The sequence below is a fragment of the Citrobacter sp. Ct235 genome (genome assembly GCF_030332305.1).
GTDB lineage: Bacteria > Pseudomonadota > Gammaproteobacteria > Enterobacterales > Enterobacteriaceae > Citrobacter_A > Citrobacter_A telavivensis.
This window is the reverse complement of sequence record NZ_JAOWIC010000036.1, coordinates 57,672-115,342: the sequence shown is the minus strand read 5'-3', so window position 1 is coordinate 115,342 and position 57,671 is coordinate 57,672. Positions and strand designations below refer to the sequence as shown.

Genomic DNA, 57,671 nt, shown 5'->3' with positions numbered 1-57,671 from the left:
TGACCCTGGGTCAGGAATTCCGCGCTTTCAGCGTACTGCTGAAAGAAGAAGTGAAAAACATCGAACGTACCGCTGAACTGCTGCTGGAGGTTAACCTCGGCGCAACGGCTATCGGTACTGGTCTGAATACTCCGAAAGAGTACTCTCCGCTGGCCGTACAGAAACTGGCTGAAGTGACCGGTTTTGCCTGCGTTCCGGCTGAAGACCTGATCGAAGCGACCTCTGACTGCGGCGCTTACGTTATGGTACACGGTGCCCTGAAGCGCCTGGCTGTGAAGATGTCTAAAATCTGTAACGACCTGCGCTTGCTCTCCTCTGGCCCACGTGCTGGCCTGAACGAGATCAACCTGCCGGAACTGCAGGCGGGTTCTTCTATCATGCCGGCGAAAGTTAACCCGGTCGTACCGGAAGTCGTCAACCAGGTGTGCTTCAAAGTCATCGGTAACGACATCACCGTCACCATGGCGTCTGAAGCCGGTCAGTTGCAGCTGAACGTGATGGAACCCGTGATTGGTCAGGCGATGTTTGAATCCATTCACATCCTCAGCAACGCCTGCTACAACCTGCTGGAGAAATGTGTTAACGGTATCACCGCTAACAAAGAAGTGTGCGAAGGATATGTCTACAACTCTATCGGTATCGTCACTTACCTCAACCCGTTCATCGGCCACCACAACGGCGACATCGTTGGTAAGATTTGCGCCGAAACCGGTAAGAGCGTACGTGAAGTGGTGCTGGAGCGCGGTCTGTTGACTGAAGCTGAGCTGGACGATATTTTCTCCGCACAGAACCTGATGCACCCGGCTTACAAAGCAAAACGTTATACTGATGAAAGTGAACAGTAATCGTACAGGGTAGTACCAAGGAGGGCACGTCAGATGACGTGCCTTTTTTCTTATAAGAAGTTACTAAATAACAACAATTTAATATCAACTTGTTAAACAACAAGGAAGGCTAATATGATAGTTGTCGAACTTATCATTGTTTTGCTGGCAATCTTTTTGGGTGCCAGACTTGGGGGCATCGGGATTGGATTTGCAGGTGGACTGGGTGTTCTGGTTCTTGCCGCTATCGGCGTGAAACCGGGTAATATCCCGTTCGATGTCATTTCCATCATTATGGCGGTCATTGCTGCTATCTCCGCGATGCAGGTTGCGGGCGGTCTGGACTATCTGGTTAACCAGACAGAAAAACTGCTGCGTCGGAACCCGAAATACATCACGATCCTTGCACCGATCGTGACCTATTTCCTGACTATCTTTGCAGGTACCGGGAACATCTCCCTGGCAACGCTGCCGGTTATTGCTGAAGTTGCGAAGGAACAGGGCATCAAGCCTTGCCGTCCGCTCTCTACCGCCGTGGTGTCCGCTCAGATTGCGATCACTGCATCGCCAATCTCCGCAGCGGTCGTTTACATGTCTTCAGTGATGGAAGGTCATGGCATTAGCTACATCCACCTGCTGTCCGTGGTCATTCCGTCCACGCTGTTGGCAGTGTTGGTAATGTCTTTCCTGGTGACCATGCTGTTCAACTCCAAACTCTCTGACGATCCGGTGTACCGCAAGCGTCTGGAAGAAGGTTTGGTTGAACTGCGCGGTGAGAAGCAGGTTGAAATCAAACCGATGGCGAAAAACTCCGTCTGGATGTTCCTGCTGGGCGTAGTGTGCGTAGTCGTTTATGCGATCGTCAACAGCCCGAGCCTCGGTCTGGTTGAGAAACCGCTGATGAACACCACTAACGCTATCCTGATCATCATGCTGAGCGTCGCGACGCTGACCACTATCCTGTGCAAAGTGGAAACTGACGCTATCCTCAACTCCAGCACCTTCAAAGCCGGTATGAGCGCCTGTATTTGTATCCTGGGTGTTGCATGGCTGGGTGATACTTTCGTCTCTCACAATATTGACTGGATCAAAGACACTGCAGGTGAAGTGATTCAGGGCCACCCGTGGCTGCTGGCGGTGATCTTCTTCTTTGCTTCTGCGCTGCTGTACTCTCAGGCAGCAACCGCTAAAGCACTGATGCCGATGGCGCTGGCGCTGAACGTTTCTCCGCTGACTGCCGTTGCCTCTTTCGCTGCGGTTTCTGGTCTGTTCATTCTGCCAACTTATCCAACGCTGGTTGCGGCGGTACAGATGGATGACACCGGGACAACACGTATCGGTAAATTCGTCTTTAACCACCCGTTCTTCATCCCTGGTACGCTGGGTGTGGTACTGGCGGTCTGCTTCGGCTTCCTGTTGGGCAGCTTCATGCTGTAAGTGTTACCTGCGGGGCGTGTTCGCGCCCCGCATTTCCCTCCCTTTGTCTAACATCCTTTCCTCGTCCGTTGTATAGTGACCACTCTTTTGCGGGTCATTCTGTTCATTCGAGGTGTTTATGCATGATGTTAGTCGTCAGGATATCTCCCTCCCCGATGCCGTTGTTGTGCTCTGCACCGCGCCGGATGAAGCCACAGCCCAGGATCTGGCAGCCAAAGTGCTGGCAGAAAAACTGGCGGCCTGTGCCACGATTATTCCCGGTGCAACCTCGCTGTATTACTGGGAGGGGAAACTGGAGCAGGAATACGAAGTCCAGATGATCTTAAAAACCTCGGTGATACATCAGGATGCCTTACTCGACTGCCTGAAGTCTCATCACCCGTATCAAACGCCCGAACTTCTGGTTTTACCCGTTACTCATGGAGACAGTGATTACCTCTCATGGCTCAACGCATCCTTACGCTGATCCTGCTTCTTTGCAGCACATCAACTTTTGCCGGACTTTTCGACGCGCCGGGTCGCTCGAATTTTGTCCCTGCTGACCAGGCCTTTGCCTTTGACTTTCAGCAAAACCAACACGATCTGAATCTCACCTGGCAGGTGAAAGACGGGTATTACCTGTATCGCAAGCAGATCAGTATTACCCCTGCTCAGGCAGAAATCGCGGAAGTCACTCTGCCGGCGGGCGTCTGGCATGAAGATGAGTTCTACGGTAAAAGCGAAATTTATCGCAATACGCTCACGATCCCGGTGACCATCAACCAGGCGCAATCTGGCGCGACGCTAACGGTAACGTATCAGGGCTGTGCCGACGCGGGTTTTTGCTATCCGCCGGAAAGCAAAACCGTGCCGTTAAGCGCGGTGATCGCCAGTGTGGATCCGAAACCGGCTACACCAGCAGCGGCACAGCCGCCGCAACCGGAAAACGCGCCAGCGCAACTTCCCTTTTCCGCCCTGTGGGCGCTGCTGATCGGCATTGGCATCGCCTTTACCCCCTGCGTGCTGCCGATGTATCCACTGATTTCCGGCATCGTACTTGGCGGTAAACAGCGTCTTTCTACCGGACGCGCACTGCTACTGACATTCATCTATGTGCAGGGAATGGCGCTGACCTATACCGCTCTGGGTCTGGTGGTGGCCGCCGCCGGATTGCAATTCCAGGCCGCCCTTCAGCATCCCTATGTCTTAATCGGTCTGGCAGTGGTCTTTACCCTGCTTGCCCTGTCGATGTTCGGCCTGTTCACCCTGCAACTGCCCTCGTCGCTGCAAACACGCCTCACGCTGATGAGTAACCGTCAGCAGGGCGGTTCCGCGGGTGGCGTTTTTGCTATGGGCGCGATTGCCGGGCTGATTTGTTCGCCGTGTACGACCGCGCCGCTCAGCGCCATCTTGCTGTACATCGCCCAGAGCGGGAACCTGTGGCTCGGCGGCGGTACGCTGTACCTCTACGCGCTGGGAATGGGGCTGCCGCTGATGCTGGTCACCGTTTTTGGTAACCGTCTGCTGCCAAAAAGCGGACCGTGGATGGCGCAGGTCAAAACGGCGTTTGGCTTTGTTATCCTCGCGCTGCCGGTTTTTTTGCTGGAGCGCATCATCGGTGATACGTGGGGTTTACGCCTGTGGTCGCTGCTGGGCGTGGCCTTCTTTGGCTGGGCGTTTATCACCAGTCTGCAAGCAACACGTGGCTGGATGCGCCTCGTACAGATAATTCTGTTGGCGGCGGCACTGGTCAGCGTACGTCCGCTCCAGGACTGGGCGTTTGGCACAACGGTGACGCAGGCGCAGGCGCATCTGGACTTCAAACCGGTGGCAAGCGTTGAGGAACTCAATCAGGCGCTGGTCGAGGCGAAAGGCAAACCGGTTATGCTGGACCTGTACGCCGACTGGTGTGTAGCCTGTAAAGAGTTTGAAAAGTACACCTTCAGCCATCCGCAGGTAAAGCAGGCGCTGGGCGATACGGTGCTGTTACAGGCTAACGTCACCGCCAATAACGCGCAGGATGTGGCGCTGCTGAAGCATTTGCAGGTATTAGGACTGCCAACCATCCTGTTCTTTGACGCACAAGGTCAGGAGCACCCGCAGGTACGGGTAACGGGCTTTATGGATGCGGCGACGTTTAGTGCGCATTTGCACGATCGCCAACCGTGAGCGACACTTTCAGAGGTAAAGACGGAGGAATGACCGTGCAACGTGAAGATGTCCTGGGAGAAGCCCTAAAATTACTCGAGATCCATGGGATTGCGAACACCACGCTGGAAATGGTGGCTGAGCGCGTTGATTATCCGCTCGACGAAATGCAGCGTTTCTGGCCGGACAAAGAGGCTATTTTGTATGACGCGCTGCGCTATCTCAGCCAGCAGGTGGATATCTGGCGTCGCCAGCTGTTGCTTGATGACTCCCTGAGTGCTGAACAAAAGCTGCTGGCCCGCTACAATGCGCTGGCAGAATGCGTGAGTAATAATCGCTACCCGGGTTGCCTGTTTATCGCCGCCTGTACGTTTTATCCCGATCCATCACACCCCATTCATCAACTGGCGGATCAGCAGAAAAGCGCGGCGCACGATTTTACCCACGAACTGCTGACCACGCTGGAGATTGACGATCCGGCGATGGTTGCTAAACAGATGGAACTGGTGCTGGAAGGCTGTCTGAGCCGCATGCTGGTCAATCGCAGCCATGCGGATGTAGAGACAGCGCATCGTCTGGCGGAAGATATTCTGCGCTTTGCCCAGTGCCGTCAGGGTGGCGCGCTGACCTAAGCCAGCCCTCCCGCCCACGCTGAAATCAGCAGGCACAGCGCCATCAGACGCTGAAAACGCACCATCGCCACGGTGGTGCGAAACACCCTGTTCACTGCCTTCCCCAGCCACGCCCAACACAGAAGGCATCCGATAGAGATCAGCAAAAACCACAGCGCCATGAACGCAATATCGCGCAGCGCATGACTCCCCGTCGGCGCAAACAGGCTCACCACCGCCAGCGCCATCATCCACGTTTTCGGATTCACCACCTGCAAAAGCGCCGCCGCCCGCGCGGTAAAACGATGAGATTGCTTTGCGGACAAATTCGCGGCCGGGGCGCTATATAATTGCCAGCTCATCCAGCTTAACCACGCCACGCCCCCCCAACTCATCACCTGTCGCACCAGCGGATACTGACGCAGTATTTCCCCTGCCCCGGCACCTGAAATCAACACAATCATACTCGCCGCCACACAGCCACTGATCAACGCAGGCAGCGTCGCTTTCACACCATGATGCTGGCTGTTCGCCAGGATGAGGATATTGGTGGGACCGGGGGTGATAGAGGCAACAAACGCAAACAGCAAAAATGGCGCGATACTCACAGGCAGACTCCTTTTTAGTTGAGTTCTGACTGTGACCTTATTTCCTGTTACCGTCTGGAAGGTTTGTGCACAAACGACGGTAGTGCGCAGGCGAAATGCGATACGCACGCTGGAACCAGCGCCCAAGGTGGCTTTGATCGGCGAACCCCAGCGCCGCCGCCACATCGACCGGCAGCGCACCCTTCCCCAACATCTGGCGTGCCTTTGCCAGCCGAAGCTGAATCAGCCACGCGTGCGGCGCCAGGTGAAACTCGCGTTTAAAGCTGCGCGTCAGCGTAAAACGGTCCGTTCCGGTTTCGCGCGCCAGATCGGAAAGGCCAATATTGTCGCCCATATGCGCATGCAGATAATCACGGGCGCGATGGGCTATCGCTGCGCTCTGTATCTGTGAAGGAAGACGCTTTCGCCAGTGGCAATGGGTGGTGAGTTGCGAAAGCAGATTATCCATCGTGCTTTGCTGTACAATGCGCATCTCTTCGGTATGCAAGGCGCTAAACGTTTCGCCGATGGCACGCACCAATTGCGGCTCACGCGACAACGTGCGGCTAAAATGCAGGGAATAGCGGTCCGGCGTGGTGTCATAAAGGCCCTGCAACGTTTTTGTCAGCCACTGTTCATCCAGATAAAAGGTGAGATAGGTAAACCCTCCGGCCACCGGCGCATCGCCATCGTGAATCTCCCCCGGTTCCAGTAAAAAAGCATCACCAGGCTGGCTGCGGTGACGTTCACGCCGACAGTGAAATTGCTGCGTGCCGGAAAGGGTAATGCCGACCAGATAGCTGTCGTGCCAGTGCGGATCGAACGCATGCCCTTCAAAATGGGCTTTGATTGTTTCAATACCGGTATCGGCATGTTGTCGCAGCTCAAGCCAGTCGTTTGCCATACTGCCCTCCTCTCGCTGTCAGCATTGCCTGTTCAGAACGCGTCTGTCTGGAATATTTGTGCAAACTGAATGCAGAAACGCACAGATTGCCGCAAACTTAAGCAGTTGAACAGCTTTCCCCTAAATTTGGTTGACTGTCAGGCATGATTACGGTTTAATGCGCCCCGTTGCCCGGATAGCTCAGTCGGTAGAGCAGGGGATTGAAAATCCCCGTGTCCTTGGTTCGATTCCGAGTCCGGGCACCACTCATTTAAAGAAACCAGCCTAAGGGCTGGTTTTTTGCTTTCTGAGGTTCCTTCCGGTAGATATCTGGTCGTCTTAGCCACAGGTGTCACTGCTTTATCTCTTGAATCCCACCTGAGCATTTCCCTTTAGCGGCTCCCTGCCCTTCCGGTCCCGATGTCGTTGCCTGTTCGGCTTCAAACGGCCAATAAACACGATCTCCAACTTGTATGCCTGGCTGATGGATTCATCACAGCAAGGCCGAATCCGGTCTTTGTCCGGTCTGGGGAACGAAAGCGTCATCCCTTCGATTCTGATCTATGCAAAACACTACCGCGCCGCCTGGCTTGCTCGCCCCCTCACAACGCCGGGAAGGATTCCCGACCTTGTTCACGGTTCTCAATAAAATCGGTTATGACCCCCTCCTTCAACCAACTGACTCCCCGCCACTGTTAAGCCTCCGGCAAGCGAGGTTAATGGCGGAGTTTATATCTCTGCAGTGCTTACTGCTGAGCAGAAATTCAGGACTGACACTTTCCTGTTCTTAACAATATTCAGGCTGACTGTCGCTTATGTGCCAGAAACACCTACCGGAGTGGGGTCAATCCAAATAGCCGCTCTGTACGTACCTTACAAAGGACTGGAATGACACTTGAGAAGGTTGAATGTCATTCCCGACTCATTAATGGAACGCTGCATGATGTTATGCATGACTGGATGACATTACGATGTGGCCGGTCGGGTTAGCTATATGCAGGAACTCGCCTGGCGACCAGAGTGCAGCGGACAATATCGGGTACGCTCGTTGACGATCACGGGCGTGCTGACGGCGCACGATTCGCATTGAACTGATTAACCAGACAGAATCAGGGCGGTAATGGACAATACCTGATAGTTACCCGACATACTGGCGTTATACAGTAGCCGCGGTAGCGTAGTGATATCCGGCACGCCGACAGAAAAGGTACCGGTAAACTTATCCAGCGATTCGAGGAAGACAAAAATACTGGCAGCAATAATCCCTGGCGAGGCCTGCGGCAAGTCGTCTGCTGATGGAGTGGGAATAGAGGCGATGAAACGCTGCGCTGAAAACGGCATTTCATGATGCCGCCTCCTTATTCTCTTCATATGCAGTGACATCATTATACGGCAGACGCTTCGCGCCTTAACCAGTTCTGTAATAGCTTGCCATCCTGCGTCATCTCATTATCCTGGCGAACGCACAAATAGTAGTCGCGCCCGTCATCTATTGGCAGATCAAAAATCTTCACCAGCTCGCCTTTGTCCAGGTACGGCATAATGAGGGGCTCGCGCATCAGGGCGCATCCCAGTCCTGCCTGTACGCCCGCCAGCGTGAGCAGACCGTCCTCAAACAAGGGGCCGCAGCGCGGCGGGGAACGCTTCACGCCCTGCTGAATAAACCATTGATGCCAGGTGGTTCGTTCTTCATCATGCAGCAGCGGCATCTGCATCAGTTGCTCCGGGGTATCAATATGACCATGCAGTCGCAAAAACGCCTTGCTGCATACCGGTACCATGCGCCCGGAAATCAGTTTTTCACTCTGGTATCCCGTCCAGTTGCCATCTCCGAAGCGGATCGACATATCTGAAGCGTCACTCAGATAGTTGCGGTGATTGGCATACACCACGTTAATCTCAGTATGCGGATTCGCGCGCGTAAACATCGGCAGGCGAGGAATAAACCACCCCATCCCAAAAAGAGGAATCAGGCTAATCGTTACCTGCCGGGCCTGCTCCTGCTCCACCAGATGCTCCGTCGCCTGACGCAAAACGTTAAACGCCGCACGGATCGAACGATAATATTCACGCCCTTGCTGGCTCAGCGCCAGTCGTCGTCCATGCCGTTCGGTGAGCGCGATTTGCAGATACCCTTCAAGTAATTTGAGCTGATGGCTAACCGCAGAGGGCGAAATCGCCAGCTCTTTCGCGGCCTGGGTCACGCTTCCTAATCGGGCAATGGCTTCAAAGGCACGCACCGCCCGTAGCGGAGGATCGTTGGCAAGGCGACTCTCCGCAAAGGAGGGCAATGTCGTCAATTGTTCTGTTTTATTCATATATTGATTTCTTTAGGCTATAACCTTGTTTTGTGATTAACAAAATAATCTTATTAATCATTAAGATATAAAAAAATCTGTTTATCATAAGAAATAATATATGTGTATTTTACAATTTTATTCAATTATTAGATGGTACCCACTGAAAGAGCAATCTGTCGGGTACAAACGTTGGACACACTCATACAACAACTGATAAACGGTGTGATGCTGGGCAGCATCTACGCGCTGATCGCGCTGGGCTATACCATGGTGTATGGTATTTTGCGTATTATTAACTTTGCTCACGGCGATATCCTGATGGTTGGCGCGCTTACTACGCTCTCCGCCATCAACGTCCTGAATCATACCTTCCCTGCTATGCCGCAGTTACTGCAACTCGGTGTAGCGCTACTCATCGCGATGGCCGTCTGCGCCCTGCTGGCGATGGCGGTTGAACGTTTCGCCTATCGCAGGCTGCGTAACGCCCCACGGCTGGCTCCGCTGATCTCCGGTATCGGCGTTTCCGTATTACTGCAAACCATGGCGATGATCGTCTGGACCCGCAATCCGCTGATGTTCCCGCAGATCCTGTCGATGAACCCGATCGCCGTGACCTCCGGAAGCGAAACTCACCCACCCGCGATTATCACTCTCACCGGCATTGTCACCGTCGGGCTGGCACTGGCGGTCATGACCGGTCTGTGGCTGCTGGTTGAATACACTCGCCTCGGGCGAGGCATGCGCGCAGTGGCAGAGAATCCGCGGGTCGCCACGCTGATGGGCGTTAACCCAAACGCCATCATCACCCTGACGTTTGCTATCGGCGGCATTTTTGCGGCGCTGGCCGGTGTGATGATGGCAAGCAACTACGGTAACGCCAGCTTCTCAATGGGCTTTCTACCCGGAATAAAAGCGTTCACCGCCGCCGTGCTTGGCGGCATTGGCAATATTCGCGGCGCGATGATCGGCGGGATTTTACTGGGTGTCATAGAAGCGCTTGGTGCGGGCTATCTCGGTGAGCTCACTAACGGCGTCTTTGGCAGTAATTACCAGGACGTGTTTGCCTTCATCGTGCTGATCCTGGTGCTGGTATTCCGTCCGGCAGGTTTGCTGGGCGAGCGCGTGGCGCACAGAGCGTAAGGGAAAATCAATGACAACCGTACAACTGCAAGCTCCGGCCACAACGCGCAAATTCTGGTCAGGCATGACCTTGTTCTGTATCGCATTGCTGATTGCTCCTGTCGTTGCCAGCCAGCTTGGCGGTAACTACTGGGTCCGCGTGATCGATTTCGCCCTGCTCTACATCATGCTGGCGCTGGGGCTCAATATCGTCGTGGGCTATACCGGCCTGCTGGATATGGGGTTTATTGCCTTTTATGCCGTTGGGGCTTATCTGGCCGCTCTGCTGGCCTCTCCTCATCTGTCTGAGGTGTTCCCCATCCTCGCCGTCTGGTTCCCGGACGGGCTACATACCTCGTATCTGCTGATCGTTCCGGCTGCGGCACTGGTCGCTGCCGTATGCGGCATTTTGCTTGGCGCACCGACACTGAAGCTGCGCGGGGATTATCTGGCAATTGTTACGCTGGGCTTTGGCGAGATTATCCGCATTCTGATGCGCAACCTCGATCGCCCGGTGAATATCACCAACGGCGCCAAAGGCATTACCGGCGTGGATACGCTTAACCTCTTTGGCCTGAAGTTCAGCGGTGTTTATCACTGGATAGGCTTTAAAGTGCCCGCATTGTGGCTGTGGTACTACCTGCTGATGTTGGTCATTGTGGCGATCATTTTTGTCTGCCTGCGCCTGCAACATTCACGTATCGGTCGCGCCTGGCACGCGATTCGTGAAGACGAAGACGTGGCCCGTGCGATGGGCATTAACGTGCGCAACTATAAGCTGCTGGCTTTTGCTATGGGCGCCTCGTTTGGCGGCGTCGCTGGCGCGCTGTTTGGCACGTTTCAGGGATTTGTCTCCCCGGAATCCTTCACCCTGCAAGAGTCCATTGCCGTGCTGGCGATGGTGGTGCTGGGCGGTATGGGCCATATCCCCGGCGTAATCCTCGGTGCGGTGCTCCTGACCGCCCTGCCGGAACTGCTCCGTAGCCAGGCGGCCCCTGTTCAACAGATGTTGTTCGGCACGGTACTGATTGACCCAGAAATTTTGCGTCAGCTCTTCTACGGCCTTGCACTGGTGCTGGTCATGCTGGTTCGCCCATCCGGTATCTGGCCGGTTCGCCACAAAGAGGTGAAAGCATGAGCCTGTTAACCGTGAGCAATATGTCCAAACGCTTTGGCGGCCTGACCGCCGTGGACGATGTTTCGCTTTCCATTAATAAAGGCGAGATCTACGGTCTGATCGGCCCCAACGGAGCCGGAAAAACCACCTGTTTTAACCTGATTACCGGACTTTACCCGGCAGACAGGGGGGAATTTTTTATTGCAGACCAACCCTATTACCCAAAACAGATAGAGAAAGTGACCGCCGCCGGGATTGCACGCACTTTTCAAAACGTGCGTCTGTTCAACGAGATGTCGGTGCTGGAAAACGTGATGGTCGGTCGCCACGTTCGCACCCGTAATGGGCTATGGGCTGCACTGAGCCGTCATAAGCGCGCCCGTGAGGAAGAAGCGCAAACCCGCGAACAGGCCTGGCGCTGGCTGGAGTACACCGGCATTGCAAAGTTTGCCCATTACCGCGCCTGCGATCTGGCCTACGGCCACCAGCGTCGTCTTGAGATCGCCCGCGCGCTGGCTACAGATCCGCTGCTTCTGGCGCTTGACGAACCTGCTGCGGGGATGAATGCCGCCGAGAAGGTCGCGCTTGGTGAGCTGTTAATCCGTATTCGTGAAGATGGCAAAACCCTGCTGATGATCGAGCACGACGTCAAGCTGGTGATGAACATCTGCGATCGCCTGACGGTACTCGATTACGGCAAAACGCTGGCCTGCGGCACGCCGGATACCGTGCGTCGCGATCCGGCAGTTATCGCAGCCTGGCTTGGAGGCAATAAGCATGTCTGAGTTACTGAAGGTGGAACGCCTGGATGTGCATTACGGCGGTATTCAGGCCGTTCGCGATATCTCCTTTACCCTGCATGAGGGTGAACAGGCCACGCTGATTGGCGCCAACGGCGCGGGTAAAAGTTCCACCGTGCGCGCCATCAGCGGGCTGGAAAGTTTTAACGGCAACATTGAATTCAATGGTAAAGCCGTACGCAAACAGAAACCGGAGACGCTGCTGCGCAACGGGCTGGTGATGGTGCCGGAAGGTCGCGGCATCTTTGCCCGCATGACGGTGCTTGAAAATTTGCAGATGGGGGCATGGTTAAGGCGTGACACCGCCAGCGTTAAGCGCGAAATGGCAGAGATTTTTGAGCGTTTCCCGCGTCTTGGCGAACGCCAGCACCAGCTTGCAGGACTGCTCTCTGGCGGCGAACAGCAGCTGTTGGCGCTCAACCGCGCCCTGCTGAGCCGCCCGCGTTTACTGATCCTCGACGAGCCGTCTATGGGGCTAGCCCCCAGGATGGTGGAAAACATTTTTACCGTGATCGCCGGGCTGCGCACACGCGGCGTCGCCCTGCTGCTCATTGAACAAAACGCCCGACTGGCGCTGGAAGTAACCGACAGCGCCTGGGTGATGGACAGCGGCAGCATTGTGCATCACGGCGAGTCGAAAGCAATGCTTAATGACGATCAAATTGCACAGATTTATTTGGGCGAAATGCCTGTTTAACACACTCACCAACAGCAGGGAAAAACAATGAAAACAGTAAAAATCAGTGCGCTCAGCGCCGCTATTCTACTCAGTAGTTTTGCCTCAACAGGTGCATGGTCAGCGGAAAGCGAAACCGTGATAATCGGTCTTGCAGGCCCGCTTACCGGCCCGTCTGCCCGTATTGGTAAAGATCTGGAGAACGGTGCCCAACTGGCGATTGACGATATCAACAAGCAGCACCCGACCATCAGTGGTAAAGCCGTAACCTTCAAACTGCAGTCCGAGGACGATCAGTCTGACCCGCGTACTGCCGTTGCCGTAGCGCAACGTCTGGTGGACAGCGGTGTGGCAGGCGTTGTCGGCCACTGGAATACCGGCACCAGTATTCCGGCGGCACGCGTCTATCACGATGCGGGTATCGCCCAGGTCGCACCTGTTGCGACTGGTCATGCCTACACCAGACAGGGCTTTGATACCAGCTTCCGGGTGATGGGGCATGACGATGACGGCGGCCAGTTTGCCGGTCAGTACGCGGTGAATACCCTGAAGGCAAAACGTATTGCCGTGATCGACGACCGTACCGCATTCGGTCAGGGGCTGGCCGACGAGTTTATAAAATCACTTGAAGCGCAGGGCGTGAAGATTGTTGACCGCCAGTACGTTGACGACAAAACCGTGGACTTCAGCGCTGTGCTGACCGCCATTCGTAGCAAAAACGCTGACCTGATCTTCTTCGGCGGCGTGGATAGCCAGGCCGCGCCGCTGGCGCGTCGGATCAAACAGCTGGGTATGAACGCCACGCTGATGGGCGCAGGCGGCTTCGTCAGCCAGACCTTCCTGCAACTGGCCCAGAAAGAAGGTGAAGGCGTCGTGGCGCTGGAGCCGGGCCTGCCGGTTGAGCAGATGCCGGGCGGTAAGGCGTTCGAGCAAGAGTATCAGTCTCGCTACCACACCCATATTGAACTCCACGCCCCATTCGCCTATGACGCCACCCGCGTTCTGGTTGCCGCGATGGAAAAAGCCGACTCTGTCGATCCGTCTGAGTATCTGCCCGTTCTGCGCGCAATAAGCTATTCCGGCGTTACCGGGCAGATCGCTTTTGATAATGAAGGCAACCTGAAATCGCCGTCTTTCACCGTCTACAAAGTCGTGGATGGCAAATGGCAGCCGCAAACGGTACTGGGCGGCGCCAAAACGAAGTAACGCAGTGAGGCAATGTGATGAGTGATAATAACGAGCTGGGCATTCTCGCCCGCCGTAAAATAGAAGCAGAGATTATTAAACCAATCTATGAAATCCTGGTGCGCGAGATAGGGAAAGCCCGCGCCCAGGCGGTCATTGGCGAAGCCATTGAGCAGGCGGCGATCGATGCCGGCAAAGAATTTGCGCGCAAGGAGCCGAATGGCACAGACGTGAAGAGTTTTATCGCCCTGCAATACCTGTGGGAGAAGGATAACGCGCTGGATGTCAAAGTGATCGACGCCGACGACAAGCAGTACAACTATAACGTCACCCGCTGCCGTTACGCCGAGATGTACCACGAGATGGGCCTCGGCGAGATTGGTCACCTGCTCTCCTGTGCCCGCGATGAGAAATTTATCGTCGGCTACGCGCCCGACGTGGAGCTGACCCGTACGACCACCATCATGCAGGGTGGCGCGTGCTGTGACTTTCGCTATCGCACCCAAAAGGAAGACGTATGATCCGCGTGAATGCAGAACGTTTATGGTCGACGCTTGAGACAATGGCGCAAATCGGCGGCACGCCAGCCGGTGGCGTCACCCGACTGGCGTTAAGCAATGAGGATCGCCTCGCCCGTGATTTACTGCGCGACTGGGCGCAGGAAGCCGGATTTCGCTGCGAAATCGATAGCATGGGCAACATGTTTATTCGCCGCGCCGGCAGAAAACCACAGCTTGCGCCGGTTATGACCGGTTCACACGTCGATTCTCAGCCGCTGGGTGGGCGGTATGATGGAATTTACGGCGTGCTGGCCGGGCTGGAAGTGCTGCGTACTTTAAACGATCAGAACATTGAGACCGAACGCGATATTGTACTGGTCAACTGGACCAATGAAGAAGGCGCGCGCTTTGCGCCAGCAATGCTGGCCTCCGGCGTCTGGAGCGGGCAGTTCTCACAACAATACGCGTGGGCGCGTGAAGATCAGGACGGCATCAGCGTTGGCGAGGCGCTTGAGGCCATCGGTTACCGTGGCGACCAGCCTGCCATCGCCTTCCCTGTCTACACCTGTTACGAGTTACATATCGAGCAAGGCCCGATCCTCGAAGAGGAAGGTATTGATATCGGCCTGGTGCATGCCGCTATGGGCCAGCGCTGGTTCAACGTTGTAATCCGCGGATTTGCCGCCCATGCAGGCACCACACCAATGGCCAGCCGCCGCGATGCGTTGACCGCCTTCGCCCGTCTGGCGCTGGCGGTGGAAGACATTGGTAATCAACACGAACCAGACGGCAGAGCGACAATTGGCATGGCGCAGATTTCACCAGGATCGCGTAACGTAGTACCAGGGGAAGTACATTGCAGCGTGGAGTTTCGTCATCCACAAACTGTCGCCCTCCAGGCAATGGAAGCGGCGCTTCGCAAGGCCGCGGTAGATCTGAATCAGCGCGGCATTCAACTCGATGTGGAACGTATCTTCGATTACGCCCCCATCGCATTTGACGAGACCAGCCTACAGCGCAGTGCAAATGCAGCCCAGGCACTGGGATATAGCAGCAAAAGAATGGTATCTGGTGCCGGTCACGATACCTGTTATATAAGCAAAATCGCACCCGCCAGCATGATTTTTATCCCTTGCGAAAAAGGCATCAGTCATAACGAAGCAGAAAACATTCAGCCGGAATGGGCAGAAAAAGGTGCTAACGTTTTGCTGCACAGCATCCTGTCGACTGCGCTCGAGTATTAACCCCCGTCAACGAAGTCATCGCCCCCAGGACTGGAAGCTATTGATCATTCCAGAAAGATCTTATCTCTGTGAATCCCCCGCCTCCCTGACAGGGACGTGGGGACTATTGTTTTTCACGCTGAGAACCCCGCATGAAAAAACCTGACAGCCTCCAGTCCGTTGAACAACCGCTGGCATCACTTCCTCACATACTTCACCAGCTTATTCTAGAACGTATTCAGAAACTAACGCACTACGAACCGGTGACTGGCATCATGGGCAACAACGGTACCACGAGCAGTTCTGGCGTGGTGTGATGCAGACTTATCAACCGCAGGCGCTGTTTGTAATTAACCAAGCCGACATAGTTGAACCCTGTCAAAAATGGGATACTGAATCGTACGATTTTAACAGACACCTCTGCGTCATTTAAGGTGGCTTAAAGAGCGGAGCCCATGAGCGGTAAGCGTTATTCTTGAAGGTTTCTTAGTCTATGACTACATTTTGTGTTCAAGGCCACGTGCAATTATTTTAATTGAAAAAAAATACTCGATGTAAAATAAAATGGTTCCATCCTGTTATATTACATCGAGCTATATATAATTTTTCAAAAATCGCGTTATCAAATTATGTTATTTTGAATTAAGAAACCCCGCCATGGAATGGAATATCCACCACCATGTGAACAATAAATGTCAGTAAAGCAACGATAGTACTGGACTGCCCCCGCGACAGTGGACAAATTTTGTCCTCACGACGAGGCCAGTTCGAAGTCCTCCGGACTGACGCCGCCGGGGTGACTGTGGTGCCGGGCCCGGGTTGTAGAATACTTCAATGTCATCGAAGATATCCGCCTGGGCCAGATCCCGGGTTTTGTATATTCTCTTCCTGATGCGTTCTTTTTTCAGCAAACTGAAGAGTGATTCGACCACCGCATTGACGCTCCCAGGTCAAGAGCTAACGATTTGCATGTGCGAGGTCCGATAAAATCAGTGGATAGCGCTCACGGACGATATAGCGCTTTAGACATCTCAGGATCTCTTTGGTCGATAGCCCTTCACGGGGCCGTCTGTCTACATATATTTTTGTTCGCGGATCGCTGCTTTGGGCATTGTCGTCATCTTATTTTACCTCGCCGCGGCGTATAAACTCATCAGCACAAAGTCAGGATGCCAGTGCAGTCACATGGCGTAGTCAGATGAAAGAACCCTTGCCTGGATATAAAGAAAATTAGCGAAAATGGTTGCCCGTTGCCACCCTGTTTCACGGGCATCTGATAAGCAAGCCGTTCAAAAATGTAATACACCGTTAAAAAGTGTTAAGCATTACTCTTGTTCTTATCGGTAAAATATGGTCCACCTGTTCCCTAAAGGCAATAGTGTGAGTGCGAGAATATTAAAATTTTATTGAGATTTTTCCTAACATTTTGCGAGATAATAATCAGTATTTTCCATATCCCCAGGGTTATCTTATTGACTTCCTGGTCATTGTTGCAAATGAAAATACCGCTTGTTAGAATGCCAATCAATATCTGTAGAGTCCTTTGACAAAAACCATTGATGGTGTTTTTGCATTTTATCTCTTATAACCTGACCATATTTCTCCAGCGGAAGAAGTAAGTGTCTGACTTTATAAATTGAAACACCACACAGATCGGCAAGCTCCCTGGTCGACAGGCCTTGAGTACTGCGATCTTTTAATAGATTGAGAATAAAAACTTGTTCCGGACCCCTGATCATCGCCAGGTCACTTATTCCCATTTCCGCCGCTAACATCTGCAGATTGTCATGAGGTACGTTGTAGCCTGGATGTGCTGCACCCGGGTTATATGAACACAGCGAGAGTTTCATTACGGACTCCTGGATTTTGAAGGTGTTAGCAGTATGCGTTCTCCTGTGTCAACCAGCAACATTAGCTTGAAATGAATGTAAATTCAGGATTTTTATCTAACATTTACGCCGTTTTATTAAAAGAAAGCTGTGTGTTAGAGAAAAGCAAGGTTTAGGGTGGAGATGAACATGAGGTTCGACATTGAGGGATTTATCACTTTTGACACCGAGGATGCGTCTCTCGTAAACCTGTTGACTGGGGATTGCGTTGAATTATCCCAAACCTCTACGCGCCTGCTGGCAGAATTGCTCAATCACCACGGCGATATCCTTTCGAGAAATGAAATCTTTCAGGCCGTTTTTGATAAATACGGTGCCAGAGCGTCAAATAGTAATCTAAATCAATATATCTCAACATTGCGTAGAAACCTGAATGATCTGGGCGTCGAAAAAGAAATCATCGTCACGGTTCCCCGTATTGGTTTCAAAATAGCGGAAGATGCCATTATCAATAACGATCGTGAGTATCGAACCCCATTTCTCGAAGAAAAGGAGCCTGAGCCGCAACCCGTTGAACCGCAAAAAAACGGTTTTAAGCGGTTTACCCGCATTATCGCCCTGGCAATCGCCTTCCTCCTTCTCATAATAAATCCCGAGTCATTCAGGGCCGACACCGATATACAAAAAATGGTTAAGGGCCAGTGCGTCATTTTTATGCCCTCTTCACTCTCGTTGCGAGAGGTGACAAAAAGTTTTGACTTTGTCCCGCAACCGTTCGATTGCTCACAGCAAAAGGAGTTGTACATTTACAAGCAGCAGGTAAAAGGTGCCCTGGGCGATACTGTACAATTGCTCCTGATCAAATGTGATAAAGACAGTTGCATGAGTTTTTATTACAGAGAAAAAAATAATGCCTAAACAAGCCATCTTGCTTTTGAGCTGTGTCGGTCTCTTATTGATCGGCACCGTTTACTGTTTAACCCGGGTTCCGGTTTTCTCTTGCGAGTCACAGTTTTCTGTCATTCAGAGTATCAACGGTGACAACATTCGGGCCGAGGGGTTAATTTTTGTTCACATGACGGACGAGCAACTTCTTGTCAATATTGATGGCCTTCTCACACATAATGAAAAAAAGTATTTAATCTCGCGAACGCTTAAAATGAAATATGAAACGTACAATGCCAATGCGAATCTGTATAAGATAATGAGTGTCAAAACCATACATGATAATACTGACAATGTTGATGATGAGATTGCTAATAGTTTGTTATTTGGTAAAGGCCCGAACGATAAAATAATTTTTCTAAAAAAACTCAATAAAAATGTCATACTATTTGGTAACCACGCATTCCCGCAATATGGTTGCAAACGAGATTAATTTGCGTGGTTTTCTTTCATGAAGCACAGCGAAAGTTAAATTGCTCATTATATGAATATAAAATTAATAGAATCACTGGCTTGCATCTCAAAAATAATAGACATGATTAACCCCAGGCTTAACCTGCATCATGTCAGAACGGCATTTATCGCCTGGCACCTGGCCCGTGAGTCCCGGTTCACGCCGGCACAGTGCAGGAAAACCCTGCTGGCGGCCCTGCTTCATGATATTGGAGGGTTGAACGAAGAGTCACGTCTTCAGCCCCTCAGCTATTACGACAATGAACTCAATAACCACGCGGCCGTCGGCGCTGAATTACTGGCCAGTGTCCCTTTACTGACCCCGTTAAGTCCCATTGTTCGCTATCACCACACCCACTGGGATAATGGGAAGGGTGACCATGTTAACGGTGAAAAAGTGCCCAAAGAGAGCCATGTTGTTTATCTGGCGGATCGTCTGGATGTTTTAATCGCCCATTACCGCTCCAGCGATATAATATCGGTAAAAGATGAGATTATTAATATAATTGTTGGCGGCGAACACATCCTGTATAACCCCGAATTTATCAACGCATTCAGAAAAATAGCAAACTGCGAGCACTTCTGGTTAAAAATTAAATCCACAGAGTTCGATGATTACATCCAGGACATCCCCCGCATCCATAACGACTCCATCTCTTTGCATAACTTTCGCGATATCGCCACCATGCTGGCGTTTATTATTGATGGGTTCAGCCAGAACGGCGTCCAGCACTCTCTGGTCGTCGGTCGTATATCCGGTTTTCTGGCCAGAGAAATGGGGATTCCCCCGGTCCGGTGTCTGAAAATCGAAATAGGTGGCCTGCTGCACAACCTGACGTCTCTGGCGCTGTGTGCCGCGCCAGCACATACCGGGGAAGAGAATGCCGTCTGGGATGAACTCTATCCTATTGAAGCCATTCGGGATATTTCCCGCTGGTGCCAGATCCAGAAGACGGTGATTGCACAAGCCGCGCATCCTCCGGAGGTGAAGATTCTGAAAGCCAGCATCTGGCTGGCGTCATTGCTGCAGGGCGTCACGCTGTCGTCAGAATTTAAAGCGCGCGTTGGAGAAACCGCAGAAATCGCCCCCGAACTGGCGGGCATTGTGCGACAAAATTGTGGGGCGTTATTGCAGATCTTTCAGGAGTCCGTCAAAGAGCGACGCGCCCTGGTTCAGAGAATAAACCAACTCAGCCTGTCCTGAACCGCGAGACGTCGTTCTCGCGATTTCCCCTTCTCAGGCGGACAAACCGCCGTCCAGCACCAGCATCTGACCGGTGAGGTAACTACTCCCTTCTCCAGCCAGAAATGCGACCGCGCGGGCAACATCCTGCGTCCGCCCGAGACGGCGCAGAGGAATATTCTGCCGCATCGCTTTTAATCGGGCTTCCGGAATAGCCTGAACCATTTCACCTTCAATCAATCCCGGTGCCAGACAGTTAACCCGAATACCAAAGCGCCCCACTTCCCGCGCCAGTGAATGCGTCAGCCCAATCATCGCTGCCTTGCTGGCCGCATAAGCCGTCTGTCCACTGTTGCCTTTAATAGCCGTCACGGACGACATAAACACAATCGAACCGTTGCCCTGGGTCATCATGGCGGGCAGCAGGATACGATTCCAGTTGACCACCGCGACCAGATTATTTCCCAGCACCTCCTGCCAGTCGCGTGCTTTCTGGTGGATGTGCAGCGCATCATTAGTCATGCCAGCGTTATGGATGATGGCGGCGGGCGCGCCATGCACGTCAAGCAGCGACGTGGCTAACTGCGCAACGCTGGCTTCGTCGCTGCCGTCACAGCGAAATCCTTTTACCCAGGTCGATGTACTCTGGCTTTTCGCGATGTCCAGCGTGTGGGCGATACCGACCTCGTTACGACCAGTAAAGACAATGTTCCATTCGGGCAGCAGGTGACTCACGAGCGCCTGGCCGATTCCCCGGCTGCCGCCAGTAATGAGCATCCATTTCTTTGCCATATCAATCCGCCATTTCCTGCGCAATGCGCTGGCTGAGTTCGCGAAGCGTCATGGTTGGATTTTTCATAAACATTTCGGGGTTAAGCGTGACGTTAAATTCACGCTTCGCCAGCACCATCAGCTCAACATAGTCGAGACTGTCCAGTTCCAGTTCAGGCAGCGTCGTCTCTGGCGTCAACGCCTCCGGCGTCAGGTCTTTTGCGTCGCAGATCATTTCACTGATTTTGTCGTAGATCATTTCATGCTGGCTCATTCGATTTTCCTTTTGTCAGCGCGCCGACTTTAAGCGTCACGGCATTGCTAATGTAGTGATGTTGATAACAGGTTCGCGCGGCGATTCGCACCACCACCGCGCCACTCGCAAGATCGCCAACCACCAGGGCGGGCAATGTGTCGATTTCAAGGTTTTCCGGTAGCGACTCTGCTTGCCAGGGAGCCAGCAGATGGCTGTCGAAAATGACTTCCTGATGGGTTTGCACGACAGGAAAGTGAGAAAACAGCGCATCCAGCGTCCGACACGTCGGCAAAATGGCGGCAATGGCCTGCTGGCGTAACAGCGCGGTATCCTGAAGAAGATGACGAAACAGCAAAGCATCGAGAAAGTGCCATTGCTGAGCATCGGGAAGCAACGGCATGAACGTCTGATGCAGCGCGGCTAGCGCCGCTGTATCCAGCACCCGCCGGCTTTCTCCATCGGCCAACGGCAGGTGTTTTTCCGGTGTAAGCTGGCAGGAAAGGCAGGCCTCTTCGGCAGAAAACTCGCGCACCGATGCCGCAACACGTTTATTCACATCGCGCGTCAGGCGATAGGCGGTATCCCGCCACAGCGGTCGGCGCAAACGCACGGTACATTTCAGAAACGGGGCGTCATCAACCGGCGGGCTGATAAACCGTTTTACGTCCAGTAAGGCGCGCATGCCATGCACGCTGAGCCCGCTTCCCCCCTGCGCTTTTACCCACGCCTCGTCAAAATGCACCGGGTTGTAATCGCCCGAAAACGCGGCCCAGCGTCGGGCATCCTGTTGACCGTAATGAAGGGGCATCATACGTGCTTCTCCAGAACCAGCGCCGCATTCGCGCCACCAAAGCCGAAGCTCAGATTCAGCGTGCGACGGACATTGCCCGCCCGATGGCCTTCAACCACATAATCCAGATCGCAGCATTCATCCGCCTGCTGGAAATTGGCCGTTGCGGGGATAATGCCGTTGGCGATCGCCTGCAGACAGACGATGCTCTCGAAGGTGCCCGCCGCGGAGATTAAGTGCCCGGAGTACGATTTCGTGCTGGAAACCGGAATAGACCACACTGCGTCCCCCAGCGCCATTTTCAGCGACTGCGTTTCATTGATATCGTTCAGCGGCGTCGAGGTGCCGTGGGCGTTAATGTAGTCGAGTTGATCCGGCTCCAGCGCCGCCTGTTGCAACGCGTGGGTAATGGTTTGTACGCGGGCCAGACAGTCTTCCGCCGGCGAGGTGAAATCCCACGCGTCAGAGAAATTGGCGTAGCCCGTAATCTCGCCGAGAATCGTCGCGCCGCGTGCCAGCGCCCCTTCGCGCTCTTCCAGGCACAGCACCGCCGCCCCTTCCGACAATACAAAGCCGCTACGATGGGCGCTAAACGGACAGCTGGCGCGCTGCGGATCCGACGCCTCCTTACTCAGTGCACCCAGCACGTCAATGTTCCACACCGCGCAGTGGCTGGTGAGAGACTCTCCGGCACCGGCCAGCATCATCTTCGCCCTGCCGCTGCGGATCACCTCGTAAGCGTCGCCAATGGCGATCGTCCCCGTCGCGCAGGCGGCAATCACAGTGTTCTGATAGCCATTGAGTCCCCAGTACTGGCTGCAGGCCGCGGTGGTGACGCTGGGCATCGAGTAGAAACAGTTAAACGGCGAGGCGACGCCCGTGGTCGCAAACTCACTTTGCGCGTCGTAGCTTTCGTCCAGCCCCGCCCAGCCGGTCCCCATGATCACGCCGCAGTCGAGCGTGCTGTAGTACTCCTGCGGCGGCCTGACGCCAAAAGCCATCGTCATCGCCTGACGCGCCGCGCCGACGGTCAGCCGGGCAAAGCGCGGCAGCCGACGGCGAATAACCGCGGGAATACCTGCCAGGCTCGGTTCGTTATCCACCAGCCCGAGAAAATGGGTTTTGATATTCAGCGCCGTTTTATCGACGTAGCGATAGCCCAGGCGGTTATCCATCATCGCCAGCCAGCTCTCATCAGCCGTTGCGCCAAGTGGGGTCACGGCGCCATACCCGGTAACGACGACCCGCTTAAATTCATTATTCAGCTTCATGTTGCATCATCCTGTATTGCGTTTCGCCACCCCCTTGTGCCAGCCAGAGCTGCAACGTGGCGTAGAGGTAGTCGTATTGGGTTTGTGCGAGGGAGTTCTCTAACGTCAACAGATCGTCCTGCGCGTTCAACAACGTCTGAAAATCCACGGCGCCCGCGCGATAGCGGCTTTCCGTCAGGGTTAAACGCCGCTGGCTGAGGACCAGCGACTGGTGAAGTCGCGCGCGTTGTTCATCGGCGCTCAGGCGGTTCTCCATTGCCTCATCCACTTCTGCGAGCGCCGCATAGGCCGTCGAGCGAAAGGTTATCGCCGCCTGTTTTACCGCGAGATCCGCCTGCTTCACGGTGAGTTGTTGGGTATTCCACTGGATAAACGGCAGCGTCAGCGCGCCGCCAATCGAGCGGATCGGGTCGCTGAACCATTGACTGAAGATCTGGCTGCCGGCATTCAGCGAGGCATCAAGAGAAAGTGCGGGATAAAACTGCAGTCGCGAGGCGTCGTAACCGGCAAGCGCCGCACGCAGACGCGACTCTGCCGCCTGAATGTCAGGCCGCTGCGCGATCACCCGCAGCGGTGTTTTTTGCGCGATCGGCACCTGCTGGTTGGCATCCAGCGCGGGCGATTCATCGGCATGCTGTTCCGCCGGTCTGTTGAGCAACAGCGCCAGCGCATTGCGCGTGTTCTGGCGCTGCTGAACCAGCGTTCGCCACTGATTCTCTCGTTCCAGCAGGGACTGCTGCGACTGCAACACATCGAGCTGGCCAACCTTCCCGGCGTTAAACCATGACTGCACCTGCTGCACGGTTTGCTGCGAGATAGCCAGACCGTCACGCTGATTGCGAATCTGTTGGTTATACAGCGCGATACGCCAGTAAAGCTGGGCGGTAGTGCCCATCGTGGTAAGTACCGTCGCATGGTAATCCTGCTCGCTCGCCACCGCTTCCCATTCGCTTTGTTCACGGGTTCGCGCCAGCTTTCCCCACAGATCCAGTTCCCAGGCGATGGTGATGCCGCTGCTGTAGCTTTCCTGCGACGATGTCCCACGGCGCACGTTTTTGCTGTTACTGGCGGATCCGCTAACCGCCACGTCGGGTGTCATATTGGTGTCGGTTAACCCCGCAGCAACGCGCGCCTGCTGCACGGTGATCGCCGCCGCAGCGAGATCGTTATTGCTTTCCAGCACCTGTTCAATCACCCGCGATAGCCGGGGATCGCCAAAGCGCTGCCAGCCATATTCCGACACCGTGTCGGTTGCAGGTTGCCACCGTGTGGGCAATGACAACAGCGGCCGCTGGTAGTCGCTGCGGGTCAGCGAGCTACAACCAGCCAGCAATAAGAACACGGGTAACAAAAGGAGTCTTTTCATTCGCGAGCCAGCGCCTCGGTCGGATTGAGGCGAGCCGCTCTGCGCGCCGGAAAATAGCCAAACGTCAGACCGATCAGGGCAGAAAACCCACAGGCCATCAGCACCGGGAACGCGGTGAATACCATCGAGAACGCATCGGTCGCAAAGGCGAAAAGATGCCCCGCCACCCACGATCCCAAAACCCCCAGCAGGCCGCCGAGGGCGCAGATCATCACTGCCTCAATCAGAAACTGGTTCATGATGTCCGAGGGACGCGCGCCAACCGATAAGCGGATGCCAATCTCATGGGTCCGTTCGGTCACTGATACCAGCATGATGTTCATCACCCCGACGCCGCCCACCAGCAAGGAGATCGCCGCAATGGCGGTGATCAACAGCGACAGGGAGTCAGAGGTTTTTTGCAGCGCGTTTGCCAGCTGATCGTCGGTCTGGATAAAAAAATCTTTTCGGCCATGTTCCCGCAACAGATGACGCTCCGCTCGTTGCGCTGCCTCATGCGGTTCCAGCGGCGGTTGAAAACGCAGAATCAACGATTCCAGCGGCTTTTCGCCAGTGAGCCGCTGCTGTAATGACGTATGCGGAACCCAGGCAGTCATAAATCCACCCACCACTTTCGGACCGGGTCGCGTCGCCACGCCGATTACCCGCCACGGCGCGCCGCCAATCTGGACTATCTCATCAAGCGGATTTTCACCACCGGGGAACAGCGTATCGCGCCCGGTCTCATCAAGAATCAACACCGGTTCGCCTTCCGCGACGTCGCGCGCGGTAAAACCATTTCCCTGCACAAAACGCAGCCCTTGCAGAGCAAAAAAGTCCTGAGAAACGCCGGAGAGCATCATGGAGGAGTCGAGCCCCTTGCGTACCGCGAGCGTTGTGCTGCTGACCACCGGCGAGACGCCCATGATCCACGGCTGCGTCTGCAAACTGCGCACATCGTCCATCGACAGCGCACGCTCCATGTCCGGGCGCTTACTGCCCCACCCCGTACCGGGATGGATCTCCAGCGTGGTACTTCCCAGCTTGCCAATCTCGCTCATGATCGCCTGCCGTGCGCCTTCACCTACCGCCATCGACGACACCACCGACGCAATGCCGATGATGATCCCCAGCATGGAGAGAAACGCGCGCATCCGGTGTCCGAGCAGCGAACGCCAGGCCATGCGGACCGACTCACGAAGACGGCGCCCCAACGAGGCGCGCCCGTTATCCTGCTTCGGCAGCGCACTTGGTCGGCGGGCGGCGGCGTGCTGAACATCGCTAATTATCCGCCCGTCGCTGATTTCAATAATTCGCTGCGCCTGTCGGGCGACGTCGCGATCGTGGGTGACGATGATGACCGTGTGCCCCACCGCATGTAGCTGGTGCAGCACGTCCATCAACGCTTTGCCGCTGACGCTGTCGAGCGCACCGGTAGGTTCATCCGCCAGAATGATATGCGCACCGTTGATCAGCGCCCGACAGATGCTCACGCGCTGCTGCTGCCCGCCCGAAAGCTGGGCAGGACGATGCTGGAGCCGGTTTTCCAGGCCGAGCTGGCCCGCAAGCCGCTGGGTGCGCACTTTACGCTCGGCTTCCGACATCGCGGTGTACAGCGCGGGAATGGCGATGTTCTCTTCCGCCGTCAGATACGGCATCAGGTGATAGCGCTGGAAAATAAACCCCAGATAGCGGCTGCGCAGATCGGCCAGGTGCAGACTGTCAGCGTCATGCACCGGCGTACCGTTGATCAACACCTCACCGGAAGAAGGCTTGTCCAGACAGCCGATGATGTTCATCAGCGTGGATTTCCCCGAACCAGAGGCGCCCACAATCGCCACCATCTCACCGCCGTGGATGGTCAGCGAAATATCGCTCAGTACCGCAAGCGTTTCGCTCCCCGCGCTGAATGTCCGGCAAACCTGGCGTAAGACGATAATCGGTTCCATCCGCTACCCTCGCACCGTGTCCTGCGCCAGCACCACGCGATCGCCAGCCTGCAATCCCTCCAGCACCTCGGCGTACTGCCGATCGTTGATCCCGATGCGGATCGTGCTGGTGCGCGTTTTTCCGTCTTCAACGGTGGTGATGGTGTATCGCTCGGTGTCCAGCGCCTGCCCGAGCGCGGCGACCGGCACGCGCAAGACGTTTTTTGCTTCGGCGGTCTGAATAAAGACCTGCGCCGTCATCGACGTTTTGAGCTCGCGCTCGGCGTTAGGCACTTCAAAGGTGCCAGTGTAGTACACCGCCATCGCCTGTTGATTGCCGCCCATTCCGCCTTCGCCGGGCGCTTCCAGCGCTTCCTGCGGCGCTGGCTGCACGAAGCCCATCGTACCGGTGTAGCGTTTATCCGGGTTGGCGATGACGTAGAAACGCAGCGGCTGACCGGGGCGGATTTTTTGCACGTCGGCTTCAGAGATGCGCGTTTGCACCTGCATGGTATCGAGATCCGCCAGCACCAGAATGGTCGGTGCCGTTTGCGAGGAGACGATGGTTTGCCCTTCACGGGTGACAATGCCCAGCACTTCGCCATCGATAGGCGCCACAATGCGGGTATAGCTGAGGTTGGCCTGCGCCGTTTTCACCGCCATCTCCGCCTGCACAATCTGCGCGTCGCTCACGTCAATTTGCTGCACCTGCGCATCGTATTGCGCTCTGGCCTGTTCATATTCACTACGTACGCCGGAGCCATCGCGCAGCATCATGCTCTGGCGGTTCAGCTCCTGGCGATAACGTAACAGCGTCGCCTGCGCCGACAGCTTTTGCGCTTTGGCGCTGGCCAGCTGTGCGCGCGTGTTGTTCAGATCTGACTCCTGCAAAGTGGGGTCAATTTCCGCCAGCAGTTGCCCTTTCTGGACCTTCTCGCCCTGGCGCACGTACAGCTTGCGCAGTTGTCCGTTGACCTGCGCGCCGACGTTAACCTGCACCGCCGGTTTCAGAACCCCCGTCACCAGCACCACCTTTTCGATATCGCCAGTGCCAATGGTCTCCAGCGGTAAATTCTCCTGCGGCGAGGTCGAGGCCATCGTCACCCACGTCCCACCGACCGCAACGGCCAGCGCCAGGCCGCAGCCGATCGGCAACCAACGGGATTTCAGCGTCATACGTTGACCTCCAGCGGGCTGAGTTTGCCTTCAGTGAGTTGATAAACCCGCTGGAACCGCGACAGAATCGCGTCGCTGTGGGTGACCACAATCAGTGACTTACCGGCTTTCTGGCAATGCGCGTGAATCGTCTCCGTCACAATGGCTGCCGTGTCGTCATCAAGATTGGCGGTCGGTTCGTCGAGCAACAAAATCGGACGCGAGCTGTACAGCGCGCGCGCCAGCAATAACCGCTGACGTTGACCGAGCGAAAGCGCCGCATGGCTTTCACGGATCAGGGCGTCGATACCGCCCGGTAATCCACGCACCACCTCACCCAGCGCGAGGGATTCCAGCAGCGCCTCAATCCGCCCACGGTCACGTTCACGGTAGTGCGCATCGAACAGGGTGATGTTTTCGCGAACCGAGGCATTAAACAAAATATCCTCCTGACTTTGCAGGCAGACAAACTGCGCCAGTTGCTGCGCCGGGAGCGCCGTCTCGGCGGCATAACAGCCTCCCGCCTGAGGAGAAAACAGTCCGGCAATCAGCCGCAGTAAGGTGCTCTTACCTGCGCCGGATTCACCGACAATCGCAATCTGCTCGCCCGCGCGCAGCGACAGCGAAACCGACGACAGCACCGGTCTTGCAGGATCGTAGCCGTAACACAGCGACTCAAACGTCAGGTCCGGCACCGTATCGGCGGGAGGTTGTGCCGCCAGCGGTGCGGGTGCGTCTTCGTCTCGCGGCGCAAACAGCGCATGGGCGCGGGTGTCTATCACATTCAATTGAGATTTCTGAATGATGGCGTAGAAAATCCGCGTAACGTAGGAGGTGAATATTTGCCGCAGGAAGCTGTAGGCAAAAAAATCGCCCAGAGAGATCAGTTTGTTGTGCACCATCGGCAGGACCACCAGCATGAACACCACCATCTCCAGACTCCCGGTGAGCTGATACAACCCCTCTTTCACCTGCTGATAGACCTTCTGGCGTTGCAGACACGAAAACAGATCGCGGCTGAAGTTGGCAAACTGCCCCTGACGCTGACCTTCCAGTCCGGCGGTTTTGACGGTCAAAATGCCCTGAATGGTCTCCATGAAAAAATCGTTCAGGGTGGCGCTTTTCAACTGCAGTTGCTGGGTGAACCAGCGGTCGCGGATCACCGCCCAGACGCTGATGATCCCCATCACCGTGACGCCGACGGCGGAGATCGCCGCCAGCACGGGCGCAATCCAGAACATGACAGCCAGTGCGATCGCGCAGATCACCCAGTCGGAGCGCAGGCCGTTATCCAGTTCAATTTTTTGCAGCAGGCCAATCTGCCAGGCCGTGAAGCGGCTGAAGATCTCCCCCGGTGCCCTTTTTTCGAAAAAGCGCAGCGGGTTGCGGAGCAGGCGGGAAAATCCCACGCCGCTGTGGATCAGCACAAAGCGTTTGATAAAGCGTTCGCTAACGACCCGCACACCGAGCGCCATCAGTGAAGAGGCGACAAACGCCAGGATAAACCAGCCGTAGGGGAAGCTGCTGCTTTCCACGCTGGAGAAGGCCTGGTTGATGGCGCTGCTTACCATCGTCGGCATCAGAAACAGCGTTAGCGAGACGAGAAAGGTCAACAGCATCAGCCGATAGATCCCCGGCACCGCAGCGGTCTCCTGCATACTCATCGCCCGCGGCGCACTCTGCGCTGTTGTCGGCAACGGTAAATCAGGGTCGGCGGCTGACGCTTGCTCAGCTTCGACAATCAGGGCATAGCCGCTGATCTCCTGCTTAAGCGCGGCAAACGGCAGCCACTGCTCGCCAATCGCCGGATTCATCACGCAGACGTGGTTGCCTTTGCGCCAGGCCAGCAGGACATAGTGGCTCGCGCCGTAATGCAAAATGGCCGGCAGCGGCAGACTGCTCAGCTCATCGTGCTCAAACAGCACCGGCGTCGTGGCTATGCCCAGTCGCGCCAGGATGCTCATCAGCGTATCCAGCGAGGTACCGTGATCGGACGCCGGAAACAGCTCGCGCAATGTTGCCAGCGAAACGGGCTGCCCCTGCGTCTGCGCCAGCATCGCCACGCACGCCAGTCCGCATTCGTTGGTCTCTTCCTGAAAGATCAGATTCGGGATCGTGGTTGTCATTTTTATCATCAATGATTAATAAAGAAGAGAGAATGGCTGTGCCAAAGGAGCCACTCCTGCGGATGTTCACGCAGAGTGGATTCAATAATGCCGGGCAGCGCGTGGGCGACGTTCTGGCTGCTCACCGGTGGATGAATGTGGATGCGCAGGCCGTTGTCATAACTGAGGTGATAAAACACCACCTGCGCCGCAATCACCCCGGAGAGGCGAACCACGCCATTGTGTAACTTCGCGCTGCGACCGAATAAACGACACGGCTATTTCGCTGCCAGCGCCCCTTCGGCCTGTAAGGTGTAGTCCGGCGAAATATCGGGAAAAATAATCATGTTCTGCTGCCCGGCGGCGACATCGGTGATGAGTCCCATCAGGCTGCCGGCCAGCGTTTTGTTCTGCTGATGAATAGAGCAGTAGGAAAGGTCGATACCGCCAAGCGCGCGAGTCTGCGCGTTATAAAGTTCAGCGCTGGAAGAGACCACCACGCTGGCTTTGCCTGGCGTGACGCAGGCACCGACCATCGCCGCCAGTACGTCCGACACCGTATGTAACGGTGCCAGAATGTAAGGTATGTTCTGCTGATGCAGTGGTGCGACAACCGCGTCGAGTTCAGACGCGCAGGCGCGGATCTGCCGTAACAGCTCTGGGTTTTGTCCCCAGGTCGCGGCTTCTTCCAGCAGGCGGCGACGCACGGCAACCCAGGCCGCGTCCACCCGACCGGTTTGCCCGATCAGGCAACGGGCGTTTTCGTTTGCCACGGCATTGCGTAAACGGAATGGACGCCCCAGCAACCGTAGCGCGCAAAGTCCTTTCGCCACGGTCAGCAACGCAGGCAGCGGCAGATAACGCACCATTTTTCGCAGCAGAAGTAGCCTTCCCTGAGAAAAATCACGTTTCGCGTTATACAGCCATCCCGTGCTGTTTTTAAAACTAAACACGCTCCAGATAATAAAAAATCTGACCACCGGGGTTATTTATCCTCTTTCAGCAATTGCAGCATGCGCTGCGCAAATTGAGGAAATTCACTGTCCTGGGCCACCACATAGCGTTTATTGATAATAAACATCGGCGTCGCGTTAATGTCATAGTGTGCGGTAATGGCCGCCATCGTGCTGAGACGGTTTTTTACCGCGTCACTCTGGCGCAGGGTTTTAAATTTATCCGCATCAATCTTGTTTTTTTCCAGCCAGGCATTCAGTACCTTCTCATCGGTGAGATCGACATTGCGCGTAATAACGGCGTTATAGGCGCTGTCGCGAACGTTCTTTTCAATCCCCATCTCTTCCAGCGTGGCAAAAATCGGGGCGTAAGCGGCAAGGCCGCTGTTCTCACTGGTAATATGGATCGAGGTAAACGAACTTCCCGGCGGCAGCGTGCGAGAAAATTCCGCCAGATTCTCTTCGTTTGCCGCACAATAATGGCAACCGTAAGACATCACTTCGATAATACTGCGCGCTTCTTTGATCGGACTATTCGCAATTTGCTCTGCGCTGACTTCACGAAAAGCCTGCGTTTGCGAGCTATCCGTGGCAAACGTATTAAAGACAAAAAGGTGATAGCAAAGCACCGTTATCAGCGAAGAGATAACGATCAGAAACAGTGAATAGCTAATAATGGTGATACGTTTAAATTGGGTCGCCATAGTATTCTCGCAGTGGAAAAATAAACCTGGAGGCGCGGGTACCTCCAGGCTATAGCCAATTAGAAGCGGTTCGGAATCCCACCACACTTGCTGGCATTTGCATCTTTCATTGACGTGGTGCTACCGTGCTTATCCGTGCAGGTTGTCAGTTCCTTACAGGAGGTCACACCACCAACGGTGACGTTCTGATACGTTGTTTCGCAGGTTTTACAGGTTCCGCCCACAACGTTAGCCACTTCGATTGCAGTTAATTTTTTCATCTCTGTTTTCCTTACTTAGGGTTTAATGTAGTGCAATCATTTGCACCGATAGTTCGGCGAATGCTACTGCCGAAAAGACTTTTACGGGTCACGGCATAATTCCCTTGAACACCGTAAATAACGCAATGTTGTTTCTGATATTCAGTCGCTTCATTAAGTGCCGCTTGATATAGCTCAGGCGTCGGACATCGATATTTACCTCGCAGGAAATCTGCGACAGCGATTTTCCTTTGAATATCTCTTCCATCAGCCACCATTCATTACCGGAAATCGTATAATTCACTTCCCGGCGGTGCAGTCTTCTGCGCGTGTAATTCACCAATGAATAGCTAAAGCAGCATCCCTGACGTCGTTGATCCAATAATTCCTGAAAAAAAGGGGTGGTATTGGCGAGATTCTCGCTTTTCAATAACCAATGGGCGTTTGGCAAGAGCGCATAAAGCGTGAAAAATAGCGGCATGTTGTGCTCGCTTAATAAAATGATCAGATTCTTATTTTCACGCTGATAGAAATTATTCATGAGTTGCAGCGCACGAATCCGCTCCCGCGGCAGGCTGTCCAGATCGCACAGGATCCACAGGCAGCAGTCATCATTAACGCGAGTCTGTAACTGCCTGATAAGCTGCGTGTAGTCATCCGTTAAGGAATATAAAACGTCCGTCTGCTCCGCGAGCAAACTGGCAATGACCGTTTTTATTCCTTGCGAAAAAAAGAGATCTTTATTGTAAAGAAAACACCGATACTCCATGCCTCAATTCCCTGTTGATGACGTTACTGATAGTTCAATGTGTAATTTGCCGTGGCGGTAAAGGGGCCGGTGGTCAGGGTGCCGTTTGCTAAGGCAGCAGGTTCGGCTTCAACAAACGCCTGGAAGTTAAGCCGCAAAACGGTGTCGCCGATCGCGGTCGGACGGGTCGCCACATTCAGACGCACGGGCGTATCGTCCTCTTCCAGCAGGCCAACCCCGACGCCACCCGCATTGCCCGGTGACGTCGCGCTGATCGCCAGTCGCTCCGCCAGATTGCCATTGGCAGCCCCGCTGAACGTTACCGTCACAGAATTAAAGACGTTTGGCGTGCAATCCTCTAATTTGATCGTGAACGGAACAGGTACTGTTTTGCCGTTGATATACAATGACTTTGTCGATATGTTTCCGAAATCGACCGGCACCCGTTCTGACTCGGGCGCAATGCTGCACGGGTAAGCCATCACTACGCCGTTGAAACTGAGATCGCCGCCAATCAACTCCCCCAATGCCCATACCGGGGCCGGAGCGAACGTCGTCAATAAACAGGCAAAGATCATTGTTATGCGATGCATATTCCCTCCTTACTGGAATTCAGCCACAACCGTTGCAGATGCATGGAACTCGCCTTCCGGAATGACTGAGGTGACGTATTTCGCCACCGGTGCGGCAGTCAGGTTCCAGTCGCCTTCGTTATTGGCAAACCCCGGTACGTTATAGAAGGTGTTCGGCGCCACCGGGTTACCCTGACGGTCACGCAGCGCAATACCCAGTTCGGAACGATCCGTTGTTCCTTGCGTACTCAGGTATTTGCCGTCATCAAACGCCGGATTGGCCTGCTGGATCCCTAATTTGATATTCAGTGCGCCCTGAGCAAAACTGCCGCCCTCGCACTTCACATGAATCGGCACGTTTTGGCTGTAGTTGGTGCCGTTCAGCCGACTGCCGTTCCCCGGAATATTGCCGAAGTCGACGACGATCGGCGTTCCCTGATTGACGATGCATTTATCCGGTACGGTGATGACGCCTGAGGCAATGGTGACGCGCGACAGCGGGGTTTGCCCCATGGCCCCCGGCCCCAGACGGCCAAAGAGTTTGGCGATTTCAGAGCCTTGCAGGTTCACCCCGTTGATAATCGGTTTGGTGATCATAAAGGTCACCCGCCCCCTCGCACCGGAAGCGAATTGGTTTTGCAGAATGGTGCTGGGGACGTTACAGAAGTTCTGATCGGCGCCGTTTGAGACGTTCTCGAACGGCACGGTTTTATAGTCTTGCAGATTACCACCGATGTAGATCTCAATTTTGACGTCCATATAGTCGTTGAGCTTGAGGTAACCCGGCGTCATGCCGGACTGCGTTAACGTCGCTTGCGCCATGAAAAATACCGGCTGATTACTCATCGGCTGTGAGCAGTAAGCGCGCCCCTGGAACATCCCGGCCAGGTCGAATTCATCGGTAACCGTTGCGCCCATCTGGTTGTTGGTAATGTCATGATTAGAAATATTAATCAGATAGTCGTAGGTGCCGTTCACCGGTTCAATTTCACCGTCCACCACGGACCACGCCGCGCCCGGCAAGCCGAGCGTGCTGAGTGCCAGTAAAACCGGCAATTTGCGGCGGAACAGGCCTGACAGTTTCATTACAAGTACTCCATCTTCAGGCGAACCAGGCTGCTAAAGTCGCCCGCGCTCACATGCAAACCGGTGGATTCCAGCGCCGCCATAAAATTCAGCTCACTGTCACCGGAATTCACCAGCCAGGGAGCATGGGTCTGGCCGACATCCAGCGCATTCCCGTCCTTATCGAGCAGGCGCACGCCCGCGCCCTGAGTCGTACCGTGGGCGCGTAACAGCTGTCCGTTATTGTGGTCGGACTCGCCGACAAACGTCAGTTGCACCGCCTGCTCCCCGGTGCTGTAAGCCCGCCAGTCATTCCCGGTGGTTCTGGAAGCCAGACTCCCTCGCGACTGCGACGCCCCTTTCAGGCAGTCCTTCAGGTGCAACTTGAAGCGCACCGGCTCGCTGCGATCGCCCGCCTGACGAAAATGCTGCGCGCTGATCTCGCCCATCTCGACGTCCTGAATGCGCCCTTGTGTCATCAGTACGCAGGGAGAAGCAAACACAGAACCGTGAAACCGGACAATGCCGCTATCTTCGCTGACATGTTCCTGAGCGTTATGTTGTGGCTGCGCCGGCACATCCGCCCCGCACTGAAACGCCACGCCCATCGCGAGGAGGGCCACAGTGGATAAAGGATTTTGCATTGTCAGGTTCCTCCTGGTTAGCCCTGCTGCGCGGGTGGAAGCGCTTTGCAGGTGTTGCCATCGCAACGAAACTTCAGCTCAGGGTGTCCGCCATAATCGTTCACGAACATCATGGAAAACTGACTGACATTCCCGTCCGTTACCGCAAACTGCTGGCTCGATTTGGGCGCGATCATGATCCCCGGAAATTGGGTGATCTTCTGTCCAGCCCCTTTGGACAGCCCAAGGATCGTGACGTAATAAGGCGTTGGGTTCTGTACCGTCATCTGGCTGCCGTTTTTATGGAACACCACCTGGTCCTGCCAGACTTCACTTCGGGTCTTCGGGATCACCGCCGCCGGGCGGTAAAACAGCTTGATGCGCGACTGCATGGCCAGTTGCAGCGTGTTCGGTTTATCCGGCTTCGGCGGGATCTCTCTGACGTTGAGGTAGAACAGGCTCTCTCTGTCCTGCGGCAGCTTTTCAATCCCGGCGGTTTTGGTGACGCGCGCGATCCCTTTCTGTCCCCCGTTGATCCGCTGTAGAGGCGGTAACACAATCAGTGGTGACGTAATCTTGTTGCCTTTTTCATCCTCTACCCACGACTGGGCGAGGAAGGGAATATCCGGGCTGGTGTTGGACAGATTGGCACTCGACGAGGCCTCTTTCTCCGTAATAATGACGCGGGTCCGATCCAGAGAGACCCCTGCCTGCGCGTAGCCGCCAATCATGCTCAGCGCCCACGCCGCCATCAGATATCCGTTATGTCTTTTCTTGCTCATTTTTGGCCTTTTATTACAGTGAGAAAACTCGTTGCGTCGAGGTTAACGACACGGCAAAAACCCGTTCGCTCGCCCGTCGTTTGCACCTGGCGGGATCGTGACCTGACATTGCTGTTTGCCGCCCCACATCACGTTCAGCGTTTCGTTAGCATTGACCCCGGCAAGCCAGGCTTGCCCGTCTTCCAGCACCATCGCGACGCTCACCCCATCGGTGTTGTAAATTTCCGCGCCGAATGGCGGTACGCTGCCATCCGCGAGGCGCAACGTCCCCATCATCTTCATCCCCTTCGCCATGCCGAAGGCCTGATAGCCAATCGCGCCTTCCGTCAGGGTCGTTGTACTGATGGCTTTTGACGGTTCGACATCACTGTCCATCGCATCCACGTCCACGCGGGTGTCAAAGCTGTTGTAGCTCACCACATCCGGCACCACGGCAATGCCGTAGCCGTTAGTCCTCGACTTCTTGCCGTTGAGCGGAACGCCGCCAATGCCGTTGGTATCCACCATGACGCGTGCCGTATTGATCGTTGCGCCGCTGTTATGCATCGCCGCGCCGTGGCGGGTTGCCGTGAAGCCGCCGCGCAGGGTGGTGCTCAGCGCCATGTACTGGTTCTGCTGATAGCTGGCGTTGGTATTAATTTCCGCCAGTTGCGAACGATGCTGGTAATAGCCGTCAACGCTGGCATTACCGCTCTGGCTGGCGCCGGCACGAATACGCCACAAATTGTTGTAATCACTGTTGTCGGTGTAAGACGCCATCGGACTGGTTTTGCCGTTGTTGGTCTGGATATCCAGCCCCGCCCATTTGTTGTCGCCAATCGGCACCGACAGCGAGAAGGAGATCGAGTCGTCTTTGCGCCCTTTGTAATCGGTACGGTAAGCGGAAAGGTTGGCAGAGATGCCGTTGATCTCGCCAATCCGGAAGGAGCGTCCCACAGACATACCGTAGCGATCCTGGCTGCGCTTATCCCAGTAGTTCTGGTGCGTCCAGGTGAGAAAGACGGTCGTCGCCTTCCCCGCTTCGCCAGCCCAGAACGTTTTATTCCCGGTGATGGTATAGAGCTCTTTTTCGCGTCCCAGATGGTCATATCCCTGGTAACGTTCATCGAGGTATTGCGACATTGAGCGGAAGTCTTCCTGCGAGAACCGGTAACCCGCGAAGGTTATGGAACTGTTGTATTCGTCGAAGGTTTTGGCGTAACTCAGCTTGTAAGAGGTCCCTTTCAGTCGTTTACCGTCAGACTCGCGACTCCATGACTCGGTGGCATCAACGGAAATGGCGCCAAATGCGTAGAGATCGCGCCCGATACCCAACGACGCCGCGGTGTACTCTTCACCGGAAGACTGTAAACCGCCGTACAGCGACCAGGCGTTGCTGACCCCCCAGGAGAAATCGCCGGAGAGGAACGTCGGGCCCTGCATTTTATGGTTGTAGCGGGATGGCGTACCGCCTGAGATGTTGTAACGAACATAGCCCGGACGCGTGAGATAAGGAATGTTGGCGGTGTTCACCTGGAAGGTCGACACCGAGCCGTCCTGCTCTTCAACGCGCACATCGAGCGTACCGCGCACCGAACTGCGTAAATCCTGAATATTGAACGGTCCGGCGGGCACGGTGGTTTCATAGATGACGCGCCCACTCTGGCTGACGGTCACTTTGGCGTTGGTGCGGGCGATACCATGAATTTCAGGGGCATAGCCCTGTAACGCCGGTGGCAGCATCCGCTCATCACTGGCAAGGTTGATCCCGGTAAAACGCACGGTATCGAAAACCTGCGAATTCAGGTAGATCTCACCCAGCGTCAGTTTCGCCGCGATCATCGGCAAGGGGCGGTAGGCGTAGATCTGGTTCCAGTCGAAATCGAATTGATGGTTCTGGCTGTAGTAGCTGGTCTGATACTCACCGCGCAGACGCCAGCCGCCGATGTTCGCCCCTGCCTGACCGTAGCCTGAAACTGCGCTGTAGTTTTCCTGGCCGTTGAACTGGCGAGTGAGTTGCCCGTTGAGGCTATAATCGAACAGGAGCCCCGCAATCCCTTCATCCCAGCGTTCAGGCGGCGTCCAGCTCGGATCGTTATACTTCATCCACGCCTGCGGTACAGTAATTTCAAGCACGCCGGCGTAGTTGCTTAATTTCGCCCCCGGCAGGCTTTGCAATGAGTAGCAATTCTCATAGAGTTGAGTGACCTGCGCGCGCGCGTCATCTTTCAGCGCCAGCTTATCCAGCAGGTCGCCGCTGATGCACGGCAGCGTGCGCTTGCCTTCGGGAGCATCGATATAACGAATTTTCTCCTGGCCGACCGGTTGACCGTTAATGCGGATATCCAGCAAATAATCGCCAGGGGTGACATAGTTGTCGGTCGCAAAACGCGACAAATCAATCTGGGTACGCTCCGAAGCATCCAGGACATCGGTATTAAACTCTATGCTCTCCTCGGCACTGGCCGTCGCCGCGTAGCCGCTATTCATCACCAGAAGAGCAATCATCGTTATATGGGTTTTTAATTTTACCGACATGATTTTCGTCCCAAATAAATCCGTTAAATACGTTCTGCGTCCCGCGACGTTATTGTTATGCTGTTAGTGGTAATCCATAAAAAACTGCGCAACCGCAGTAAACTCGCCCGCTCTTATATATTTTTGAACCGGTACCAGCGATGCGGAAAATTTTAAAACGTTATCAGTCTCGCTCAGTTCATATCCCGGAGAGGGCTGACCCAGCGTTAATATTTCACCCTGACTGTCACGTAGACGAATGCCGAAACCATCGGCTTCACCACTGACTAATAACGTGGTGGGATCGGATGCCGCCGCATTACCTATAAAGGTGACCGAGGCATAAGGATAAAGTGAACCATCGTTGCCCCGTTTCACCACGGAACAACCGGTCAGGCGTACCAATACTGGCCGCGTAATATTGCCTTCATCATTTCGATTAATCAGGCTGGCAGACACATCGCCAAACTCAACCACAATATCCCGACTGTTCGGATCAAGACTGCATGCCGCCTCAATCAGTTCACCGCTCATCGCTAATTTACCCGGCGTGACGGTGGATCCTAAAGCAGAAACCGACCCCGTCAGAGCACACAAATAAAGCGATAGTATGAACATATTGCTTATTTTCATTTTGTCCCTCCCTGGTACGATCCCTGATTTAAAAAAGTGCGGGATAAACTCCCGCACTCAGAACGTCGGGTGGATTACTGATAAGCAATCTCAAAGTTAACCGTGGACTGGAAAGAACCCGCAGCCACGGTTGCGCTTGCGCTTTCTGCTTTCACATAGGCGACAAACGGAATGCTGTTGGTGCCGTTAACTAACTGAACAGGCGTTGTAGCCGTGCCCCACACCACATCCTGGCTGGCGCTGTCACGCAGGCCGATACCCGCGCCAGAGGCGGTGCCAGAGGTGAATGCAGCCAGAGTACCGTCAGCCTGGTTTAAGCTGGTCGGGGTGTAAGTCACTTCTGCAGTTTGCGCCACGGTGATGTCGCAGTGCTGCAGTTCGATGTTCTGGTGTACGTTCCCGACGCGTGCACCGTTAGCCAGCGCAGAAACAGGAATTTGACCAAAATCAACGGTCACCGGGCTTGAACCAGGTGCCAGACCACAGGCGGTATTCACCAGTTCACCCTGGAATTCAATCACACCGTTCGTCGTGTCAGCTAAAACAGACATAGAACCCAGAGCAGCGGTGAAAGCAACAGCCATAGCAACTTTATTCATTTTCATAACAATATCCTGTTTGTACCAATATCCTGAGAAATAAAGAGTCATCACGTCGCAATCGTTATTTCGTTCTGCTGTAATCAACTCTTGGTTTTGTTCTGGAATTGTTCCGGTAATAATTAAATATGCAATAATATTAATTATCACCACTCCTTTGAACTGATAAAAATGCTACCAAATCCAAATTTCCACACAAAGCACTACATTTGCTATGGAATAGATACGCATTGTTAACTCGCAAGGAGAAGAAAGGCGGATTTATATCTCGCGAAGCAGTGCGATTAATCCTAAATACATGATGGGTTTTTAACGGATATAAAATAAAAAATCAGAAGGAAGATTAGGATAATTCATAATTATAGTGAAAATAAAATAATAATTTAGGAAATCATTAGATATTTAGCGCGACGTTCAACATTAAAGACTTGCCTGCAAATCTTTTAACGTCGCCAGTCACATCAAAACGGAAGGCCGCCTCGCAAATCCAGGCTGGAGGGTTATCTCAGACGAATGGCATCAGCGTTGCACTGCACCCGGCATTCGCCGCAGCCGGTACAGCGCTCGCTGTCCAGCACAGGGATCCCCGCCGCGCCGATGGCACAAGCCTGTTCAGGGCAGGCTTCGATACACTGGTTGCACGAGCGTAACGGATTAACGCAGGCAGAGCTGAACGTCGGGCGCAGGCCAGTATCAAAGCGAGCCTGAACGCACAGCGCGTCACTCGGGCATGCGGCGATGCACAAGCCACAGCCATCGCAACTGGCATACTCAATCGCCAGTTGCGGGTAGCCGTCCTCATGTCGGGTCAGAATTCCCATCGGGCAGGCAGTAATGCACTGGTTACAGCGGGTACATTGCGTGATGAACTGCACATCAGGCACGGCACCCGGCGGCAGCGGATGCGTCAGTTGAGACACCGGCACCTGAGGCGCAGTGTGTTTTGCGGCACTGACAAACGCGCGAAACAGCCCGCGTCGACTGACGTGCCGGTGCGTCATCAGCGCCTGATAATATTTCTCTGACTTGTTCATCCGAAGTACAACCGTTTTACCACCGGTTGCAGCGCCCGTTGCTGCTCCATATCATGCAGATAACGCGCGGTTACAGCGGCAAGGCGGGCATAGAACGGGCTCACCGGGCAGTCCTGTAACCGTTCCAGATAGCGATATCCCCATGGCAGCAGATACATCTCGAATAGCTGATTAACCGCCGCATCTTTGCCGGCCTCCAGCAGCGCGCTGCTGGCTAACAACATCAGGCCAAACTGATCTTCGGGCTCACTCTGACGCGCGTCAAACGCCATTCCCTGTGACTGTAAAAACCCACGGTACTCCGCGGTGGTATCGCCCATCAGCAGATTATCGCGTTCCAGCCAGACGGAACCCCAGGGCGGCGCGGGCATATCGCCCTGCCCCTCGAACAGCACGGAAAATTGCCACGCCAGTTCATCATCGTCCGGCAACGGCCAGTCGGCACACAGTCTGGCCATCTGCGCCGGATCGCGCCACGGGTACAGATCGGGCAGCGTGGGCAAACTGTCGAAAAGCGCTTTCACCTCCGGTCGCCCGGGAGAGTAGTAAAACAGTGCACCGAGGATACGGGGTAATACGGCAAGAGACGACATCTCTAAATACTCCTGAACGTGCCTGATGGCGGCTGACGCCTTATCAGGTCTACGACGACTACGGAAAAAGAGCGGCCGAGGCCGCTCACAGCTTACATCGGCAGCGTCCACAAATTGTAGAACGCAATCCTTCCCACAAGCTCCGCCACGATGACAATCAGTGCGGTCATCGCCAGAACGGTGACACTGGACTTCAGTCGCGCCCAGGTCACCACGCCAACAATCCCCACGGCCAACAGCGCCGCCTGTGCGGTAAACCAGCTGGTTTGCGCCGCCGTCAAGGCGCCGTCCGCACTCATCAACGTCGACATATACCCAGGGCGCAGGCAGAAGCTGGCCAGGATCGCCAACACGCTGACCAGCAGACCCAGACGCAGCCCAAACAGTCCGGCCAGAATGCCGCCGCCAATCAGCGGCGTCAGCACCATCATCGCCGTTGTATACGAAGTGCGCCAGGTGACCACCGTCGGCAACTGGTAGATTTGCGGGATCGCCAGAATAAAGGCCACGCCCACTATCGCAGCCAGCCACACCAGCGCTTTACACACTGCGGTCGCCCCACGATTGAGAAGCAAACCGAGGGAACCCAGCCCGCCAAGCGTGGCAAATACCGCCGACAGCACGATTTCGTTGCTCATCGGCGAATGGCCTACGCGCAGCAGCATGTTCAACGCACGCAGCGGTTGCCCGACGTGGATGATCCCCAGCAGTACCCCTACGCCAAACAGACACATGACGGAGAACAGGCCAATGGCCATCCGCCGCGCGTCAATCTGCCCCAGCGTACCGCCAATTAGCAGCAGAATGAACGCGCCGACCGCGCTTTGGGTAAAGACGGTAAAAAAGACCAGCGGTAACTCATGCATGGCGCACCTCCCCCATGTTCATAATGGCCCCTTCCTTGTCGCCCGTAGGTTTGGCCTTCGGGTGCGGCTTAATAATGAGGTTAGGATGGGTAAACGACGCGGCAGGCAGCGGCGCAATCTCATTCCCGGTGCCGTACTTCGCCCGCAGTTCGTCAATGGGACCGAAATCCAGCGCCCGCTGCGGACAGGAGTCCACGCAGATTGGACGCAGATTCTGCTCCAGTCGATCGAGGCAGCCGTCGCATTTGCGCATCACTTTAGCCGTAGCATCAAACTGCGGCGCACCATACGGGCAGCGCATTTCGCAATAGCGGCAACCGACGCAGATGCTGTCATCGACCAGCACCAGGCCATCCTCTTCACGTTTGTGCATCGCTCCGGTCGGACAACCGGATACGCAGACCGGCTCATCACAGTGGTTACAGGCGATAGAGAGATAGTAGGTAAAGGTGTCGTTGTGCCAGCTTTCCCCCTCTTTCACCCAGCTTCCGCCGCCGTATTCATAGACCCGGCGGAATTTCGGACCGACATCCAGATCTTTATTATCCTTACAGCTGACCTGGCAGGTTTTACAGCCTGAGCAGCGCGAGGAGTCAACATAAAAGCCATACTGTTTCATTGCAGATCACTCCTTAAGCGCGTTTGATTTCAACCAGGTTGGTATGCTGTGGGTTCCCTTTCGCCAGCGGCGACGGCAGATGACTGGTCAGGGTGTTGATGCACCCGCCAACGTCCACACCGTTGCTGTCCAGACGGGTCCACGCCCCCTGCGGCATCGCCACCACGCCCGGAAGAATACGCTGGGTCACCTTACAGGGGATCGCCACCACCCCGCGATCGTTGAACACGTGCACCAGATCGCCTGAGTTCAGTTGACGCGCGCTGGCGTCTATCGGGTTGATCCACACTTCATCCGGTACCGCTTCATGCAGCATCAGCACGTTGGTATAGGTTGAGTGGGTATGGCCTTTGGTGTGAAAACCGCTCAGCTGTAGCGGATATTTCACGGTTAACACTTTGTTCAGGTGTGATTCTTTCACTTCGCAGAACTCCGGCACCGCCGGGATACGATCGCCTTCCGGCAGCGTCCACGCTTTTGCGAGATCGGCCAGCGCCTGAGAGTAGATCTCAATCTTGCCGGATGGCGTAGTCAGTGGATTCGCCACGGCATCGGCGCGAAAATCAGCAAACGCCAGACTCTGTTTGTTTGTCGCGACGCGCTGGTCGATAACCCCCATCTCTTTCGCCACCGGCCATTCCGGCAGATACGGACGTTTTTCGCGGATCTGCTGATAGTGCATTTCTGCCCACTGCGCCTGCGTCCGCCCTTCGGTGTACTGTTCGCGCAAGCCAAGATGCCCGGCAATATCGGCGCAGATGTCGTAGGTGCTACGCACTTCCCACATCGGCGTGACCGTTTTCTGTAGGGCTATCATGTAGTTGTGAGAACCCGCCGCATAGGAGCTGTCCACCAGATCTTCCGCTTCGAGATAGCTGGTTTCCGGCAGCAGGAGATCGGCGTATTTCGCGCTCGGCGTCATGTGGTTTTCAATGACGATAATGGTTTCGCACAAACTTTCATCCGCGAGAATTTTGCGCGTACGGTTGGTTTCACCGTGCTGGTTCAACAGCGTGTTACCGGCCTGGTTGAAGAACAGCTTAATGCCGGTTTTCAGTTTGTCCGCCCCCTTCACGCCCATCGTGGTGGCCGTCATGATTTCAGGACGTTGAATCGCATCCGTCCAGAGATAGCACGGAATAGAGGTTTTGATTGGGTTGGTCAAAATCGGTAGCAGCGGCACGCCGTACGGGGTGCCATAAGGCCAGTTACCGTTGTTGGTTCCCGGCAGGCCAAAGTGGCCCGTCAGCGCAGGCAGCGTCTGAATGGCGCGCACAGTTTGCTCGCCGTTGGCGTGACGCTGCGGTCCCCAACCCTGACAAATGTAACAGGCACGGGCCGAGGCGATTTCACGCGCCAGTTGGCGAATGCGCGTCGCCGGAATACCGGTTATCTCCGCCGCCCATTCCGGCGTTTTAGCGATACCGTCATCGCCCTTACCGGTCACGTAGTCTTTATAGCTGGCATTCGGCGCAGCGCCTTCGGGCAGCGTGCTGCTGTCATAACCCACGCAGTACTTATTCACTTCAGCTTCATTAATCAACTGTTCGGTAATCAGCGTGTGCGCGATACCGGCCACCAGCGCAGCATCGGTCGTTGGGCGAATCGGCAGCCACTCGGCATGCTCGGTCACCACCGAGTCGGTATAACGCGGATCGATAATAATCACTCGCGCCTTTGAGACTTCCAGCGCGCGACGTAACTCTTCAACCTGTCCGCCACCGGACATGCGCGTTTCAGACAAATTCAGACCAAACAGCACGACCAAATCGGAATGGGCAATTTGCGTAAAGTGGCTCCCGACATAAACACCGTGGGTGTAGGGCGTTGCCGTGGCAATTTGCGCGGTGGAATAGGTGTTATGATAATTTAAATAGCCGCCGGTGAGATTCAGCAGACGCTTCCAGGCTGGCGTTCCCTGGGTATGGTAATAAGCGCCTGACTGATAATTATAATAAATGGCCTCACGGCCATATTTTTCCGTCACGCGTTTCAATTCTGCTGCGATAAATGCGGTCGCTTCATCCCAGGAAATACGTTTGAATTTCCCTTCACCGCGTTTACCTACGCGTTTCATCGGATATTTAATTCGGTCCGGACTATATACCCGCCAGCGACTGGAACGTCCGCGCAAACACGGACGAATCTGGTGCTCGCCAAATACCGCGTCGTCTTTTGCGTCTTCTGGTTCAATACGCACAATACGGTCGTCTTTAACGATCACTTTCAGCGGGCAACGGCTGCCGCAGTTGACCAGACAGGCGCTGTGGCGAACGGTTTCACCACTACCACCCTGCGTCGGCGCAGCGGTCGTTTCGGCCTGCGCGGTAACAGAGAAAGGCAACGTAATCGCGTTACTGAGCGCAACGGCGGCACCTATTTTGGCGGTGCCTGTCACCGCATCCCGTCGGGACAGTGTTGTGTTTAGCCATTTTTTTATTTCCATCTTTATTTCTCACATTTCATCCATAGTTATTATTAATAAGTCATCATAAAGGGCTAAACACGGCTGATGGTTGATTATGATCAAACGAACTTTTATGGGAAAATAAAGTGGAAAAACCATGACCGTCTTATCATTTTTCATCTGATAAAAAGCAGTGATTTAACTGAAAGTGACATTTCTCGATACAAACAAGAAATAAAAACAGAACAACAACGGCATAGTCGCTATGTATTTAAATATATTACGAATCAATATCCCGTCAGGCAAGTGAAATAAAATTCTTATTTTCGCGGCGTGCGTAAAAAGATTATTCCTGGACGAAAGTGATATTCCTGGCGGCCGGTGTCATATAAACTTTTCATGATAATTTATAGATAATATAATTATTTGTTATGTAAAAAAAGGGGGAAGTCTGCTCAGTGAGCTGGGTTCTCCCCTTAATCAGGCTATACTGTTTCATCATACCCATAGCCAGACCGAATCATGATCGCATCCGGACGCCATCCCTCTCTGCGCCTGTCGCTGGCAGGACTCCTGACTCTGACACTGTTCGGGGTCGGCTACACCCTGCATCTGCACTGGGGGGCATTCATTCAATGGTGTCTGGCGACGCAAATCACGCTGCACCGTTATCTGGTGATGTACCTGCTGCAGTTGAATAATCATCAGTACAGCGGCGGTTTCTGGTTACTGACGGGGGCCTTTCTGTACGGCGTGCTGCATGCCATCGGGCCGGGGCATGGGAAGTTCATCGTGACGACTTATCTGAGCACCAATAAGGAAAGCCTGCTGGCTGCACGGGTTGTGCCTTTTGTTGGCAGCCTGATGCAAGGCGTCAGCGCGATTCTGTTTGTGTTTATCCTCGCGATTGGCTTTAACCTGGCATCCGGTGATTTGAGCACCAGCCGGTGGTACGTTGAGAAAATTAGCGCGGTGCTGATCGCCGGGTTTGGCGCGTTTATGATCTATCATGCTTTAAAATCCCTGCGTCCCATCACCTTCACCCGGTTTACTCCCCTGCATAACCATGACGAGAAGTGCGGCTGCGGGCATCACGGCGTCGGGAAGACGCTGGAGGACGGCAACTGGAAAACCCGACTGGGGGTGATTCTCGCCATCGGCGCTCGGCCGTGCAGTGGGGCGATCATGATCCTGTTATTTTCCAACGCGCTCGGCATCGTCACCTGGGGCATTGCGGCGGTGATGACCATGTCCTTTGGCACCGCGCTGTCAATCATGGGACTGTCTTTGGCGGTACGCTATGCCCGCAATCAGACGCTCTCATGGTTCGGCACTGGACATCCGGCCCTGAAATGGCTGGCGCCTGCAGCCAGAATTGTCGGTGGCGTGGTGCTGATTCTTTTTGCCACGATCCTGTTCTTAACGGTGATCCCGATTAGCGCCAATGGCGATTTTATTGCCGCAGGTTGCTAACGGTAAGCGCAATAATTGTCCGATAATTGCGTACCTGCTCCGGTGAATTTCCCTGCCACCTTGGAATTACGTGTCCCAATAGGGATAATAACCACACGAACAGTGAACCCGGGACCACAATGAGACACTCTCTGCCTTGCCGCACGCTACGTACACGGCCGATGAAACTCGGTACGACGGTAATATTGATGGTCAGCGCCGTGTTGTTTTCTGTATTGCTGGTCGTCCACCTGTTCTACTTCTCACAAATCAGCCACATGACGCGTGATGCGTTAGCAAATAAGGCGCTGGCCGTTGCCCGAACGCTGGCAGACTCGCCGGAGATCCGCAGGGGGTTGATGAAAAAACCGGAGGATAGCGGGATTCAGGCAATTGCCGAAGCGGTGCGCAAGCGTAACGATATGCTGTTTATTGTCGTCACCGACATGAAAAGCCTGCGTTATTCCCACCCGGAAGCCCAGCGCATCGGACAGCCGTTTAAAGGCGACGATATTTTGCGGGCGTTAGATGGCAAAGAGAATATTGCCATCAACCGGGGCTTTCTCGCCCAGGCGCTGCGCGTTTTCACGCCCATTTACGACGACAATCACCGCCAGATTGGGGTGGTGGCGATCGGTCTGGAACTGAGCCGGGTCACCGAACAGATTAACAACAGTCGTGGCAGTATTATCTGGTCCGTACTTTTTGGCGTGCTGGTGGGTCTGCTGGGCACCTGGGTGCTGGTGAAAGTGCTCAAGCGCATCCTGTTTGGTCTGGAGCCATATGAGATTTCCACCCTGTTTGAACAGCGCCAGGCGATGCTACAGTCGATCAAGGAAGGGGTGATCGCCGTTGACGACAAAGGCGAAGTGACGTTGATTAACGATGCCGCCCAGGAATTGCTGAACTATCGCAAGTCACAGGACGATCCCCAGTTTTCCACGCTCAGCCACGCCTGGTCGCAGGTGGTGGATCTCAGCGAAGTTTTGCGCGACGGTACGCCGCACCGCGATGAAGAGATCAACATCAAAGACCGGCTGTTGCTCATTAATACCGTCCCGGTTCGCAGCGGCGGCAAGATTATTGGCGCAATCTCCACCTTCAGGGACAAAACGGAAGTTCGCAAGTTGATGCAACGGCTCGATGGCATGGTGAACTATGCCGACTCACTCCGTGAACGATCCCACGAATTCATGAATAAATTACATGTGATTCTGGGATTGTTACATCTGAAGAGTTATAAGCAACTTGAAGATTATATTATCAGGACGGCTAACAACTATCAGGAAGAGATCGGCTCACTGCTAGGCAAAATTAGATCGCCGGTCATTGCGGGCTTTTTACTCAGTAAGATTAATCGCACATCCGATTCAGGGCACAAACTGGTGATTAGCCATGACAGCCAATTACCGGACAGCGGCAATGAAGATCAAATTGCGGTATTGATCACCGCGCTCGGAAATTTGATTGAAAACGCGATCGACGCGTTAGCACAGCAGTCAGGAGGTGAAATCAACGTCTCCTTATATTATCGCAATGGCTGGTTGCATTGTGAAGTGAGTGACGATGGTCCCGGCATCGAACCGCACCGTGTTGACGCTATCTTTGAGAAAGGCGTCTCATCTAAAGGAACTGAACGCGGCGTCGGTTTAGCGCTTGTTAAACAACAAGTTGAAAGTCTTGGCGGCAATATTTTTGTGGAATCCGAACCTGGCGTTTTCACACAATTTTTTGTACAAATACCCTGGGATGGGCAGAGGGCCAGCACATGATCAATGTCTTTATTATCGATGACGACGCAATGGTAGCGGAGTTAAACCGCCGCTATGTCGCACAGATCCCCGGTTTTCAGTGCTGCGGAACCGCCTCAACGCTGGAGAAAGCCAAAGAAGTTATTTTTCATAGCGACGTTCAGATAGACCTGATTTTGCTGGATATTTACATGCAGAAAGAGAATGGGCTGGATCTGCTTCCCCTTCTGCATGCCGCCGGCTGCAAAATTGATGTCATTGTCATCTCGTCTGCCGCCGATGCCATAACGATTAAGGACTCGCTGCACTACGGCGTCGTTGATTACTTAATCAAGCCGTTTCAGGCCTCACGTTTTGAAGAAGCCCTCACCAGCTGGTTGCAAAAGAAAAGGGACATGGACAAGCACCAGTATTATGAGCAGTCAGAGCTGGACCAACTGATTCACGGCAGTGCGTCCAATGAGCAGGACACTCGCCGCCTGCCGAAAGGGCTAACGCCACAAACGCTGCGTACGCTGTGTCAGTGGATCGATGCGCATCAGGATTATGAGTTTTCAACCGATGAGCTGGCGAATGCGGTGAATATCTCCCGCGTCTCCTGCCGCAAATACCTCATTTGGTTGGTTAACTGCCATATTCTGGTCACCAGCATTCATTATGGCGTCACGGGCAGACCGGTTTACCGCTACCGTATTCAGGCAGAACATTATTCTTTACTTAAGCAATATTGTCAGTAGAAGAACAATCTTAACCTTGCGTTATTTCGTTATATATTGGTAACAATTATTACAATAATGAAAAAATAAAAAGGTTAAGGTTACTGTCTGAAAATTCAGAAATTGTGCCAGATCAAATATAATTGCATCACTTCACATTTATCAATGCTTTATTATTATCCGACATAGCATTGTTTTTAATTTCAAAAACGCTAACAAAAGTTAATAAAGTATTATCCACCTCATAGAGTGTGTATTTTTAATCACAAAGGAGTAGTCTGGAAATAACCAGACGGATTAACAAAAACGATAAACGGTAGCAACGGAGCTCATGCTACATCTTAGGGATAAGCACACTCTGTGAGCAGATGACATGTTCATATTTTTCATAAAGATACAAAAAAAGATCCCGAAACTGCTTCTGCTCTCCTTTTTCAACACTGCCCATCGCCAGAGAGTCTTGCTTTCTGAAAACAGCCTGAAAAAACGATAAGAGTTTCCATGTTCCTTATGAAAAACTTTTATTCAATGTTTAGAAACTAATCACACTTTCAGACGAAACGAATATTAGCCAGGCTCTGCGCCCACTACACAAAAAACAGAACATGGCTGTGATCCATTTATCAAAATTGACTGGTTTATCGCGAGGGTAAATAAATGCTATTTAGTATACAACTTCTCATAATATTAATATGTTTGTTTTATGGTGCCAGAAAGGGCGGTATCGCGCTGGGTTTGTTAGGCGGTATCGGCCTGGTCATTCTGGTCTTCGTTTTCCACCTCCAGCCGGGTAAACCACCGGTTGACGTTATGCTGGTGATCATCGCGGTGGTCGCGGCCTCAGCAACCCTACAGGCCTCCGGGGGTCTGGATGTCATGTTGCAGATCGCAGAGAAACTGCTGCGCCGCAACCCAAAATATGTCTCTATCGTTGCGCCGTTCGTGACCTGTACCCTGACTATCCTCTGCGGTACCGGCCACGTGGTCTACACGATCCTGCCAATCATTTACGACGTTGCGATTAAAAACAACATTCGCCCGGAACGTCCAATGGCCGCCAGCTCCATCGGCGCGCAAATGGGGATTATCGCAAGTCCAGTATCAGTCGCAGTGGTTTCTCTGGTTGCGATGCTGGGTAATGTGACGTTTGAAGGTAAACACCTGGAATTCCTCGACCTGCTGGCAATCACCATCCCGTCCACGCTGTTGGGTATCCTGGCAATCGGTATTTTCAGCTGGTTCCGCGGTAAAGATCTGGATAAAGACGAAGACTTCCAGAAATTCATCTCCGTACCGGAAAACCATCACTACGTGTATGGTGACACCGCAACGCTGCTGGACAAAAAGCTGCCGAAAAGCAACTGGCTGGCGATGTGGATCTTCCTGGGTTCTATCGCGATTGTAGCCATTCTGGGTGCTTTCTCCGAGCTGCGTCCTTCCTTTGGCGGCAAAGCGTTGTCAATGGTGCTGGTTATCCAGATGTTCATGCTGTTGACCGGCGCGCTGATTATTATCCTGACCAAAACCAATCCCGCTTCAATCTCTAAAAACGAAGTCTTCCGTTCAGGTATGATCGCGATTGTGGCGGTGTACGGTATCGCCTGGATGGCAGAGACCATGTTCGGTGCCCATATGGATGAGATCCAGGGCGTGCTGGGCGAGATGGTGAAAGAGTATCCGTGGGCCTATGCAATTGTTCTGCTGCTGGTGTCCAAATTTGTTAACTCCCAGGCTGCGGCGCTGGCGGCTATCGTTCCAGTCGCTCTGGCGATCGGCGTTGACCCGGCGTACATCGTGGCATCTGCCCCGGCGTGCTACGGCTACTACATTCTGCCGACCTATCCAAGCGATCTGGCTGCGATTCAGTTTGACCGTTCCGGTACCACCCGCATTGGTCGTTTCGTCATCAACCACAGCTTTATTCTGCCAGGTTTGATTGGCGTGAGCGTCTCCTGCGTCTTTGGCTGGATCTTTGCTGCCATGTACGGATTCCTGTAAAGGTCTCCCGCGTGCCGCCCTTCACCGGGCGGCGCGTCACTTATGATATTAAAAGAAATCAATAGGCTGGAAGCACATGTCAAATAAAGAGTTCTTCTATCAGGCACCTTTCCCGATGGGGAAAGATGAAACAGAGTACTACCTGCTCACTTCCGATTATGTCAGCGTAAGTGAGTTTGAAGGCGAGTCCATACTGAAGGTTGAGCCGCAAGCCCTGACGCTACTGGCGCAACAAGCCTTCCACGATGCCTCCTTCATGCTCCGCCCCGAACATCAGCAACAAGTTGCCGCCATTCTCCACGACCCCGAAGCCAGCGAAAACGATAAATACGTCGCGCTGCAATTCCTGAGAAACTCCGAAATCGCCGCTAAAGGCATTCTGCCGACCTGTCAGGATACCGGTACGGCCATTATCATGGGGAAAAAAGGCCAGCGTGTCTGGACCGGGGGGGGTGACGAAGCCGCGTTGTCAAAAGGGGTGTACAACACCTATATCGAAGACAACCTGCGCTATTCACAGAACGCCGCGCTGGATATGTACAAAGAGGTGAACACCGGTACCAACCTGCCGGCACAGATCGACCTCTACACCGTTGATGGCGATGAATATAAGTTCCTCTGCGTGGCAAAAGGCGGCGGTTCTGCCAACAAAACCTATCTGTATCAGGAAACTAAAGCGCTGCTCACCCCGGGCAAGCTGAAAAATTTCCTCGTTGAGAAGATGCGTACCCTCGGCACCGCAGCCTGCCCGCCGTACCATATCGCCTTTGTGATTGGCGGTACGTCCGCAGAAAGCACGCTGAAAACCGTGAAGCTCGCCAGCACGCACTACTACGATGCGCTGCCGGTCACCGGTAACGAGCACGGTCAGGCGTTCCGCGACACACAACTGGAACAGGAACTGCTGGAAGAGGCACAAAAACTCGGTCTCGGCGCGCAGTTTGGCGGCAAATATTTCGCCCACGATATCCGCGTGATCCGCCTGCCGCGTCACGGTGCCTCCTGTCCGGTCGGTATGGGCGTCTCCTGCTCGGCAGACCGTAACATCAAGGCAAAAATCAACCGCGAAGGGATCTGGATCGAAAAACTGGAGCACAACCCAGGCCAGTACATCCCGCAAGCCCTGCGTCAGGCCGGCGAAGGCGAAGTGGTAAAAGTTGACCTCAACCGCCCGATGAAAGCGATCCTGGCTCAGCTTTCGCAGTACCCGGTTTCAACCCGCCTGTCGCTGACCGGAACCATTATCGTGGGTCGCGATATTGCGCATGCGAAGCTGAAAGAGCGTATCGAATCTGGCGAAGGGTTGCCGCAGTACATTAAAGATCACCCCATCTACTACGCGGGTCCGGCGAAAACACCGGCGGGCTATCCGTCAGGTTCACTAGGGCCGACCACCGCAGGCCGCATGGATTCCTATGTTGATCTGCTGCAATCACACGGCGGCAGCATGATCATGCTGGCGAAAGGCAACCGCAGTCAGCAGGTGACCGATGCCTGCCAGAAACACGGCGGCTTCTATCTGGGCAGCATTGGCGGCCCGGCCGCGGTCCTGGCGCAGCAGAGTATCAAGCATCTGGAATGCATTGAGTATCCGGAACTGGGTATGGAGGCTATCTGGAAAATTGAAGTGGAAGATTTCCCGGCGTTCATCCTGGTGGATGACAAAGGCAACGATTTCTTCCAGCAGATAGTCAGCAAGCAGTGCGCTAACTGCGCGAAATAACCTCTTCGGCCCGGCACCGGACGGTTCTCAACGTTTGAGGGCAGTCCGGTGATCCCCCCGGGCCACTTTTTATCCTCCCATAGCAGACGTTGAATTTTTATCGGTATCGGTGAATAGTCGTCTTTTCCCTTACTGAGAGAATCTCGATGATCCGCACACTGAATCCCGGCCTGCTCACTGTTGCTGCCCTGATACTGACGCTTATCCTCATCTACACCGGCGTCTCGGCGGGTGAGAAAATCACCTGGCTGATGGAAGTGACGCCGGTGATTATTGTGGTACCGCTGCTGCTGGCAACCGCAACGCGCTACCCGCTTACCCCGCTGCTTTATACGCTGATTTTCTTCCACGCCATCATCCTGATGGTCGGCGGAATGTACACCTACGCCAAAGTGCCCATCGGTTTTGAGGTGCAGGATTGGCTGGGCTTAAGCCGCAATCCGTACGACAAACTGGGTCATTTCTTCCAGGGGCTGGTGCCGGCACTGGTGGCGCGCGAAATTCTGCTTCGTGGAAAGATTGTTCGCGGAAACAAGATGCTGGCATTTCTGGTTTGCTGCGTGGCGCTGGCGATCAGCGCCACTTACGAGCTGATTGAATGGTGGGCGGCACTGGCGATGGGACAAGGCGCGGATGATTTTCTTGGTACCCAGGGAGACCCGTGGGATACCCAGTCAGACATGTTCTGCGCGCTGTTGGGCGCGTTAACCTCGGTGATGCTGCTGGCGCGCATTCATTGCCGACAGTTGAAGCGCTATCGGTTAATTGCCGGATAAGCCACAACGCCCTCCGGCAATTTGCACTATCCCCTGTTGCACTATCCCCTGCGGTATTTGATCACCAGAATCGGCAAGGCGAACACCAGCGTCAGGAAGTTCGCCATGCTGACCGCGGTGTCCTCAATGAGTAATCCGTAAATCAACCACATCACTAACCCGCAGACAAACATGACGTACATCAGTCCGGAAATCCCCTGCGTATTACGGGTGGTGATGACTTTTATCGCCTGCGGCAGAAAAGAGAGCGTGGTCAGGCTTGCCGCCAGATAGCCTATCAACGAAATCCATTCCATGATTACGCCTTCACATCGCCAGTCGCGCTAACCGGTATCGGGCGCGTTTCCGGATGCAAAGCGGACGGCGGCACTTTACGATACTTATCCAGCAAATGAATCTGGATCTTACGCAATGTATCGCCGTTCAGACGGTAGTAGCGGAAGTAAAGGATCAGCGTCACGATGAAAAACAGCGTCGGTAATGCAATCATGATGAACTGCATGCCCAGGATAGTTTCAGCAGACTGAACCGCATTGGGGATATAGCCAATGATCCCCAGCACCACGGCGATAAAGAAAGCCGAAAACGCGGAGCCGCCCTTTACCACCATCGTTTGCACAGCATAGGCAATGCTCTCGCAGCGCACGTTAAACTTATACTCACCGTAATCGACGGTGTCTGCCACCATGATCACCTGTAGTACCCAGAACAGCGCGGTGCCTATGTTCAGAAAGACTCCGGCCAGGCAGATAAGAAACACATTGTGGTATCCAGCCAGCGCCATGATTAACAATACCCCGCCGCTGAGAACCGGCATCACCGACGCGCCCGCCCATAAAATCCGCCGGGAAAGCGCCTTCGCCAGACGAGGAAAGAGGATCAGCGTCAATAAATTCGCCGCGCCGGCATAGGACAGGTAATACGGGAAAAGGTCAGCATCGCCAATCACATAGGTGAAATAATAAATCGCGAAACCGGTAATAATATTGGCGGCCACATTGTAAGCCAGCGCCATTCCCAGCAGACATGAGAGTTGATCGTTTTTGTAGATCAACGCGAGGATCGACTTCAGCGACAGCCGGGTACTGTCAGCGGTAGCCTCGCTGTCAGACGAATACACTTCATGCACATTGCGCAATGTCACGATGGTGGAGGCAATAAAGAACGCGATCAGCACCAGCGTGAACATCTGGAAACCGAACCCACGATCCTCCCCCCCAACATAATTCACAAACGGCAACGTCACCCCGGCGGTAACAAATCCCGCCAGACTGGCAAAGAAGCGCGGAAACGGTACCAGCTGCTCACGCTCACGTTTATCAAGCGTAATGGTCGGCACCAGCGACCAGAACGGAATATCCATGATGGTATACGTCATGCCCCACAGAATGTAGGTCACGCAGACAAAGACCACCTGTGCCGTGCCTTCAAACAGGTGGGCGCTAAACAGCAGAAACAGTACCAGCGAATTCGCCAGTGTGCCGAGCAGGATCCACGGTTTAAATTTTCCCCACCGCGACCGGGTGGCGTTCACAATCCAGCCCATTACCGGATCGTTGAACGCATTCCAGATCTTTGCCACCAGAAACAACGAACCCACGACACCCACCGATAACCCCACCACATCGGTGTAGTAATACATCAGGTACATATAGACGATGCCGATGGCGAAATCCTTACCAAACGCACCGAATCCGTAACTTAATTTTGTTGTCAGAGAGATGCTCATAGGGTACCGGGTCGCTGTTACCAGCGCCCGCCTTCTGTTATTAGAGAGGGTAAACGCCGGGTCTGAGTCCGGCGACGTTGACAATCAACGGTGTAACCAGGCGGGAAGCCAATCGCCGTGGGCGGCGATCAGGTCATCCACCAGCGCATAGATTTCCTCAATACCCAGTACGGCAGCGGTGTGCGGGTCCATCATGGTCGCATGGTAAACGCGATCGCGGTTTTCCGTCAGAATGGCTTCGGTCAATAGCGTCTGTACGTTGATATTGGTCTGCATCATCGCCGCCAGATGCGACGGAATCGCCCCGACTTTGGTTGGCTGAATACCATTAGCATCCACCAGACAGGCCACTTCCACGCAACTGCCCTGCGGCAGGTTGTCGATCAGCGCGTCGTTACGCACGTTGCCATAAATCACGCTCGGCTCACCCGTCCAGATGGCGTTCATAATGGTGCTGGCATATTCCCGTGACGGTTGAATATCGATACGCTCTGCGGTTTTGTACTCCTCCAGCTCTTTATGCCAGTTCGCCAGTTGCTCCACACAGCGTTTCGGGTACTCATCCAGTGGGATCTGGTAACGTTCGATCAGATCATCGCGGCCTGGCTTAATAAACCACGGGGTGTATTCAGCAAAGTGTTCCGAGGATTCGGTGACGAAATACCCCAGTTTTTTGAACATCTCGTAACGTACAATATTCTGGCAGCGATCGTTGCCATGAATGTTGGGCTTCGGTGCCTGCCCGGCGTCATAGGCTGCCAGCAGTTCCGGATAGAGATTCACATACGTGCCATCGGCGGTTTTACGTTCCAGTTCGAGATAAAACGCCATATGGTTAATACCGGCGCTGCGATAGCGTAATGAAGCAGGATCAATGTTCAGATCGCGAGCCAGCTCTTCCGCCGTTCCCTGCACGGAGTGGCAAAGCCCCACTTGTTTAATGTGCGGATAGCGGGCATACATCGCCCAGGTATTCATTGCCATCGGGTTGACGTAATTCAGCAGGGTGGCATCCGGACAGACTTGCGTCATATCTTCACAGATCTGCCACAGGTGCGGGATAGTGCGCAGCGCGCGCATAATGCCGCCAGGGCCGAGCGTATCGGCAATGGTTTGCTCCAGACCGTGACGTTTACAGACGTCAAAATCGGTCACCGTGCAGGGCTCATAGCCGCCAATCTGAAAGGCGACAACGACAAAATCGGCATCCTGTAGTGCCGCTTTTTGTTCTGTATGACAGGTAATGTGTCCGGACGCACCGGCAGAATCCATTAGCTTACGTACAACGACGTGCGACTCTTCAAGGCGCGTCTCATCGATATCCATCAGAGCAATATGCGCCGACTTCAGCGCCTCGCGGTGAAAGACATCGCCAAGAATGTTTTTCACGAAAATCGTTGAACCGGCGCCGATAAAGGTAATTTTGGGTGCTGTCATCATGACTCTCCAGAACAGTAGTGAACAGATTCATGGTGGCACGCGATCTGAGTGAAAACCTCCGTCTTCCCCGATGAGCATTCCCGAAAACTCAGATCCTCTGCTGGTCGCACGGCGATCTGAGTTTTTGGGACAAAATAGCCAGAAAAGCAGAGTATCCGGGCGGTTATAAGGGCTACTATCAATTACAACCGTCGGTTTTGTGTCCGAATTCCCGGTTCTGTTCCCGTAAAGCTGGCATGATTCTGACAATTCAGGAAACGGAGTGTCGATGAGCACGCAACCAATCCCCTTTCTCCCACCTGACCCGCATATGTGCAATGGTGACGAAAAACAGACGCGCAGTCCGCTGTCGCTCTATTCCGAATATCAACGGATGGATATTGAGCTACGCCCGCCACATGCGATGGCCGCCAGTCACTGGCATGGTCAGGTCGAGGTAAATGTCCCCTTTGACGGGGACGTGGAGTATCTGATCAACAATGAGGTTGTACAGATAAAACAAGGGCATATCACAATGTTCTGGGCCTGTACGCCACATCAGCTTACCCGTCCCGGCAACTGCCGGCAGATGGCGATTTTCAGTTTGCCGATGCACCTGTTTCTCTCCTGGCCGCTGGACAGGGAGCTTATCAACCATGTCACACACGGCATGGTGATTAAATCCCTGGCCACTCAGCAACTCAGTACCTTTGAAGTTCTGCGCTGGCAGCAGGAGACAAACAGCCCAAATGAACAAATTCGTCAACTGGCGATCGATGAAATCGGCCTGATGCTTAAGCGCTTTAGCCTTTCCGGCTGGCAGCCGATTTTGCTCAACAAAACCTCACGCACGCATAAGAATAGCGTTTCGCGCCACGCGCAGTTTTACGTCAGCCAGATGTTGGGATTTATTGCTGATAATTACGATCAGGCACTCACCATTAATGACGTCGCGGACCATGTGAAACTCAATGCCAACTATGCGATGGGGATATTTCAACGCGTGATGCAGCTGACCCTGAAGCAATACATCACCGCCATGCGGATTAATCACGTCCGCGCCCTGCTCAGCGATACGGATAAAACCATTCTCGACGTGGCGCTGACAGCAGGCTTCCGCTCCAGTAGTCGTTTTTACAGTACCTTCAGTAAATATGTCGGCATGTCACCGCAACAATACCGTAAGTTGAGCCAGCAGCGTCGGCAGCTCATGGTCGGGTGACGCGTGATATCACTATCAGCTCAAAAAATAGTTCAGCTGTCGATAAACTGCTGCAAAAAACACCAGAAAAATCACTTTAACACATTGTTTATAAACAACTAATTTCAAAAAATCATCGTTTTACCCCCTCTTTACACCTTTTTTTGTCAGGGTAATACTTGCCCGCATCACAGATTCCTCCACAACCGGGTAAAAGATGATGAAAGTATTAATTGTTGAAAGTGAATTTCTGCATCAGGACACCTGGGTCGGCAAGGCCGTGGAACGTCTGGCAGACGCCTTAAGTCGGCAAAATGTTACCGTCATTAAGTCCACGTCTTTCGACGACGGCTACGCCATCCTTTCGGCAAACGAAGCCATTGATTGCCTGATGTTCAGCTATCAAATGGAACATCCTGATGAACATCAGAACGTCAGAGAACTGATCGGTAAGCTTCATGAGCGCCAGCAAAACGTGCCGGTCTTTCTGTTAGGTGACAGAGAGAAAGCCACCGCATCGCTGGACCGCGATATGCTGGAGCTTGTCGATGAG

The 57,671-nt window shown here is 54.1% G+C and carries 53 protein-coding genes, 1 tRNA gene and 4 pseudogenes (2 of these 58 cut by a window edge); 24 read left to right on the top strand and 34 right to left on the bottom strand.

Annotated elements, in window-relative coordinates; genetic code table 11:
- The 5 genes from aspA to OGY35_RS03640 form a co-directional block, all read left to right on the top strand.
- On the top strand, positions 1-845 hold the 3' portion of the coding sequence (gene aspA, locus OGY35_RS03660; RefSeq protein WP_042321348.1) for an aspartate ammonia-lyase. 592 nt of this gene lie to the left of the window's left edge; the window shows 845 of its 1,437 coding nt (coding positions 593-1,437); its start codon lies off the left edge, out of view; it ends in the stop codon at positions 843-845.
- 114 nt (positions 846-959) lie between these two features.
- On the top strand, positions 960-2,261 hold the full coding sequence (dcuA, locus tag OGY35_RS03655; protein ID WP_046494335.1) for an anaerobic C4-dicarboxylate transporter DcuA: 1,302 nt from the start codon (positions 960-962) through the stop codon (positions 2,259-2,261).
- Between the two features lie 118 nt (positions 2,262-2,379).
- Positions 2,380-2,727, top strand: coding sequence for a divalent cation tolerance protein CutA (cutA, locus tag OGY35_RS03650; RefSeq protein ID WP_152401624.1), 348 nt, complete (start codon positions 2,380-2,382; stop codon positions 2,725-2,727).
- Positions 2,703-4,409 (top strand): protein-disulfide reductase DsbD, encoded by a 1,707-nt coding sequence (locus OGY35_RS03645; protein ID WP_286631445.1) that lies wholly within the window; start codon positions 2,703-2,705, stop codon positions 4,407-4,409. Before cutA ends, OGY35_RS03645 begins: the two co-directional genes overlap by 25 nt.
- Before the next feature lie 35 nt (positions 4,410-4,444).
- Positions 4,445-5,020: a transcriptional regulator gene (locus OGY35_RS03640; protein WP_152401619.1), complete on the top strand. Its 576-nt coding sequence runs from the start codon at positions 4,445-4,447 to the stop codon at positions 5,018-5,020.
- Here the strand turns inward: OGY35_RS03640 and OGY35_RS03635 are convergent.
- Positions 5,017-5,607, bottom strand: coding sequence for a LysE family translocator (locus OGY35_RS03635; protein ID WP_152401616.1), 591 nt, complete (start codon positions 5,605-5,607; stop codon positions 5,017-5,019). The two genes, OGY35_RS03640 and OGY35_RS03635, sit on opposite strands and share 4 nt — an antisense overlap.
- Positions 5,608-5,644: 37 nt before the next feature.
- Complete coding sequence (locus OGY35_RS03630; RefSeq protein WP_178825096.1) at positions 5,645-6,490, bottom strand: AraC family transcriptional regulator; 846 nt, start codon at positions 6,488-6,490, stop codon at positions 5,645-5,647.
- A gap of 169 nt (positions 6,491-6,659) precedes the next feature.
- Here OGY35_RS03630 and OGY35_RS03625 point away from each other — a divergent pair.
- Positions 6,660-6,735: transfer RNA gene (locus OGY35_RS03625), tRNA-Phe, on the top strand.
- Between the two features lie 838 nt (positions 6,736-7,573).
- On the opposite strand, the pseudogene OGY35_RS03620 reads toward OGY35_RS03625, so the two are convergent.
- Together OGY35_RS03620 and OGY35_RS03615 are read right to left on the bottom strand one after the other, a co-directional pair.
- Positions 7,574-7,753, bottom strand: a pseudogene (locus OGY35_RS03620) (ABC transporter permease); the annotation flags it as partial.
- 101 nt (positions 7,754-7,854) lie between these two features.
- A complete protein-coding gene (locus OGY35_RS03615) occupies positions 7,855-8,787 on the bottom strand; it encodes a LysR substrate-binding domain-containing protein (protein WP_286631444.1) in 933 nt (310 codons plus the stop codon).
- 171 nt (positions 8,788-8,958) lie between these two features.
- On the opposite strand from OGY35_RS03615, the gene OGY35_RS03610 reads away from it, so the two are divergent.
- Genes OGY35_RS03610 through OGY35_RS03580 form a run of 7 tightly spaced genes read left to right on the top strand, consistent with a single transcriptional unit; the run spans position 8,959 to position 15,410 of the window.
- Complete coding sequence (locus OGY35_RS03610; protein ID WP_286631443.1) at positions 8,959-9,909, top strand: branched-chain amino acid ABC transporter permease; 951 nt, start codon at positions 8,959-8,961, stop codon at positions 9,907-9,909.
- A 10-nt stretch (positions 9,910-9,919) separates the two neighbouring features.
- Positions 9,920-11,026, top strand: a complete 1,107-nt coding sequence (locus OGY35_RS03605) for a branched-chain amino acid ABC transporter permease (RefSeq protein WP_286631442.1) — start codon at positions 9,920-9,922, stop codon at positions 11,024-11,026.
- On the top strand, positions 11,023-11,790 hold the full coding sequence (locus tag OGY35_RS03600) for an ABC transporter ATP-binding protein (RefSeq protein WP_286631441.1): 768 nt from the start codon (positions 11,023-11,025) through the stop codon (positions 11,788-11,790). Before OGY35_RS03605 ends, OGY35_RS03600 begins: the two co-directional genes overlap by 4 nt.
- On the top strand, positions 11,783-12,502 hold the full coding sequence (locus OGY35_RS03595) for an ABC transporter ATP-binding protein (protein ID WP_286631440.1): 720 nt from the start codon (positions 11,783-11,785) through the stop codon (positions 12,500-12,502). The genes OGY35_RS03600 and OGY35_RS03595 overlap by 8 nt, the downstream gene beginning before the upstream one ends.
- A gap of 27 nt (positions 12,503-12,529) precedes the next feature.
- Positions 12,530-13,687 (top strand): branched-chain amino acid ABC transporter substrate-binding protein, encoded by a 1,158-nt coding sequence (locus OGY35_RS03590; RefSeq protein WP_286631439.1) that lies wholly within the window; start codon positions 12,530-12,532, stop codon positions 13,685-13,687.
- A gap of 17 nt (positions 13,688-13,704) precedes the next feature.
- A complete protein-coding gene (locus tag OGY35_RS03585; protein WP_286631438.1) occupies positions 13,705-14,187 on the top strand; it encodes an L-2-amino-thiazoline-4-carboxylic acid hydrolase in 483 nt (160 codons plus the stop codon).
- The gene (locus OGY35_RS03580; RefSeq protein WP_286631437.1) at positions 14,184-15,410 is read left to right on the top strand and encodes a Zn-dependent hydrolase; all 1,227 of its coding nucleotides are present in this window, start codon (positions 14,184-14,186) and stop codon (positions 15,408-15,410) included. The genes OGY35_RS03585 and OGY35_RS03580 overlap by 4 nt, the downstream gene beginning before the upstream one ends.
- 730 nt (positions 15,411-16,140) lie before the next feature.
- Here OGY35_RS03580 and OGY35_RS03570 read toward each other — a convergent pair.
- The 3 genes and pseudogenes from OGY35_RS03570 to OGY35_RS03565 form a co-directional block, all read right to left on the bottom strand.
- Positions 16,141-16,327: pseudogene (locus OGY35_RS03570) on the bottom strand (IS3 family transposase); the annotation flags it as partial.
- A 19-nt stretch (positions 16,328-16,346) separates the two neighbouring features.
- Positions 16,347-16,490 (bottom strand): annotated as a pseudogene (locus OGY35_RS24530) (IS110 family RNA-guided transposase); the annotation flags it as partial.
- A 383-nt stretch (positions 16,491-16,873) separates the two neighbouring features.
- Complete coding sequence (locus OGY35_RS03565) at positions 16,874-17,239, bottom strand: FaeA/PapI family transcriptional regulator (RefSeq protein WP_152401605.1); 366 nt, start codon at positions 17,237-17,239, stop codon at positions 16,874-16,876.
- 168 nt (positions 17,240-17,407) lie between these two features.
- On the opposite strand from OGY35_RS03565, the gene OGY35_RS03560 reads away from it, so the two are divergent.
- The 3 genes from OGY35_RS03560 to OGY35_RS03550 are packed head-to-tail and all read left to right on the top strand — an operon-like array spanning position 17,408 to position 19,820.
- Positions 17,408-18,136 carry a winged helix-turn-helix domain-containing protein gene (locus OGY35_RS03560; RefSeq protein ID WP_286631436.1) on the top strand — a complete coding sequence of 243 codons (729 nt, stop codon included), beginning with the start codon at positions 17,408-17,410 and terminating at the stop codon, positions 18,134-18,136.
- Positions 18,129-18,596, top strand: coding sequence for a FidL-like protein (locus tag OGY35_RS03555; RefSeq protein WP_152401601.1), 468 nt, complete (start codon positions 18,129-18,131; stop codon positions 18,594-18,596). The genes OGY35_RS03560 and OGY35_RS03555 overlap by 8 nt, the downstream gene beginning before the upstream one ends.
- A gap of 51 nt (positions 18,597-18,647) precedes the next feature.
- Positions 18,648-19,820, top strand: a complete 1,173-nt coding sequence (locus OGY35_RS03550; RefSeq protein ID WP_178823925.1) for an HD domain-containing protein — start codon at positions 18,648-18,650, stop codon at positions 19,818-19,820.
- Positions 19,821-19,853: 33 nt separating this feature from the next.
- Here the strand turns inward: OGY35_RS03550 and OGY35_RS03545 are convergent, their stop codons facing one another.
- From OGY35_RS03545 to OGY35_RS03430, 24 genes and pseudogenes are all read right to left on the bottom strand, one after another.
- On the bottom strand, positions 19,854-20,591 hold the full coding sequence (locus OGY35_RS03545) for an SDR family oxidoreductase (RefSeq protein ID WP_286631434.1): 738 nt from the start codon (positions 20,589-20,591) through the stop codon (positions 19,854-19,856).
- A gap of 1 nt (position 20,592) precedes the next feature.
- Positions 20,593-20,844: an acyl carrier protein gene (locus tag OGY35_RS03540; protein ID WP_152401597.1), complete on the bottom strand. Its 252-nt coding sequence runs from the start codon at positions 20,842-20,844 to the stop codon at positions 20,593-20,595.
- A complete protein-coding gene (locus OGY35_RS03535) occupies positions 20,831-21,637 on the bottom strand; it encodes a hotdog family protein (protein ID WP_286631433.1) in 807 nt (268 codons plus the stop codon). Before OGY35_RS03535 ends, OGY35_RS03540 begins: the two co-directional genes overlap by 14 nt.
- A complete protein-coding gene (locus OGY35_RS03530; protein ID WP_286631432.1) occupies positions 21,634-22,887 on the bottom strand; it encodes a beta-ketoacyl-[acyl-carrier-protein] synthase family protein in 1,254 nt (417 codons plus the stop codon). The genes OGY35_RS03535 and OGY35_RS03530 overlap by 4 nt, the downstream gene beginning before the upstream one ends.
- Complete coding sequence (locus OGY35_RS03525) at positions 22,874-24,253, bottom strand: TolC family protein (protein WP_286631431.1); 1,380 nt, start codon at positions 24,251-24,253, stop codon at positions 22,874-22,876. Before OGY35_RS03525 ends, OGY35_RS03530 begins: the two co-directional genes overlap by 14 nt.
- Positions 24,250-26,181, bottom strand: a complete 1,932-nt coding sequence (locus OGY35_RS03520) for an ABC transporter permease (RefSeq protein WP_286631430.1) — start codon at positions 26,179-26,181, stop codon at positions 24,250-24,252. The genes OGY35_RS03525 and OGY35_RS03520 overlap by 4 nt, the downstream gene beginning before the upstream one ends.
- 3 nt (positions 26,182-26,184) lie before the next feature.
- A complete protein-coding gene (locus OGY35_RS03515) occupies positions 26,185-27,336 on the bottom strand; it encodes an efflux RND transporter periplasmic adaptor subunit (protein ID WP_286631429.1) in 1,152 nt (383 codons plus the stop codon).
- Entirely contained in the window at positions 27,333-29,441 is a 2,109-nt protein-coding gene (locus OGY35_RS03510) for a peptidase domain-containing ABC transporter (protein ID WP_286631428.1), read from the bottom strand. The genes OGY35_RS03515 and OGY35_RS03510 overlap by 4 nt, the downstream gene beginning before the upstream one ends.
- Before the next feature lie 8 nt (positions 29,442-29,449).
- Positions 29,450-30,400 (bottom strand): annotated as a pseudogene (locus OGY35_RS03505) (ABC transporter).
- Positions 30,401-30,405: 5 nt separating this feature from the next.
- Positions 30,406-31,077, bottom strand: a complete 672-nt coding sequence (locus OGY35_RS03500; protein ID WP_152401579.1) for a DsbA family protein — start codon at positions 31,075-31,077, stop codon at positions 30,406-30,408.
- 59 nt (positions 31,078-31,136) lie between these two features.
- Positions 31,137-31,337 (bottom strand): DUF4762 family protein, encoded by a 201-nt coding sequence (locus OGY35_RS03495; protein WP_152401577.1) that lies wholly within the window; start codon positions 31,335-31,337, stop codon positions 31,137-31,139.
- An 88-nt stretch (positions 31,338-31,425) separates the two neighbouring features.
- On the bottom strand, positions 31,426-31,857 hold the full coding sequence (locus tag OGY35_RS03490; RefSeq protein WP_286631427.1) for a helix-turn-helix domain-containing protein: 432 nt from the start codon (positions 31,855-31,857) through the stop codon (positions 31,426-31,428).
- A gap of 251 nt (positions 31,858-32,108) precedes the next feature.
- Complete coding sequence (locus tag OGY35_RS03485; protein WP_286631426.1) at positions 32,109-32,657, bottom strand: fimbrial protein; 549 nt, start codon at positions 32,655-32,657, stop codon at positions 32,109-32,111.
- A gap of 9 nt (positions 32,658-32,666) precedes the next feature.
- Complete coding sequence (locus OGY35_RS03480) at positions 32,667-33,722, bottom strand: fimbrial protein (protein WP_152401571.1); 1,056 nt, start codon at positions 33,720-33,722, stop codon at positions 32,667-32,669.
- On the bottom strand, positions 33,722-34,345 hold the full coding sequence (locus OGY35_RS03475) for a fimbrial protein (RefSeq protein ID WP_286631425.1): 624 nt from the start codon (positions 34,343-34,345) through the stop codon (positions 33,722-33,724). Before OGY35_RS03475 ends, OGY35_RS03480 begins: the two co-directional genes overlap by 1 nt.
- Positions 34,346-34,362: 17 nt before the next feature.
- Complete coding sequence (locus OGY35_RS03470; RefSeq protein WP_152406245.1) at positions 34,363-35,076, bottom strand: fimbrial biogenesis chaperone; 714 nt, start codon at positions 35,074-35,076, stop codon at positions 34,363-34,365.
- Between the two features lie 72 nt (positions 35,077-35,148).
- Positions 35,149-37,623, bottom strand: a complete 2,475-nt coding sequence (locus tag OGY35_RS03465; RefSeq protein ID WP_152401567.1) for a fimbria/pilus outer membrane usher protein — start codon at positions 37,621-37,623, stop codon at positions 35,149-35,151.
- Positions 37,624-37,686: 63 nt separating this feature from the next.
- Entirely contained in the window at positions 37,687-38,235 is a 549-nt protein-coding gene (locus OGY35_RS03460; RefSeq protein WP_178826554.1) for a fimbrial protein, read from the bottom strand.
- A gap of 74 nt (positions 38,236-38,309) precedes the next feature.
- Positions 38,310-38,840, bottom strand: coding sequence for a fimbrial protein (locus OGY35_RS03455; protein WP_152401563.1), 531 nt, complete (start codon positions 38,838-38,840; stop codon positions 38,310-38,312).
- Between the two features lie 494 nt (positions 38,841-39,334).
- Positions 39,335-39,868: a ferredoxin-type protein NapF gene (gene napF / locus OGY35_RS03450; RefSeq protein WP_286631424.1), complete on the bottom strand. Its 534-nt coding sequence runs from the start codon at positions 39,866-39,868 to the stop codon at positions 39,335-39,337.
- Positions 39,865-40,461: a molecular chaperone TorD family protein gene (locus OGY35_RS03445; protein ID WP_286631423.1), complete on the bottom strand. Its 597-nt coding sequence runs from the start codon at positions 40,459-40,461 to the stop codon at positions 39,865-39,867. The genes napF and OGY35_RS03445 overlap by 4 nt, the downstream gene beginning before the upstream one ends.
- A gap of 92 nt (positions 40,462-40,553) precedes the next feature.
- Positions 40,554-41,327, bottom strand: coding sequence for a dimethyl sulfoxide reductase anchor subunit family protein (locus OGY35_RS03440; protein WP_152401557.1), 774 nt, complete (start codon positions 41,325-41,327; stop codon positions 40,554-40,556).
- Complete coding sequence (locus OGY35_RS03435) at positions 41,320-41,946, bottom strand: DMSO/selenate family reductase complex B subunit (RefSeq protein ID WP_286631422.1); 627 nt, start codon at positions 41,944-41,946, stop codon at positions 41,320-41,322. Before OGY35_RS03435 ends, OGY35_RS03440 begins: the two co-directional genes overlap by 8 nt.
- A gap of 13 nt (positions 41,947-41,959) precedes the next feature.
- Positions 41,960-44,392, bottom strand: a complete 2,433-nt coding sequence (locus OGY35_RS03430) for a DMSO/selenate family reductase complex A subunit (RefSeq protein ID WP_286631421.1) — start codon at positions 44,390-44,392, stop codon at positions 41,960-41,962.
- Between the two features lie 483 nt (positions 44,393-44,875).
- Between OGY35_RS03430 and OGY35_RS03425 the strand changes: the two genes are divergently transcribed.
- The 6 genes from OGY35_RS03425 (at position 44,876) to OGY35_RS03400 (ending at position 52,769) form a co-directional block, all read left to right on the top strand.
- On the top strand, positions 44,876-45,826 hold the full coding sequence (locus tag OGY35_RS03425) for a nickel/cobalt transporter (protein ID WP_286631420.1): 951 nt from the start codon (positions 44,876-44,878) through the stop codon (positions 45,824-45,826).
- Between the two features lie 119 nt (positions 45,827-45,945).
- Entirely contained in the window at positions 45,946-47,577 is a 1,632-nt protein-coding gene (locus OGY35_RS03420; protein WP_286631419.1) for a sensor histidine kinase, read from the top strand.
- Positions 47,574-48,293, top strand: coding sequence for a two-component system response regulator DcuR (gene dcuR / locus OGY35_RS03415; RefSeq protein WP_152401549.1), 720 nt, complete (start codon positions 47,574-47,576; stop codon positions 48,291-48,293). Before OGY35_RS03420 ends, dcuR begins: the two co-directional genes overlap by 4 nt.
- 636 nt (positions 48,294-48,929) lie before the next feature.
- The gene (gene dcuB, locus OGY35_RS03410; RefSeq protein ID WP_046494043.1) at positions 48,930-50,270 is read left to right on the top strand and encodes an anaerobic C4-dicarboxylate transporter DcuB; all 1,341 of its coding nucleotides are present in this window, start codon (positions 48,930-48,932) and stop codon (positions 50,268-50,270) included.
- Positions 50,271-50,346: 76 nt separating this feature from the next.
- On the top strand, positions 50,347-51,993 hold the full coding sequence (gene fumA, locus OGY35_RS03405) for a class I fumarate hydratase FumA (RefSeq protein ID WP_152401547.1): 1,647 nt from the start codon (positions 50,347-50,349) through the stop codon (positions 51,991-51,993).
- 146 nt (positions 51,994-52,139) lie between these two features.
- Complete coding sequence (locus tag OGY35_RS03400) at positions 52,140-52,769, top strand: DUF2238 domain-containing protein (RefSeq protein WP_152401544.1); 630 nt, start codon at positions 52,140-52,142, stop codon at positions 52,767-52,769.
- Between the two features lie 41 nt (positions 52,770-52,810).
- Here the strand turns inward: OGY35_RS03400 and OGY35_RS03395 are convergent, their stop codons facing one another.
- The 3 genes from OGY35_RS03395 to OGY35_RS03385 form a co-directional block, all read right to left on the bottom strand.
- On the bottom strand, positions 52,811-53,065 hold the full coding sequence (locus OGY35_RS03395; protein ID WP_061075522.1) for a SemiSWEET transporter: 255 nt from the start codon (positions 53,063-53,065) through the stop codon (positions 52,811-52,813).
- A gap of 2 nt (positions 53,066-53,067) precedes the next feature.
- Entirely contained in the window at positions 53,068-54,498 is a 1,431-nt protein-coding gene (gene melB, locus OGY35_RS03390) for a melibiose:sodium transporter MelB (RefSeq protein WP_286631418.1), read from the bottom strand.
- A gap of 84 nt (positions 54,499-54,582) precedes the next feature.
- Positions 54,583-55,938 carry an alpha-glucosidase/alpha-galactosidase gene (locus OGY35_RS03385; protein ID WP_286631417.1) on the bottom strand — a complete coding sequence of 452 codons (1,356 nt, stop codon included), beginning with the start codon at positions 55,936-55,938 and terminating at the stop codon, positions 54,583-54,585.
- A gap of 268 nt (positions 55,939-56,206) precedes the next feature.
- On the opposite strand from OGY35_RS03385, the gene melR reads away from it, so the two are divergent.
- Positions 56,207-57,139: a transcriptional regulator MelR gene (gene melR / locus OGY35_RS03380; RefSeq protein WP_152401535.1), complete on the top strand. Its 933-nt coding sequence runs from the start codon at positions 56,207-56,209 to the stop codon at positions 57,137-57,139.
- A 199-nt stretch (positions 57,140-57,338) separates the two neighbouring features.
- Positions 57,339-57,671: the 5' end (the start) of an arginine decarboxylase gene (adiA, locus tag OGY35_RS03375; RefSeq protein ID WP_286631456.1), read on the top strand. The gene runs 1,935 nt beyond the window's last position; the window shows 333 of its 2,268 coding nt (coding positions 1-333); its start codon is at positions 57,339-57,341; the stop codon falls past the right edge of the window.

Bases quoted from the DNA above. Each gene is read 5' to 3' on its own strand.
- OGY35_RS03535 (WP_286631433.1), bottom strand. From the start codon at position 21,637: ATGATGCCCCTTCATTACGGTCAACAGGATGCCCGACGCTGGGCCGCG.
- OGY35_RS03630 (WP_178825096.1), bottom strand. From the start codon at position 6,490: ATGGCAAACGACTGGCTTGAGCTGCGACAACATGCCGATACCGGTATT.
- OGY35_RS03480 (WP_152401571.1), bottom strand. From the start codon at position 33,722: ATGAAACTGTCAGGCCTGTTCCGCCGCAAATTGCCGGTTTTACTGGCA.
- OGY35_RS03515 (WP_286631429.1), bottom strand. From the start codon at position 27,336: ATGACGCTGAAATCCCGTTGGTTGCCGATCGGCTGCGGCCTGGCGCTG.
- OGY35_RS03540 (WP_152401597.1), bottom strand. From the start codon at position 20,844: ATGAGCCAGCATGAAATGATCTACGACAAAATCAGTGAAATGATCTGC.
- OGY35_RS03460 (WP_178826554.1), bottom strand. From the start codon at position 38,235: ATGAAAATAAGCAATATGTTCATACTATCGCTTTATTTGTGTGCTCTG.
- OGY35_RS03400 (WP_152401544.1), top strand. From the start codon at position 52,140: ATGATCCGCACACTGAATCCCGGCCTGCTCACTGTTGCTGCCCTGATA.
- OGY35_RS03595 (WP_286631440.1), top strand. From the start codon at position 11,783: ATGTCTGAGTTACTGAAGGTGGAACGCCTGGATGTGCATTACGGCGGT.
- dcuR (WP_152401549.1), top strand. From the start codon at position 47,574: ATGATCAATGTCTTTATTATCGATGACGACGCAATGGTAGCGGAGTTA.
- OGY35_RS03605 (WP_286631442.1), top strand. From the start codon at position 9,920: ATGACAACCGTACAACTGCAAGCTCCGGCCACAACGCGCAAATTCTGG.
- OGY35_RS03445 (WP_286631423.1), bottom strand. From the start codon at position 40,461: ATGTCGTCTCTTGCCGTATTACCCCGTATCCTCGGTGCACTGTTTTAC.
- napF (WP_286631424.1), bottom strand. From the start codon at position 39,868: ATGAACAAGTCAGAGAAATATTATCAGGCGCTGATGACGCACCGGCAC.
- OGY35_RS03490 (WP_286631427.1), bottom strand. From the start codon at position 31,857: ATGAATAATTTCTATCAGCGTGAAAATAAGAATCTGATCATTTTATTA.
- OGY35_RS03555 (WP_152401601.1), top strand. From the start codon at position 18,129: ATGCCTAAACAAGCCATCTTGCTTTTGAGCTGTGTCGGTCTCTTATTG.
- OGY35_RS03430 (WP_286631421.1), bottom strand. From the start codon at position 44,392: ATGGAAATAAAAAAATGGCTAAACACAACACTGTCCCGACGGGATGCG.
- OGY35_RS03520 (WP_286631430.1), bottom strand. From the start codon at position 26,181: ATGGAACCGATTATCGTCTTACGCCAGGTTTGCCGGACATTCAGCGCG.
- OGY35_RS03395 (WP_061075522.1), bottom strand. From the start codon at position 53,065: ATGGAATGGATTTCGTTGATAGGCTATCTGGCGGCAAGCCTGACCACG.
- OGY35_RS03565 (WP_152401605.1), bottom strand. From the start codon at position 17,239: ATGAAACTCTCGCTGTGTTCATATAACCCGGGTGCAGCACATCCAGGC.
- dcuA (WP_046494335.1), top strand. From the start codon at position 960: ATGATAGTTGTCGAACTTATCATTGTTTTGCTGGCAATCTTTTTGGGT.
- OGY35_RS03435 (WP_286631422.1), bottom strand. From the start codon at position 41,946: ATGAAACAGTATGGCTTTTATGTTGACTCCTCGCGCTGCTCAGGCTGT.
- OGY35_RS03560 (WP_286631436.1), top strand. From the start codon at position 17,408: ATGAGGTTCGACATTGAGGGATTTATCACTTTTGACACCGAGGATGCG.
- OGY35_RS03530 (WP_286631432.1), bottom strand. From the start codon at position 22,887: ATGAAGCTGAATAATGAATTTAAGCGGGTCGTCGTTACCGGGTATGGC.
- OGY35_RS03545 (WP_286631434.1), bottom strand. From the start codon at position 20,591: ATGGCAAAGAAATGGATGCTCATTACTGGCGGCAGCCGGGGAATCGGC.
- OGY35_RS03645 (WP_286631445.1), top strand. From the start codon at position 2,703: ATGGCTCAACGCATCCTTACGCTGATCCTGCTTCTTTGCAGCACATCA.
- melB (WP_286631418.1), bottom strand. From the start codon at position 54,498: ATGAGCATCTCTCTGACAACAAAATTAAGTTACGGATTCGGTGCGTTT.
- OGY35_RS03500 (WP_152401579.1), bottom strand. From the start codon at position 31,077: ATGGCGACCCAATTTAAACGTATCACCATTATTAGCTATTCACTGTTT.
- melR (WP_152401535.1), top strand. From the start codon at position 56,207: ATGAGCACGCAACCAATCCCCTTTCTCCCACCTGACCCGCATATGTGC.
- OGY35_RS03385 (WP_286631417.1), bottom strand. From the start codon at position 55,938: ATGATGACAGCACCCAAAATTACCTTTATCGGCGCCGGTTCAACGATT.
- OGY35_RS03495 (WP_152401577.1), bottom strand. From the start codon at position 31,337: ATGAAAAAATTAACTGCAATCGAAGTGGCTAACGTTGTGGGCGGAACC.
- OGY35_RS03585 (WP_286631438.1), top strand. From the start codon at position 13,705: ATGAGTGATAATAACGAGCTGGGCATTCTCGCCCGCCGTAAAATAGAA.
- OGY35_RS03425 (WP_286631420.1), top strand. From the start codon at position 44,876: ATGATCGCATCCGGACGCCATCCCTCTCTGCGCCTGTCGCTGGCAGGA.
- OGY35_RS03600 (WP_286631441.1), top strand. From the start codon at position 11,023: ATGAGCCTGTTAACCGTGAGCAATATGTCCAAACGCTTTGGCGGCCTG.
- OGY35_RS03580 (WP_286631437.1), top strand. From the start codon at position 14,184: ATGATCCGCGTGAATGCAGAACGTTTATGGTCGACGCTTGAGACAATG.
- OGY35_RS03550 (WP_178823925.1), top strand. From the start codon at position 18,648: ATGAATATAAAATTAATAGAATCACTGGCTTGCATCTCAAAAATAATA.
- OGY35_RS03440 (WP_152401557.1), bottom strand. From the start codon at position 41,327: ATGCATGAGTTACCGCTGGTCTTTTTTACCGTCTTTACCCAAAGCGCG.
- dcuB (WP_046494043.1), top strand. From the start codon at position 48,930: ATGCTATTTAGTATACAACTTCTCATAATATTAATATGTTTGTTTTAT.
- OGY35_RS03510 (WP_286631428.1), bottom strand. From the start codon at position 29,441: ATGACAACCACGATCCCGAATCTGATCTTTCAGGAAGAGACCAACGAA.
- OGY35_RS03455 (WP_152401563.1), bottom strand. From the start codon at position 38,840: ATGAAAATGAATAAAGTTGCTATGGCTGTTGCTTTCACCGCTGCTCTG.
- OGY35_RS03485 (WP_286631426.1), bottom strand. From the start codon at position 32,657: ATGCATCGCATAACAATGATCTTTGCCTGTTTATTGACGACGTTCGCT.
- OGY35_RS03420 (WP_286631419.1), top strand. From the start codon at position 45,946: ATGAGACACTCTCTGCCTTGCCGCACGCTACGTACACGGCCGATGAAA.
- cutA (WP_152401624.1), top strand. From the start codon at position 2,380: ATGCATGATGTTAGTCGTCAGGATATCTCCCTCCCCGATGCCGTTGTT.
- OGY35_RS03525 (WP_286631431.1), bottom strand. From the start codon at position 24,253: ATGAAAAGACTCCTTTTGTTACCCGTGTTCTTATTGCTGGCTGGTTGT.
- OGY35_RS03590 (WP_286631439.1), top strand. From the start codon at position 12,530: ATGAAAACAGTAAAAATCAGTGCGCTCAGCGCCGCTATTCTACTCAGT.
- OGY35_RS03615 (WP_286631444.1), bottom strand. From the start codon at position 8,787: ATGAATAAAACAGAACAATTGACGACATTGCCCTCCTTTGCGGAGAGT.
- OGY35_RS03465 (WP_152401567.1), bottom strand. From the start codon at position 37,623: ATGTCGGTAAAATTAAAAACCCATATAACGATGATTGCTCTTCTGGTG.
- OGY35_RS03475 (WP_286631425.1), bottom strand. From the start codon at position 34,345: ATGCAAAATCCTTTATCCACTGTGGCCCTCCTCGCGATGGGCGTGGCG.
- fumA (WP_152401547.1), top strand. From the start codon at position 50,347: ATGTCAAATAAAGAGTTCTTCTATCAGGCACCTTTCCCGATGGGGAAA.
- OGY35_RS03470 (WP_152406245.1), bottom strand. From the start codon at position 35,076: ATGGCGGCGTGGGCGCTGAGCATGATTGGCGGCTACGCGCAGGCAGGG.